Annotated in this window: 41 protein-coding genes and 1 pseudogene; 25 read left to right on the top strand and 17 right to left on the bottom strand. The window is 49.7% G+C overall.

All coding sequences use genetic code 11. The annotated features are described in order from the left end of the window. Positions 1-1,024: energy-coupling factor ABC transporter ATP-binding protein (locus PGL02S_RS26780; protein WP_164762896.1), on the bottom strand; the 1,024-nt coding region annotated here is incomplete at its 3' end. Continuing rightward, positions 1,017-1,907, bottom strand: a complete 891-nt coding sequence (locus PGL02S_RS26775) for a hypothetical protein (protein WP_036636440.1) — start codon at positions 1,905-1,907, stop codon at positions 1,017-1,019. The genes PGL02S_RS26775 and PGL02S_RS26780, both read right to left, overlap by 8 nt. A 199-nt stretch (positions 1,908-2,106) precedes the next feature. Between PGL02S_RS26775 and PGL02S_RS26770 the strand changes: the two genes are divergently transcribed. From PGL02S_RS26770 to PGL02S_RS26755, 4 genes are all read left to right on the top strand, one after another. Continuing rightward, positions 2,107-2,949 carry a MurR/RpiR family transcriptional regulator gene (locus PGL02S_RS26770; protein ID WP_006207723.1) on the top strand — a complete coding sequence of 281 codons (843 nt, stop codon included), beginning with the start codon at positions 2,107-2,109 and terminating at the stop codon, positions 2,947-2,949. A gap of 464 nt (positions 2,950-3,413) precedes the next feature. Beyond that, the gene (locus tag PGL02S_RS26765) at positions 3,414-4,157 is read left to right on the top strand and encodes a hypothetical protein (protein WP_036636443.1); all 744 of its coding nucleotides are present in this window, start codon (positions 3,414-3,416) and stop codon (positions 4,155-4,157) included. Positions 4,158-4,172: 15 nt separating this feature from the next. Then, the gene (locus PGL02S_RS26760; RefSeq protein ID WP_036636446.1) at positions 4,173-5,861 is read left to right on the top strand and encodes a vWA domain-containing protein; all 1,689 of its coding nucleotides are present in this window, start codon (positions 4,173-4,175) and stop codon (positions 5,859-5,861) included. 141 nt (positions 5,862-6,002) lie between these two features. Next, on the top strand, positions 6,003-7,142 hold the full coding sequence (locus tag PGL02S_RS26755) for a toxic anion resistance protein (protein WP_036636448.1): 1,140 nt from the start codon (positions 6,003-6,005) through the stop codon (positions 7,140-7,142). A 69-nt stretch (positions 7,143-7,211) separates the two neighbouring features. On the opposite strand, the gene PGL02S_RS26750 is transcribed toward PGL02S_RS26755, so the two are convergent. Further along, the gene (locus PGL02S_RS26750; RefSeq protein ID WP_006207727.1) at positions 7,212-7,835 is read right to left on the bottom strand and encodes a TetR/AcrR family transcriptional regulator; all 624 of its coding nucleotides are present in this window, start codon (positions 7,833-7,835) and stop codon (positions 7,212-7,214) included. Positions 7,836-8,058: 223 nt separating this feature from the next. Between PGL02S_RS26750 and PGL02S_RS26745 the strand changes: the two genes are divergently transcribed. After that, complete coding sequence (locus PGL02S_RS26745) at positions 8,059-8,997, top strand: phosphotransferase enzyme family protein (RefSeq protein ID WP_164481447.1); 939 nt, start codon at positions 8,059-8,061, stop codon at positions 8,995-8,997. A 238-nt stretch (positions 8,998-9,235) separates the two neighbouring features. Here the strand turns inward: PGL02S_RS26745 and PGL02S_RS26740 are convergent, their stop codons facing one another. Next, complete coding sequence (locus PGL02S_RS26740; RefSeq protein WP_036636450.1) at positions 9,236-9,649, bottom strand: DUF2500 domain-containing protein; 414 nt, start codon at positions 9,647-9,649, stop codon at positions 9,236-9,238. A gap of 196 nt (positions 9,650-9,845) precedes the next feature. Between PGL02S_RS26740 and PGL02S_RS26735 the strand changes: the two genes are divergently transcribed. Continuing rightward, positions 9,846-12,893 carry an FG-GAP-like repeat-containing protein gene (locus PGL02S_RS26735; protein ID WP_051449076.1) on the top strand — a complete coding sequence of 1,016 codons (3,048 nt, stop codon included), beginning with the start codon at positions 9,846-9,848 and terminating at the stop codon, positions 12,891-12,893. A 138-nt stretch (positions 12,894-13,031) separates the two neighbouring features. On the opposite strand, the gene PGL02S_RS26730 is transcribed toward PGL02S_RS26735, so the two are convergent. Further along, complete coding sequence (locus tag PGL02S_RS26730) at positions 13,032-13,616, bottom strand: NAD(P)H oxidoreductase (RefSeq protein WP_036636453.1); 585 nt, start codon at positions 13,614-13,616, stop codon at positions 13,032-13,034. A 433-nt stretch (positions 13,617-14,049) separates the two neighbouring features. Between PGL02S_RS26730 and PGL02S_RS26725 the strand changes: the two genes are divergently transcribed. After that, positions 14,050-14,358, top strand: coding sequence for a winged helix-turn-helix transcriptional regulator (locus PGL02S_RS26725; RefSeq protein WP_051449079.1), 309 nt, complete (start codon positions 14,050-14,052; stop codon positions 14,356-14,358). A 373-nt stretch (positions 14,359-14,731) separates the two neighbouring features. Beyond that, complete coding sequence (locus PGL02S_RS26720) at positions 14,732-16,753, top strand: bifunctional diguanylate cyclase/phosphodiesterase (RefSeq protein WP_036636454.1); 2,022 nt, start codon at positions 14,732-14,734, stop codon at positions 16,751-16,753. 126 nt (positions 16,754-16,879) lie between these two features. Here the strand turns inward: PGL02S_RS26720 and splB are convergent, their stop codons facing one another. After that, positions 16,880-17,905 carry a spore photoproduct lyase gene (gene splB, locus PGL02S_RS26715; protein ID WP_006207735.1) on the bottom strand — a complete coding sequence of 342 codons (1,026 nt, stop codon included), beginning with the start codon at positions 17,903-17,905 and terminating at the stop codon, positions 16,880-16,882. Between the two features lie 215 nt (positions 17,906-18,120). Here splB and PGL02S_RS26710 point away from each other — a divergent pair, with 215 nt between their 5' ends. The 8 genes from PGL02S_RS26710 (at position 18,121) to PGL02S_RS26675 (ending at position 29,548) form a co-directional block, all read left to right on the top strand. Then, complete coding sequence (locus PGL02S_RS26710; RefSeq protein WP_006207736.1) at positions 18,121-19,131, top strand: LacI family DNA-binding transcriptional regulator; 1,011 nt, start codon at positions 18,121-18,123, stop codon at positions 19,129-19,131. Between the two features lie 146 nt (positions 19,132-19,277). Beyond that, on the top strand, positions 19,278-21,608 hold the full coding sequence (locus tag PGL02S_RS26705) for a glycoside hydrolase family 65 protein (RefSeq protein WP_036636458.1): 2,331 nt from the start codon (positions 19,278-19,280) through the stop codon (positions 21,606-21,608). A 20-nt stretch (positions 21,609-21,628) separates the two neighbouring features. Next, positions 21,629-22,924, top strand: coding sequence for an ABC transporter substrate-binding protein (locus PGL02S_RS26700; protein WP_036636461.1), 1,296 nt, complete (start codon positions 21,629-21,631; stop codon positions 22,922-22,924). A gap of 57 nt (positions 22,925-22,981) precedes the next feature. Next, positions 22,982-23,878, top strand: a complete 897-nt coding sequence (locus tag PGL02S_RS26695; protein ID WP_228029896.1) for a carbohydrate ABC transporter permease — start codon at positions 22,982-22,984, stop codon at positions 23,876-23,878. A 14-nt stretch (positions 23,879-23,892) separates the two neighbouring features. Beyond that, a complete protein-coding gene (locus PGL02S_RS26690) occupies positions 23,893-24,732 on the top strand; it encodes a carbohydrate ABC transporter permease (protein ID WP_006207740.1) in 840 nt (279 codons plus the stop codon). 26 nt (positions 24,733-24,758) lie between these two features. Continuing rightward, positions 24,759-26,990 (top strand): alpha-L-rhamnosidase-related protein, encoded by a 2,232-nt coding sequence (locus PGL02S_RS26685; RefSeq protein ID WP_036636467.1) that lies wholly within the window; start codon positions 24,759-24,761, stop codon positions 26,988-26,990. A 1,071-nt stretch (positions 26,991-28,061) separates the two neighbouring features. Next, positions 28,062-28,916 (top strand): sensor histidine kinase, encoded by an 855-nt coding sequence (locus PGL02S_RS26680; RefSeq protein WP_006207743.1) that lies wholly within the window; start codon positions 28,062-28,064, stop codon positions 28,914-28,916. Further along, positions 28,895-29,548, top strand: a complete 654-nt coding sequence (locus PGL02S_RS26675) for a response regulator (protein WP_036636469.1) — start codon at positions 28,895-28,897, stop codon at positions 29,546-29,548. Before PGL02S_RS26680 ends, PGL02S_RS26675 begins: the two co-directional genes overlap by 22 nt. Positions 29,549-29,925: 377 nt before the next feature. Here PGL02S_RS26675 and PGL02S_RS26670 read toward each other — a convergent pair whose 3' ends face one another. Together PGL02S_RS26670 and PGL02S_RS26665 are read right to left on the bottom strand one after the other, a co-directional pair. After that, positions 29,926-31,173 carry a glycosyltransferase family 2 protein gene (locus tag PGL02S_RS26670; RefSeq protein ID WP_036636471.1) on the bottom strand — a complete coding sequence of 416 codons (1,248 nt, stop codon included), beginning with the start codon at positions 31,171-31,173 and terminating at the stop codon, positions 29,926-29,928. A gap of 162 nt (positions 31,174-31,335) precedes the next feature. After that, the gene (locus tag PGL02S_RS26665; RefSeq protein WP_036636474.1) at positions 31,336-32,688 is read right to left on the bottom strand and encodes a sodium-dependent transporter; all 1,353 of its coding nucleotides are present in this window, start codon (positions 32,686-32,688) and stop codon (positions 31,336-31,338) included. 325 nt (positions 32,689-33,013) lie between these two features. Between PGL02S_RS26665 and PGL02S_RS26660 the strand changes: the two genes are divergently transcribed. The 4 genes from PGL02S_RS26660 (at position 33,014) to PGL02S_RS26650 (ending at position 35,120) form a co-directional block, all read left to right on the top strand. Next, entirely contained in the window at positions 33,014-33,241 is a 228-nt protein-coding gene (locus PGL02S_RS26660; RefSeq protein WP_006207747.1) for a DUF896 domain-containing protein, read from the top strand. A gap of 267 nt (positions 33,242-33,508) precedes the next feature. Continuing rightward, the gene (locus PGL02S_RS29065) at positions 33,509-33,670 is read left to right on the top strand and encodes a hypothetical protein (RefSeq protein ID WP_306766006.1); all 162 of its coding nucleotides are present in this window, start codon (positions 33,509-33,511) and stop codon (positions 33,668-33,670) included. Further along, positions 33,652-34,041: a sigma-70 family RNA polymerase sigma factor gene (locus PGL02S_RS26655; protein ID WP_306766007.1), complete on the top strand. Its 390-nt coding sequence runs from the start codon at positions 33,652-33,654 to the stop codon at positions 34,039-34,041. Before PGL02S_RS29065 ends, PGL02S_RS26655 begins: the two co-directional genes overlap by 19 nt. After that, the gene (locus PGL02S_RS26650) at positions 34,038-35,120 is read left to right on the top strand and encodes a DUF4179 domain-containing protein (protein ID WP_036636479.1); all 1,083 of its coding nucleotides are present in this window, start codon (positions 34,038-34,040) and stop codon (positions 35,118-35,120) included. The genes PGL02S_RS26655 and PGL02S_RS26650 overlap by 4 nt, the downstream gene beginning before the upstream one ends. 100 nt (positions 35,121-35,220) lie before the next feature. Here the strand turns inward: PGL02S_RS26650 and PGL02S_RS26645 are convergent, their stop codons facing one another. Then, positions 35,221-36,516, bottom strand: a complete 1,296-nt coding sequence (locus PGL02S_RS26645; RefSeq protein ID WP_036636481.1) for a glycosyltransferase family 2 protein — start codon at positions 36,514-36,516, stop codon at positions 35,221-35,223. A 174-nt stretch (positions 36,517-36,690) separates the two neighbouring features. Further along, the gene (locus tag PGL02S_RS26640) at positions 36,691-37,566 is read right to left on the bottom strand and encodes a GGDEF domain-containing protein (RefSeq protein ID WP_006207752.1); all 876 of its coding nucleotides are present in this window, start codon (positions 37,564-37,566) and stop codon (positions 36,691-36,693) included. Positions 37,567-38,018: 452 nt separating this feature from the next. Between PGL02S_RS26640 and PGL02S_RS26635 the strand changes: the two genes are divergently transcribed. Further along, complete coding sequence (locus PGL02S_RS26635; RefSeq protein WP_036636483.1) at positions 38,019-38,918, top strand: sigma-70 family RNA polymerase sigma factor; 900 nt, start codon at positions 38,019-38,021, stop codon at positions 38,916-38,918. Here PGL02S_RS26635 and PGL02S_RS26630 read toward each other — a convergent pair. The 4 genes from PGL02S_RS26630 to PGL02S_RS26615 form a co-directional block, all read right to left on the bottom strand. Continuing rightward, positions 38,887-39,333, bottom strand: a complete 447-nt coding sequence (locus tag PGL02S_RS26630; RefSeq protein WP_006207754.1) for a carboxymuconolactone decarboxylase family protein — start codon at positions 39,331-39,333, stop codon at positions 38,887-38,889. The genes PGL02S_RS26635 and PGL02S_RS26630 overlap by 32 nt on opposite strands. A 235-nt stretch (positions 39,334-39,568) precedes the next feature. Then, positions 39,569-41,218, bottom strand: a complete 1,650-nt coding sequence (locus PGL02S_RS26625) for a DUF4179 domain-containing protein (RefSeq protein WP_036636485.1) — start codon at positions 41,216-41,218, stop codon at positions 39,569-39,571. Then, positions 41,205-41,738 (bottom strand): RNA polymerase sigma factor, encoded by a 534-nt coding sequence (locus PGL02S_RS26620; RefSeq protein WP_036636487.1) that lies wholly within the window; start codon positions 41,736-41,738, stop codon positions 41,205-41,207. Before PGL02S_RS26620 ends, PGL02S_RS26625 begins: the two co-directional genes overlap by 14 nt. Before the next feature lie 266 nt (positions 41,739-42,004). After that, positions 42,005-42,334 (bottom strand): winged helix-turn-helix transcriptional regulator, encoded by a 330-nt coding sequence (locus PGL02S_RS26615; RefSeq protein ID WP_036636490.1) that lies wholly within the window; start codon positions 42,332-42,334, stop codon positions 42,005-42,007. A 291-nt stretch (positions 42,335-42,625) separates the two neighbouring features. Between PGL02S_RS26615 and zwf the strand changes: the two genes are divergently transcribed. The 4 genes from zwf to PGL02S_RS26595 all read left to right on the top strand — a co-directional run bounded on the left by zwf (position 42,626) and on the right by PGL02S_RS26595 (position 47,265). After that, positions 42,626-44,161 carry a glucose-6-phosphate dehydrogenase gene (zwf, locus tag PGL02S_RS26610; RefSeq protein WP_051449077.1) on the top strand — a complete coding sequence of 512 codons (1,536 nt, stop codon included), beginning with the start codon at positions 42,626-42,628 and terminating at the stop codon, positions 44,159-44,161. Positions 44,162-44,209: 48 nt separating this feature from the next. Continuing rightward, entirely contained in the window at positions 44,210-45,103 is an 894-nt protein-coding gene (gene gnd, locus PGL02S_RS26605) for a phosphogluconate dehydrogenase (NAD(+)-dependent, decarboxylating) (RefSeq protein WP_036636495.1), read from the top strand. Between the two features lie 106 nt (positions 45,104-45,209). Then, the gene (fsa, locus tag PGL02S_RS26600) at positions 45,210-45,860 is read left to right on the top strand and encodes a fructose-6-phosphate aldolase (RefSeq protein WP_036636496.1); all 651 of its coding nucleotides are present in this window, start codon (positions 45,210-45,212) and stop codon (positions 45,858-45,860) included. Between the two features lie 58 nt (positions 45,861-45,918). Then, on the top strand, positions 45,919-47,265 hold the full coding sequence (locus PGL02S_RS26595) for a glucose-6-phosphate isomerase (protein WP_036636503.1): 1,347 nt from the start codon (positions 45,919-45,921) through the stop codon (positions 47,263-47,265). Positions 47,266-47,411: 146 nt separating this feature from the next. Here the strand turns inward: PGL02S_RS26595 and PGL02S_RS28985 are convergent, their stop codons facing one another. The 3 genes and pseudogenes from PGL02S_RS28985 to PGL02S_RS28500 form a co-directional block, all read right to left on the bottom strand. Further along, entirely contained in the window at positions 47,412-48,083 is a 672-nt protein-coding gene (locus PGL02S_RS28985) for a fibronectin type III-like domain-contianing protein (RefSeq protein WP_255308671.1), read from the bottom strand. Between the two features lie 47 nt (positions 48,084-48,130). Beyond that, positions 48,131-48,703 (bottom strand): glycoside hydrolase family 3 protein, encoded by a 573-nt coding sequence (locus tag PGL02S_RS28980; RefSeq protein ID WP_228029895.1) that lies wholly within the window; start codon positions 48,701-48,703, stop codon positions 48,131-48,133. Positions 48,704-48,739: 36 nt separating this feature from the next. Beyond that, positions 48,740-49,445, bottom strand: a pseudogene (locus PGL02S_RS28500) (collagen-like protein); the annotation flags it as partial.

The raw sequence follows: 49,445 nt of genomic DNA, 5'->3' as shown, positions 1-49,445 counted from the left end.
GGGCATCATCATTCGCTCCCGGAGCGGGTGGTTTGCGATTCATCTGTGAATGGCCATCCTGCCGAGTTAGAAGATCGCGGAAGTAGATCTCGGCGGCTTCCGCGGTAATCGGATAAGGCTGCTTGATCGGAGATTCAGCGAATCCGGCAGCGCGGGATCCGGATTCGGAGCCGGTCGGCATCGGCTGTGCTCCAAGCGGACGGTCTGCAGCCATGTCGCTACGATTCAGCATGACCGCCAGCTGGACGGCCGCCTTGGTAACCTCTGGGGGCTGGATACCCAGCCGCTCCAGGTCCTCAAGGCTGTTCAGCGCCTCTGCTACGGGCCGCTGCCATCTTACGGTTCCCTGCTCCATCAGGCAGACTTCCTCGCAGTAGTCGGCAATAAACTCTGTATGATGTTCAATTACAATGATGGTCTTCCCGTGTACGCGGTTCAGCTGGCGCAGCACATCATATACTTGCCTGGCATGCTGGGGGTCGAGCTGGGATACCGGCTCATCAACGACAAGAATATCCGGCTCCAGCGAGAGCGCTCCCGCCAAGGCGAGCAGATGCTTCTGACCGCCGCTCAGCTCCCATATGTAGCGGTCTTTCAGATGTGTCAGTCCGCACAGCTCAAGGGCGCGGGAACCCATCTCCTGATATTCGGCCAGACCATAATTCAGCGGAGCGAATACCGCTTCATCCAGCACGGTCGGTCGGACCAGCTGGTTATCAAAATCCTGATATACATAACCCACCATACGGGACAGCTCCGAGACGGTATGCTTCTCGGCGGATAGCCCGCATATTTCAACGGTTCCCGTGAAATCCCCTGAATAATAATGGGGGATCAGGCCGTTGAACAGCTTGCATAGCGTTGATTTGCCGCAGCCATTCCCGCCGATGATCGCCGTGAAGCTGCCCCGGCCAATCGTAAGGGAAGCTCCATTCAGCACCGGCTGCTCGGAGCCGGGATAGACAAACGTTACATCGGTTATGTTTACAGCCGGGACATTAGGATGGGGAACTTGTTTAGACATAAGGCAGTTTCTCCGCTGCATGTTCTTCTTTCATACTGCGGTTTCTGCGGACCCGCATGAACACCAGCACGGCCAAGGCGATAATCGCAGCTGCTGCGATACTGATCCAGATGGCGCCGACACCGAACCGATCTGCAAAGCCGCTGTCCCATTCCCCGAAGTTCCAGTCCGTCTCGGAGAGGGATTCGGCTCCGAAGGCAACGAGCGCAAGCACGATCCCGAGGATAACCAGTTTCGGCGAGATGATGCCGGCCGCTTCATACTGGGTCAGCTTCTGCCGGGGCTTGATGCCAAGCAGCGGCTCGATTTTTCCATACAATCGGGGAACCAGATATAATGTAGGCAGCAGGGCAAACAGAATGCCGGAGAACAGCACATCATTCAGGAAGCCGACGCCTTCAACCAGAACCACGCTCTGCGCAAGGCCGGGAACGGCTTCAAATTCTTCGACGCCGATCCATACCTTGCCGATATCCACCAATGAGCTGCACAACTGATGGATGATAACGCCGGTCATGGCAGCAACGCCTACTTGCGTCCGGTTAAGAGGATCCTTCACCATGCGTCCGGCAACGTACATGGCGAAGGAGAAGGTAAGGAATTTCTCCAGCTCGCCCAATCCACCGAATTGACCCAGCATCAGTTCACCGAAGATGACCTCGCCAAGCGCCGCTCCTACAGCTGCATAAAAAGGATGGAACAGCATGCAAAGGGTGAGGGGGATAAAAGCGAAATACTCAACGGAAAGCTCGACAGGACCTAATCGGAATGACGGGATGAGCTCCGTGAACATGTTGGATAGTCCGTACAGGGACATGGACAGAACAAAGATCATCATTTTCTGAGAAGATGTGAGGGTGTACACCCGTGAATTGCTTGCCATTAAGAAAAGCCTCCTTGGAAATGGGATTTGCTATTAGTATAGGAGGCGATTATTAAAATGAACGGAGTAGTATGTCAACGCAGTGTAATATTTTTTACATAAATATAATAATGAAATAAAACTTACATAATAATCACGGCGTATGATGGACTGGTAAGAAGACGCCCAAGATTCCCACTGTAGAAGGAGTGCAGCGCAATTGAAGAACCTATTTTCCGATAAATCCGGATTCTCGCCGAGTCAGCTCAAAATCGCCGATTTCATCGAACGCTATCCCGAGGAGATGCTGTTCATGACGGAGCAGGAAATCGCGGACCGGCTGGGTACCAGCATTGCAACCGTATCCCGGTTCTGGCGTGCTGTCGGGTACGAGAATGCCAAGGCGTTTAAGCTGAAGCTTCGGGAGACCTCGGACAAGACACCGGCTGTAAAGCTGGAAAAAACGATATCCGAGATGGATGCATCCAGCTTGCCGGTAAAGATGCTGGAGCAGGCCGTGCACCATCTTCAAGAGACATCGAAGAAGACGGATCCGGATGATCTGGAGCAGGCGGCCAGGCTGATGGCTTCGGCCAGACGTGTGTATGTGTATGCGCCGGGACCGTCCTTATCGCTCGGGGAGCTGTTATCGTATCGCCTGTCCCGGTTCGGCATGTCCATTCGGCTTATGGCCGGAAGCGGCCATGAGCTGCTGGAATCGCTCGCGCATTTGGAACAGGACGATGTCGTGCTCATCTTCAGCTTCACCCGAATGCTGCCGGAAACGGAGGTCATCCTGGACTGTGTGAGTCGTGTTCGAAATGCAGCCATCATGATCACCGACCGGGAGGATTTCCGGTATGGAACACCGGCTCAGCTCTCGTTTTTTGTCAGTCGGGGGGATATGGGAGAATTTCATTCCATGGTGACGCCGCTGCTGCTCGTGGAGCAGCTGATCTTGAGCATTGGCATGCTGAACAAGGAGCAGGTGCTCAAGAAGCTGGATGATTTGGGGAAGCTGCGGACAAGGTATGCGGATAAACTCCCGCGTGGGAAGGCATAAGGCTGCTGCCCGCTGATCGGAGCTTAAGCTATTTATAAGAAACAAAAGTCTTTCAGGGATGGGATGGCCTGGAAGACTTTTTTTGTGTCTTTTGACGCAGAACCATTGGATTATTTATGTAATTTTGATATAGTTACGCTACCTCTATGATCTGACTTACCTCATCTTTGAATCCCCTGTTAGTACGGCAGTTTCTTTTAGGATCACTCACGAATTTCCAGGCAAGGACGATAATAAGGGTATCATCAGGGTCAGGCGCAAATCCGATAAGTATGCCATGAATCATGAATTGTAAATCGCCAGGCCCATCGCGTGAGGAAAATGCATCTAACTTCGAATGAAGACGTAGTATGTGTTATATCCTTCAGTTGTCTATGGATTTATGGATGTTTGAGAGGCTGTTATAGGGAAGAACCAGGAAAAACCAGTTATCGCTCTTTAGGAGTAGGGGAGGTGTTAATTTCTTGAATGGCTCGAAACCTGTGAAGCTGCTCCTGCTTATGGCGGTTATCGCCATGGTGAATGTTGTGCTTGTTTCGCCCGGCTTGCTGGGATTCCACATCGGCGGCGACAGCGCCTTCGAGACGGCATCGGTTGTTACGGTATGGGTTGTCAGCGCTCTTCTATTGTTCTATGGCAGTTATGCCTTGTTATTCAAGTCTCCGGCTGTGAAGCCGATCAAAACGATTCAAACCCGCGAGGATTACATAAACTCCCTTCACCATTACCGCCATGTGAAAGTGCTGAAGAACGACATTGACCTTGCCCTGGACCAATTGGAACGAATCGAGAAAAAGAGAAGCGCGCTGCTAAGCGTTCTGGGTGAACGCTTTGAACCGACGGAGCTCAGTTACAAGAAATTCATGGCGGTCATTGACGAGGTGGAGAAACTCTTCTATCTCAATATCAGAGGGATTCTTAACAAGCTTGGTGCCTTCACCGCTTCCGATTTCACGAATATGTCCAATCCGCAGAAATCAGCCCGGCTATCCAGCAAGGTCGCACAGAAGAAAACGGAACTGTACCAGGAGTACCTGGCATACGTTGCCGGTTATCTGGATGCCAACGAGGAAATTATGCTGAAGCTGGATAAGCTGCTGCTGGAAATCTCATTACTGGGCAGTTCCGATTACCGGGATGTTGAAGATATGCCGTGCATGAAGGAAATCGATGCGTTGATCAAGCAAACCAAATTATACAAGCAATAAGAGAGGGAGATGAGTATGCGAAGCAAAGGGAGTGCCTTTGTTGTCCTAGTGGCCATTGCGGTCGTTGTGTTTGTTCTGGTGTATGCGGGGATTACGTTAACCTCCAATCTGGGAAAAAGCCAAGCTGAGGTTAACTCGGAAGATGCAGCTAAGAAAATAAACAAAATCTACAAGGACATTGTGGTCACGGCGGCGGACCCGATCAAAGGTCAGGTTGACCTGGATCCGGTTGCCGTAGCGGATTCTTTGCCCGACATATCCAAATTCCCGATCTCGGTTGAGAATACAACGGAGCTCTTCGTCGAAATCTTCTCATCTCCGGAGAAGGCAGGACCGGGCATTGACGGATGGTTGAATGAAGTAGCAACGGAGTTCAACCTGTCGAAGCCGGTGGTGAATGGAAAGCCGGTATCTGTGAAGATCCGCAACATCGCTTCAGGAACCGCAACCGATTACATAACATCAGGCAAGTACGTACCGGATGCGTTTACGCCCTCGAATGAGCTGTGGGGGGAAATGGTTAAGGAATATGGCGTCAAGGCGGAGCTTGTATCCAAGCGTCTGACCGGAAATGTGACCGGTGTTGTGACCAGAAAGGCCAAATACGATGAGCTGGTGGAGAAGTACGGCTCCTTGAACGTCAAGACGCTGACGGATGCGATATCCAATAATGAGCTGGCGATGGGTTACACGGATCCTTTTGCCAGCTCCACGGGTCTTAACTTCCTGATTACGGCACTTGAAACGTTTGACAGTTCAGACCTGCTCAGCGAAAAAGCAGTGCAGGGCTTCGAGAAATTCCAGGCGAACGTCCCTTTCACGGCCTCAACCACGATCCAGATGCGTGATGCGGCGAAGTCGGGCATGCTGGACGCTTTTGTTCTGGAGTACCAGACTTATGTCAATGCGGCGGATATGAAGAGCGGTTACGTGTTTACTCCGTTTGGCGTAAGGCACGACAGTCCCTTGTATGCACTGGGGAACTTGCCGAAGGAGAAGTTAGAAATCATTAAGAAATTTGCAGCGTTTGTGGAACAGGATCCATATCAGCAGTTAGCCGATAAAAAAGGGTTCAATGGCCTTAACGATTACCAATCCGAGCTGGATGTCGTGGACAGCAGTCTGCTGCCGTCCGCACAGAAGCTGTGGAAGGAGAAGAAGGATGGCAACAAGCCGGTTGCGGCCGTATTTGTAGCGGACGTATCAGGCAGCATGGACGGCGAGCCTCTGCACCGTCTTAAGGAATCCTTGCTGACCGGGCAGAAATATTTGGGTAGAGACAACAGCATCGGCTTCGTATCGTATTCCACGGATGTCGCGATCAATCTTCCGATCGGCAAATACGACCTGAACCAGCAGTCGATGTTTGTTGGAGCGATTAACAGCCTTGAGGCCAGCGGGAATACCGCAACATTTGACGGCATTGTGGTGGCGATGAAGATGCTTCATGACGAGATGGCGGTGAATCCGGACGTGAAGCCTTTGATTTTTGTGCTGAGTGACGGGGAGACCAACGTAGGGCATTCCCTTGATGATATCCGGGAGCTCATTAAAGCCTTCAAAATCCCGGTATACACAATTGGATATAACGCCAACATCCAGGCGCTTCAAAGCATCTCCAGCATTAACGAAGCGGCCAGCATCAATGCCGATACGGATGATGTCGTGTATAAAATCGGTCAGCTGCTGAACGTGCAGATGTAGTTTCATCCCAAGTGATACTCGCTCATTTTAAGAGATAAGCAAGCATAAACTCTAGAGGCATACCCCTTATCTCGGAAGGAAAGGGCATCTTATATTATTCTGATATCGAAGTTTTTACAGAAACTTGTAGGAGGGGTTATATTGTCATTTACGATGGAAGTCATTCGTCCCGAAGAGATTAAGCATGCGATTGAAGAGCAGATGAAGCCCGAGCCAGAGGAAGTCACGCAGCTCAAGGAGCTGGCAGCGAGCAACGTGCAGGCCATCATGGAGCTGGATATCGAATCACTCGAGAAGAGAAGACAGGTACTGCAATCCATTGACACCTTCGGTATGGGCACGATGAGATCCTCTTCGGAGAAGAATGGACTGCTGCAAGTATCGGTAGGAAGATTATCCAAAACCGGGGACGAAGGCGGCCAGGTTGCCAGAGGGCTCACGGAGCTGCAGCTGCAGCTGAAGGATCTGGACCCGAGCGTCATCGATTTTGCGAAGAGCGGGATTCTGGGCATGGTGTTTAACCCGCTCCGGCGATATTTTGCCAAGTTTCAAAAAGCGGATGCCGTGATTTCGGATATCATCATTTCCCTGGATAAAGGAAAGACGGTATTAAAGAACGACAATACCACGCTCGAGATCGAGCAGCAGGCCCTCCGCGAGCTCACCAAAAGGCTGCAAAAGGAAATTCAGCTGGGTATGCTGATGGACACCGAAATCGAATCCCAGATTGAGGCGGCCAAAATACGCCAGGAGTCGGAGGACAAAATCCGGTTCATTACCGAGGAGGTACTGTTCCCGCTGCGCCAGCGGGTGATGGACCTGCAGCAGATGCTGGTCGTGAACCAGCAGGGGATCATGGCTATTGAAGTCGTCATCCGGAACAACAAGGAGTTGATCCGCGGCGTGGATCGGGCAAGGAACGTAACGGTATCGGCGCTCAAAATCTCGGTGACGGTAGCCAGCGCCCTCTATAATCAGAAGATTGTCCTGAAGAAAATCGAGCTGTTGAACGAAACCACGAATAACCTGATCAGCGCAACCTCCAAAATGCTGAAGGATCAGGGTGCTGCCATTCACAAGCAATCGCTCGAAACGAGTATTTCCGTGGATACGTTGAAGCAAGCGTTCACGGATGTGCTGTCGGCTCTGGATTCCATCAGCACCTACAAGCAGGAGGCTCTTCCGCGGATGCGGGAGACGATCCAGCAGTTCAGCGAACTGGCCGTAACGGGCGAAGAGCAGATTCAGCGCTTGGAGCGGGGACATAAGCTGGGTTTGTAGATGTGGACATAACGAAATAAGAGTGAGCAGATAGGGTGCTGCGCACTCTTTTTTATGGGGACTTCATCCTTATGTTCTCAAATAATTGAGCAGGATGTGCTTAAGAATAGCCAGCTGTTTCTCGGGCGCGAGGTCAGGCTCGACCACCAGAATGTTCTTCTGGAGGGACAGCTTTCTGGCAAAAATACCAAACGTATTGATGATGGTAGAGAGCGTCTCGGAGATCGGAAGGTCGGCTTGAATCGACCCGTCCTGGATGCCTTGCTCGACAATGGTCGAGAATACCTTGGAGATGTTCCGGTAGACGGCGTTAAACAGCTCGATATCTTCGAGAGGCTCCGTGAATTGAGCGGCATAACTCTCGAAATTCTCGAGCAGCTTGACGTTGGAACTGGCTTTTTGCTCCAGCAGGGAAATGAAGTTGTCGAAGAACAGCTCCAGCTTCTCGATGCAGGAAATCGGCAGGTCAGCGATGGAGTGAAAGGTCTCAAGGACGGCCTCCAGCTTCTTCGTCGCAACCGCAACAACAAGCTTCTCTTTGCGGGGAAAAAAGCGAAAAACGGTCGCTACGCCTATTTTGGCCTCGGTGGCCACATCCTGCATGGTGGCTTTTTCAATGCCTTTATGTGCAAACACATGCTCGGCTGCTTCTATGATGAGTTGGGTTCGGGTATGGCGAGTTTCAGGATTCATAATAGGGGTCCTCTTTCATGCATGACGATTTTATCTATCTCCCGTATTATATCCCTCCAACATTTTGACCACAACAATTGGAATTGAAAAAGGGATTGGGAGGGTTACCCTTGGAGCAGAGGAGGAGTGTGATCCGTAGATCTGACAGGGTCGCTTTTTGGTTAGGCTGATGGAATGGAATGTTCTTTAGTTTGTTAGGGGGTGCTGTGGATTGGAACACCGGATGAAGTGGAGCATAGAAGCTGCAGACAAATTCGGACTGCTGGAAAAGAATCTGGAGCAAACGCATGACTCCGAGCATAGCTTGATTTCCTCCTATCGGCATGGAGAGCGCAAGGTTTTCCTGCGTATAACCGATGAGTCCCACAAGCCGTATGCGAAGATTGCAGGCGAAGTACAGTGGGTCGAGTTTCTGGCAAGCAAGGGTGTCTGTGTTTCGAGACCGCTGTACTCGGTAGATGGGAAGTTGGCGGAGCGCATCCCGGCGGAAGGCCGTGAATATACGGCCGTATGTTACGAGGAGGCCAAGGGGCGTCCGGTGGGAGAGAATGATGCCAATGAGCATCTATACAGGGGAATGGGCCAATTCATGGGCCATATGCACCGCATCACCCAAGCGTACGTTCACCAGGATCCTGTCACGAAACGGCCGGACTGGTCATTTGAAGCCCAAAAGGTGTTGCATATCGATTTACCACCATCCGAACAGGAGATCATCTCTCGGTACCAGGCATTGTTTCATTATATATCAGCCCTTCCGGTGTCAGCGGAGACTTATGGATTGATTCATGCTGATTTTCATTACGGTAATTTTTTTGTTCATGGGAATTCGCTGTGTTTGATTGATTTTGATGCGAGTCGGTATTCATGGTTTATTGATGATATTGCGGTGGCTGCTTTTTTCTCAAGTTTAACCGAAGGGGCCGACCCGGACCCGGGCAAATTCCTTATGCCGTTCCTGGATGGATATCGTAGAGAGCATCAGCTGGAGGAGAAGTGGCTTCGGGAAATCCCATACTTCATGAAGCTCCGGGAAATGGGCCGTTATATCAAACTGTTCCAAGCCTGCGGGGGAAAGTTCGACAACCTCCATCCGTGGGGGCAGTGGTACATGAAGGGGCGTAAGGAAACCATTCTGCGAAGTTTCCCAACATTTGAATAAGCATTGGCTTTGGTTTGAAGGGCGGCGTGTCCCGGAGAGAGCTGCTGGCAGCGTCATTAGTGCTGTCCGTGTCCATATCAATCCCAAAATAATGGCTTACGACGGCACTGCCTTTCTTGCGATGTTATGAACAACAGCCTTAGTCCCGAGATGATCACGGAGCTAAGGCTGTCGTTCTGTGGCGATATTTTAAGTAGGAGCACGGTTGCAATTTAGAATGGTATGATCTTCATATCCATTAGGATTGCGGCTGCAGATTCCGCTCAAACGCAACGATCCAATCGCCCTGGATGGAAGCATAGCCGGTATCTCCCTCCACAACAAGACCGTATAGATTTTTGACGTCGAGGTACTCTCTCCGTTCTCCATTATCAAATTCGAGGGTGATGTAATAATACGTGCGGGACGAGTGGTTCGCGTGCATCATTCCGTTGTCGTCGTTGTGGTGATTGGTATGATGGCGGACGTCCATCCGTTTGGAGACCACCCGGGCAAATTCGGAAGTGCGTGGCGATTTGGCATTCTTGACATAGCGGGCGCCATTGGAGATGAAGCCGACAATCACAATAACAAACACAATCCCGATCAGAATGGGAACCAGTGTAAACATAAAATCAAACCCTCCGCCAAAAGACATTCCTTGGGGCATCATCGACGGTACCTCCTTCTGTCCGTAATTTTCATTGTTTATATGTACGGTACCCATGGTTGAAATGTTTCAAATTTTGAAATATGTCTGCCGACGATCCTACTGAAGCAATAAGTAATGGCCCCACATCCCCCTGCAGGGGGATTTTTCGTTGGAAAGGTTGAGATATAATAGATTTGCTTAAAAGGGGGAATGAGAGTTGAAGCTGGAGAAAAGTGTAGTCAGAGCCCGCAGATTGCTACCGATCCTTCTGGGTCTGTCTCTGTTGGCTGCACCCTTACAGGGGCATGCCGCGGACAAACCGCTAGTTCAGGATGGCGTGTTATACCACGCGGGAACAAATCCTTACGACGCTGTGGCAGATGACGTCAATGGGGACGGAAGAGCGGATGTCATTGTTTTCGATTTGGTGGAAAATAAAATATCTGTTCTCCTGGGTAACGGGGATGGAACCTTCCAGATGAAGCAGGATACTTCTGTCGGGAGGTCTCCTCGCGCGGTCACTGTTGCCGACTTTAATGGCGATGGGCATGCAGATGTGGCAGTGTCGAATGCCGTGGATAATACGGTAGGCATTCTGATAGGACGCGGGGATGGGACATTCGAACAACAAGTGGCGTACCCGACAGGCAATTGGCCAGTGGGATTGGCAGCTAAGGATTTTAACGGGGATGGGATCTTGGATCTCGCCGTAACGAACAACAGCTCCAACACCGTATCCATCTTGCGGGGCATGGGTGATGGAACATTTAGGACAGCGATCACAGTACCTGTAGGGATGTCACCTCGCAGTGTAGCCTCTGAGGATTTGAATAGCGACGGGATTGTGGATTTAGCTGTTGCTAATGTAGGATCGAATAACGTAAACATATTGCTTGGTGACGGCCAGGGCGGGTTTACTTCCGTATTGGCCATCAGTTCGGGAAGATCGCCTATTGGTCTTCAAGCAGCCGATTTGAATTCAGACGGGTACATGGACCTGGCGTTAGCCGCCAATGGAGATCACACGGCGAACGTGTTTCTTGGTAACGGGGACGGAACGTTCAGGCCTGTTATTACACTTCCATTGGGGCATTCTCCTCTAGATCTTGAGGTTGCTGATTTTGATGGGGATGGTAATCTGGATCTCCTCGGAGGAGTCCAGGATTCATCCAATCCGATACTGCTGGGCAACGGGGATGGCACCTTTCAATCTGCCCGGACATATTTCGACCGGCCGTCATCTGCGGTGGCTTCGGGGGATTTTAACGGGGACGGCAAAGCGGATATAATCGATATCAGTTATGGCTATATTAAAATCTTCAACAGTGCTGCTGAGGGTGTTGTGTCCCTGGCGCAGGATCGATACGAGGCTGCCGAGAATTCGGCAAGCGTGACGGTTTCGGTCTACCGGGCAGCAGGCAGCTACGGTCAAACCAAGGTTTCGCTTCGCACAATAGAAGGAACAGCAATTGCCGGTACGGATTATAACTCCGTTGATGAGCTGCTTGTGTTTAATGAAGGAGAGACAACCAAGTCTTATCCCATTTCGATTATAGGCAGGAATGGGGATCAGGGGGATCGGACATTTTTTGTTGAACTGGGTAATCCGACGAACGGTGCTGTTCTTGGAGCATCTGCGAGAGCCGAAGTGACGATTCGTGAACCGGTAGCTGTTCCGGATACAACGCCCCCTGTCCTTGATGTCTCCAAGTTTCGTATCATCGATCAGTATCAGGGAATGCCGGATCAATTGTACGGTGAGGCAGGTGCGGTCAGCGAAGCTGGAGCGATGGTGAAGGCGTACCCTTGGGTAGATGCCGATGCGGACGGCACGGTAAATGCAGGAGAATGGGGAGCACCGATTGGGCTGGGCCTCAGTGCAGCCGACGGCTCAATACTGCCTGCTGATATCGGTGACCTCAGTCCGGGTACCTACGCATTCGTTGTGACCGCAACGGATGCCGCTGGTAATGAATCCGCTCAGGAGGCGTCAGCCGTTGTCACGATGACACTCGTTAAGGATGTGCCGCCGGATTCTCCGGACACGTCCCCGCCTTCATGGCAAACCGGCGCGGAGCTGATATTCTCCCGTGTTACGTCAAGTGCCGTTACCCTGGAGTGGCCAGCAGCAAGTGACGACAGGGGAATTGCTGCTTATGAAATATATCAAGGCGGTACGATGGTACAATCTGTTCCTGCAACAACTAGAAATTATACAATAAACGGCTTGGCCGCGAATACGACCTATAATTTTGCGATTAAAGCAGTGGATGCGGCCCGAAATGCCAGCCCAGGGCTTGAAGGGACCATTCAGTCTGCATCAGCTCCGGGTTCCGGCTCGGGGTCAGGGTCAGGATCAGGATCATCGTCCTCGGGCTCCGTTCCATCGGTACTATCTTCGGAATCCAGGCTGCAGCAGCTGAGCCTTACGGCAGGGGACCAACCAATCACATTGACTCCACCATTCCAGGCAGGGGTTTACGATTATACGGTAACCACCAAGGAAGCTCAAGTTGTAGTGAGCCCTCGTATCATGCATTCTGCTGCAAAAGTCGAGATCAACGGTGAGCGGGTAACCTCCGGTTACACGGTTCCTCTAAAGGACGGGGATAATGTCTTGACGATTCGTGTTCAGGCTGAGGATGGATCGGCGACAACCTATCGCCTTACCTTGAAGCGGGAGCCATTGGAGGAGACAGGGGAACAGCCGAATCAAGAGATTCAGAACTCTTTTATTGACATACAGGGGCATTGGGCCGAGCCCGACATTCAGAAGGCTTTAACGCTCGGGATTGTTAAGGGAGACGTATCCGGTACTTTCCGTCCCCATGCTTCTGTCAGCCGCGCCGAATGGGCGGTTATGATGGGAAGATTGCTGAAAGCCGATCTAACCGGCTCTTCCATAAGCTTTACCGATGGCAATTCGATACCTGCCTGGGCTCATGATGGGGTTCATATGGCGGTTACGGAAGGAGTTATGATCGGTTATGCCGACGGCACCTTCCGGCCTGGCCAGCCGATTACGCGCGCCGAGATCGCCGCGGTGCTGGGCCGTGTGATGAATGAGTCCAGTGAAATGGACGGGAATACCTCCTATGCTGATGACAGCGGGATTCCAGTCTGGGCTAAGCCGTACGTACAAGCGGCTGCAGATTATGGACTGCTCCAAGGAAGAGGTGCTAACCGTTTTGCTCCGAACGAGCCGATGACGCGGTCGGAAGCAGCCGTTCTGCTCGTTAGACTGTCCCGTGTGTTGGGACCATGATTGCATGTTGATCCATAGAAACTCCAGAGTTCTACGGATAGCTGTTATGGGTTTTATCAATCAGAAAGCGGCCTCCGAGGGAGGTCGCTTTTTTTGTCGTACGAACGTTTGACCCTATTTTATGAAGCAGTAATTTCTTTATCCCTTGAGATCCGCATAATGCAGTCCCAACTGATAAGCGCGCTCCAGCAAGCCCTCCATGTGCTCCGGTATAGCTTCCAGGGTGTCGTAGAAGAACTCTACTCGGGAATTCTCAATTCCGGAGTAATTGGAGATCCCGACATTGAGGGAATGGGAGAGCATTTGATCGTAGCTGCGCTTGGCAAAATGGTCTTCTGAAGCGCCTGCCAAGGCCAGCCATAACACCTGTTTATGGTGAAGCTTCGAGCCGCCGCCGTAAGCAAAGCCTTGATTCCAGACACGGTCGATATACCCCTTCAGCATCGCGGGGACCCCATACCACCACACCGGGAAGATGTAAGCCAGTGCATCGTGCTCCTTCATTCGTGATATTTCGGCCTCAACCTCGGGAGAATAAACCTTCTTAGGATCAGACCAATCGGGTTCGTCGGCCTCCCATAGGACCGGATTGAAACCTATGCGATGAAGGTCCAGTACTTCCGCTTCATGCCCGGCATCCCGAAGCCCCTGCACAAATCTCGCGGTAACTGCAAACGTAAAGGAATTTTCCCGTGGGTGTGTGACAACCGTTAGTACTTTCATGATAATTCACCTTCTCTTTCTTCTCTGAAAATTTGTATGCCAAATTGTTCAATACGCGACATCGCGGCATCTGCATGCACTAATGTTTCGGACAGGTAAAAGCCTCCCGGGGCAGGCGGTGAGCCGTCCCAGCCCAGAATGCGCTCAATGGAGAGCAGAATGCTAAGCGCACTGCCGATTACACCATAACCACCGGCATGTAAATAAGTGTCATCGCGATTCCACCTCCAATAATTTGCTGCAGCACTGGCTTAAGGAGATTATGTATCATATAATGACAGGAAGGAAGTACGCACTTAATAGTTCTATAGGTACCCAAAAGTATCATTAATACCTGGAAGTGCCTGTAGGAAGTCGATATAACTCTACGCTTGAGGGGAGGGGGATACGGGTGAACGGGGAGCGGAAATACAATATTCCGTCTGAAGCGACGATGGATGTGATCGGTGGCAAATGGAAGGTCATTGTGCTGTGCCACTTAAGTTATGGTCCCAAGCGAACGAGCGAAATTAAAAAGCAGATGCCGGACATTACGCAGAAGATGTTGACCCAGACTCTTCGGGAGCTGGAGGAAGATGGGATCATTACTCGAACGGTCTTTAATCAAGTGCCGCCGAAGGTAGTATACGAGCTGAGTGAATTAGGAGACTCGCTGCAGCCGATCCTGGATCAAATCTGCGACTGGGGCGAGAAGTATTTGAATGAAAAAACGAAGGTAAGCACCCTTGAGGGCAATATATAAGAGCAAGCTGCGGACCGAACTATGGCGTTCCGCAGTTTTTTTTATTTTTTAGCTGTAACCACTTTATTTTCCATTATTTCTAAAGTAATAGAGGGAATACCCAGAGATTTGTTGAATAACTAGTTCTTTAGACTCAATTCATATTTTGCTGCTTTTGAACGATACCGAGCTTGTCGAGAAATTGAATAGTTCACTTGGTTATCATGGAATAGGATGCGGGGGCAGGGAGGCTGTAATAAATAATCAGAGTTTGGCGTTTTCCCGGTACGAACAGGTTTGAGATACGGAATGAAACAGGAACGTTGTCCGACAGGAAACGTATGATCATCATAGGACTTAAGAATTAGTTGAAAAAGGAGTGTGCACAGCTCAGATGGACGGCAGCTATAATTTTTATATTGTTGGGCTTTCAATCGTGATTGCTATACTTGCTTCATATTCCGCTTTAAATATTACGTCCAAGATTTCAGATGCGAACGGCAAATCCAGGTTCTTTTGGCTTTTTGGCGGCGCAATGGTGATGGGGAGCGGAATTTGGTCGATGCATTTTGTTGGCATGCTGGCCCTGCATATGAATATGAACGTGAAGTATGATGTTGTTCTGACGATCATGTCAATGCTGGCGAGTGTGGTCTCCTCCTTCATCGCTTTTTACATTACCATGCCCAGAGACATCAACTGGTTCAAAATCGCCATCGGTGGTTTGATTATGGGCAGCGGAATCGTGACCATGCATTACATGGGGATGGAAGCCATGATTATGCACGCGGAAATAAGCTATGACCCGGGCATTTGGGTATTGTCTGCCATCATTGCACTGGCTGCATCTTATGCAGCGTTAATATTGTTTCTCCGCTTTCGCAATCATTCCAAGTCCAGCTTCCTGAAGTGGGGCTCCGCGGTCATTATGGGATTTGCCGTATGCGGGATGCACTATACAGGAATGATGGCTGCGCGGTTCGAGCCTCATTCCGGCATGATCACTCAGCATGAGCCGCAGTCTGTGGATCTCTTTCTGTTGTACTGTGTGACGATTACGATTTTTGCGATTCTGTTGATTTCGTGGGGGGCCATGTTCTTTGACCGGCATGTGCTGGAAAAGCTGGCCTATCAGGATACGATTACGGGTTTGCCTAACCGCAATGAAATGAACCGCTTCTTCGAAAGTAATTCCGAAACGGAGAAGATCAGTGTTTTATTTCTGGATCTGGATCAATTTAAAGCCATCAACGATACACTCGGTCATCATGTTGGGGATATGCTCGTTCAGGAGGTGGGGAATCGACTGCGTCAATTCATTCAAGGCTACCAGCAGGTATTCCGAATCGGCGGAGACGAATTTCTCATCATTTTGAAGCAAAGCGATCCGATGTATGCCCAGCGGCTGGCTGAAGATATTCTGCAAAAAATTAAAAACGTATACTTTATCGATGGCAATGAATTGTACGTTACGGGAAGCATCGGAATCAGCATCGGCTCTGTCCATAGCTCGGACAGGTCCACGCTGCTGAAGAATGCGGATACGGCGATGTATAAGGCGAAGGGACTCGGCAAGAATCAGCAATGCCTCTACACCGAGGAGATGGGCGTTCAAGAGGTCCGCAAAATGGAATTGGAGAAGGATTTGCAGAGAGCGCTTGAGCTTAAGGAATTTTTCATCGTCTATCAGCCGAAATGGAATGTGAAAAGCAACCGGTTGGTCGGGTTTGAAGCGTTGATTCGCTGGAATCATCCCCGCTTGGGTGTAATATCGCCGCTTGAATTTATTCCGATTGCCGAAGAGACGGGGCTCATTATACCGATGACCCGATGGACGCTTGAGGAGGCTTGCAAGCAGTGCAGGGCATGGAAGGATAGAGGAATCGTTCAGCCCGTCTCGGTGAACTTGTCCATTCGGCTGTTTCACGGCGATAATCTGCTGGAGCTTGTTCGGAATGTGCTGGACAAGGCGGAGCTGGACCCGCATCTGTTAGAGCTTGAGATTACAGAGTCCATGGTGCTGCACGATGTGAACGACATTATTCGACAGCTTGAGAACATCAGAGCTTTAGGGGTTAAAGTGTCCATGGATGATTTCGGAACCGGTTATTCCTCGATCGGGCTGCTCGATCGGATTCCGATCGATGCACTGAAGCTGGACCGCCTCTTCACCAACGATTTAGATACGCCCAGCAAACGGGCGATTATCAACGCCATCGTTCTCATGGCAGAGAATTTGAATCTGGATGTGATTGCCGAGGGTGTGGAAAATAAAGAGCATATCGACTTTCTGACCGGACTCGGCTGTCATGTCATGCAGGGGTATTATTACGGCAAACCGATGGATATTGATGAGATTGATGTCTGGATGTACGAGCAAGATCACAAGGCCGAAACAATCGAGGTTATGGGATAGAGGAAGGTCTTAGATTAACGAAAGATGAATAGAAACATATCGGAAAATAACGGGCACCGTGAGGTGTCCGTTATCATGTTGAGCGGAGAATAAAGTTTCGGATCAGGGCTGGGTGCGTGTACCCGATTACACGAAATACGCAATTTCCGCTTTTGGAAAATATTCCTTGATTCCCTTTTCGAACAGCTGCTGGAATTCTTCAACGGTCTCTGCTTTATAGACATATTTAAATTTTCCGTATCTTCCCCATTTAAGCTGCCGGTCTTCTTCTTCCATGTCCAGCTTGGTTTTCGGATAACGCTTCAAAATGGTGTTTTTGGCTGTTTTGGTAAACCGATGTTGAATGAGTTCAAATGTTAGATCCTTTACCTCTACGTGGCTTAACCGCTCGTGAAGCTTCTCTAGCAGATGCCAATAGCCCTCTTGCCATCCGTCATACTTGACAATCGGAGCGATGATGAAACCCAGCGGATATCCGGCTTCCGCAATTTTGCCCGCTGCTTCGATCCGTTCTTCAAAGGAAGAGGTTCCGGGCTCGAAATACCGAATGACATAATCGGAATTGATGGAGAATCGGACCCGGGTATGTCCGCCGTGCTCGACGTTCAGCAAGGAATCAATGTTGGCGAATTTGGTCACGAATCGGAGCCGTCCATGTTCTTGCTTAGCCATGAATTCAATGTAATATGCCAGTGCTCCGGTCAGATGCTCCAGGGAGACGGGATCGCCGGTACAAGCCGCCTCGAACCGGGTAATTTCCGGTGAACGTTCTGTGATATACTGCTTCGCCCGATCCAGAATTTCATCCAGATTGACGTAAATCCGAACATAAGGCTTCGAGCTCATAGTAGTTTGGAGGTAGCAGTAATGACAATGTCCTGCACATCCCGTGGTAAGCGGGATGGCATACTCTGCAGATGGCTTGGACGTATCAAATTCCAGAGTTTTTCGAATCCCGACAACGAGGGTGCGCTTAGCGTTGCGGTATTTTTCAGTTTCGGTCTCCCCCGGAATGCCGGTTACCCGATTATGGGAAGTGGTCATTTTGATGGGAGTGCCTAACTCTTCAAACCATGCATGAAGCTTTTTGCCAAGCGGATACTCCAAAGCGGCCGGCTCGAAAAAGACCAGTTCCGGGTCAAAACGCTCCAATTGAATTCCTCCCATACTAGTAATAAATCCAGGTATAGGATTTGCAATGGAAGATGCGATCATGCATCCACAGAGCCCCGATAAGGCTGAAATCATTTACACTTTTTGTATGATATTGAACCGTTTTTTCCTTCCTAATTTATCCGTTTTGTTGCTATTTTACTGGTAACGGATACAATAGTATGTGAATCTAACGAATGGTAGTGGTGATATAAATGGTGTCAATCAAAGATGTGGCCAAGCTGGCGAATGTATCGATTTCAGCCGTTTCCAAGACTCTGAACGGCTATTCCGATGTAAGCGAAACCACCAAAGAAAAGGTTATGAAGGCTGCGCAGGAGCTGAACTATTTCCCGAATCGCCTTGCCAAAAACCTTAAGCACAAGGTCACCAAGACCATTGCGCTGATCATATCGAACTTTGAACAGGCAAACGGCAAGGATGGCGTTATGTTCCAAATCATGACCGGCGTCTATGCGGCAGCACAGCATTATCAATATGAAGTGGTGATCTATACGCGTAGTTTGTCTGAACAGCAGGATAAATCGTACTGGCAGTTCTGTAAGGAAAACAAAATTGCCGGCGTTGTGATTTCCGGACTACGTACAACGGATCCATATTTTGACGAGCTGGTGAACAGTGAGTTTCCATGCATGGTAGTGGATGCAGACATTGTCGGTCCCCATACCGGATCGGTCATTACGGACAACGTAGGCGCCGCCAGAAAAGCCGTGGAGTATCTAATTGATAAAGGGCACCGTGAGATCGGTATGATCAATGGGCACAATTTTGCAGCGGTTAGCGTGCAGCGTCTTCAGGGATACCGGGAAGCACTTGAAGAGGCGGGACTCGTATATGATCCGAAGCGGGTAATCGAAGCGGATTTCAGTGAACAAGTAGCGTATGAGGCTACCGAGCCGTACTTGGAGAGGCATCCGAATCTGACCGCAGTTTTTATATCCAGTGATCTGATGGCCATCGGATTTATGACGCGCTGCCGCGAGCTGAACATTAGAATTCCGGAGGATATCTCCATCATGGGCTTTGACGATATCGTACTCTCCAGTTATACGACTCCCAGATTGTCAACGGTCAGGCAGGACTTCACAAGAATCGGCTATTCGGCATTTGAGGAAGTCATCAAGATGCTGGAAAATCAAACGCCAGGATATCACAAAATTCTTTCTTTCGAAATTGTTGACAGAGAGACAATAATGGTGCAATAATGTTATCGAAAACGTTTTCGTGTGAAGAAAGCTTTTATTTTAGGCTCATTTCGAAATCGTTTTCGGTATTTTTTTAGCAGTATCGAAAACGATTTAGGTATCGCTTACAGAAAATAGAGAAAAAACAGTTGGAGAGGATGACAACCATGCTGAGTTACAACGAGGTACAGTCTGAAGATTTGAAGAAATGGTCATTTGCCGAGGTGCAATTCAATCCGCTGGCTTTAGGCAAGTGTGAAGCGATTATGTCGCTTGGGAATGGATATATGGGTCTCCGATCAGCTGCGGAAGAGTCGTATATCGGGGAGAAGAGAAACCTGTTCGTTAACGGCACATTTAATAAATTCGATGAATTCGAGGTGACGGAGCTTCCGAATACGGCGGATATTACGCGACTTGACATCCGGATAGACGGTACAAGGTTCTCGCTGGAGCTGGGAACGGTGACCGAGTATGAGCGAATGCTGAACATTCGCGATGCAGAGCTCGTGCGAAGTTTTATCTGGGAATACGAGGGCAAGAAAATCCGATTTGAGTTCAGGCGCTTTGTCTCATTAGCCAAGCTGCACCAGATCGGTTTGAAGGTTAGCATAACTCCTCTGAACGAGGGCATAACACTGGTAATTAACTCCGGTATCGACGGGCAGGTCAGCAACAGCGGCAGTCAGCATTTCCACGAGGGTGAGAAGCGGATTTACGATAAAACCTTCCTTGAGCTGATTCAGACGACAACCGAGTCCAAGGTGGATTTCGTCCATGGTGCGGCGCATCGACTCCGGTTAAATCAACAAGAGATTGATACAGCCCCCAAGATGGATATCGATCGTCGTAAAGTGGCCGTATCCTATGCATTTGATGTAGCGGCGGGCGATTGTCTCGAATTCGAGAAGATGGCAACCGTATTCACAAGCCGTGACCGTGAATTTGCTGAAGGAACCAGCCTTGACGATATTCGGCAGCATGCACTGGCTGAATTGAAAGCGTTCCATTCTGCTGGTTACGATCCGCTTTTTGCAGAACATCAATTAGCCTGGAGCAAGGTTTGGGAGCAATACAACGTATCCATTCAATCTTCGAACTCCTTCGATCAGCTGGCTGTCCGGTTTGCCATATATCATCTGGTGATCATGACACCGGCACATGACCGGCGAATGGGCATCGGCGCCAAGGGGCTCAGCGGAGAGGGATACAAGGGTCATTCCTTCTGGGATACGGAAATTTTCATCCTGCCATTCTACATCTATACCCATCCCGAGGTCGCCCGCTCTTTGCTGGAGTATCGCTATCTCGGTCTGGAAGGCGCCAGAGCAAAAGCGGTTGAGAACGGCTTCACAGGGGCGATGTATCCTTGGGAGGCCGCTTGGCCAAGCGATGGCGAAGTCACGCCGGAGTGGGGACAGGTGGATATCGTAACCGGCAAGCAGATTAAGATTTGGTCCGGTTTCATAGAACAGCATATTACATCCGACATTGCTTATGCGGTATGGCACTATTACAAAGCGACAGGCGATCAGGACTTTATGGACCGATACGGCTACGAGATGATATTTGATACCGCTAAATTCTGGGCCAGCCGTCTGGAGTGGAACGAAGCCAAGGGTGTATATGAAATCAATGAGGTAGTGGGCCCGGATGAGTACAAGGAGCATGTGGACAATAACGCATTCACGAATTATATGGCTTCCTTTAATATTCGACTGGCTATGGAATACTATCACAGTCTCCAAGATTCGAATGCTGACTTGTTCCAATCGCTGAACGGGAAGCTGGAACTGGAGGAAGCTATGAATGAGTGGCAGAGCAAGATTGAGCAAATCTATTTGCCACAGCCAAACCAGGACGGGATTATCCCGCAGGATGACACGTACTTACAGAAGAAACTCATCGATTTAACACCATATAAGTTGCAGAGCAAGGTAGGCAGCATCTTCGACGACTATAACCTGGATCAGGTTGGGGAAATGCAGGTATCCAAGCAGGCTGATATTATGATGCTGTTCTTTCTGCTGGAGGATCAATTCACGCCAGAAGTGAAGCGAGCGAATTATGACTACTATGAGCCGAAAACGCTTCATGATTCCTCCCTCTCCATGTCAACGCACAGCATTCTGGCGAATGACTTTGGTGATCGGGATCTGGCCTATCAGCTGTTTGAACGGGCTTCGCAAATCGATCTGGGGCCGTACATGTATTCTTCTGATGCCGGTATTCACTCCGCTTCACTTGGCGGCATATGGGAATGCGTCGTGCTGGGGTTCGCAGGGGTCCGCATGCTTGGCGGAGAGCTGCATATGAATCCGAATCTGCCCAAGGCATGGGATGAGCTTTCCTTCCCGCTGTACTGGCAGGGGCAGCGTTTGGAGGTCCATATCAACCGGGAGACCTTGACGCTGACCGCAAATTCGGATCAGGAAGTGCAGCTGGTCATTCACGGCAACCCTATCAAGTTCTCAACAGAGCTTCAAATCCAATATTGAACATTCAGGAGGGTCATTCAATGAAAAAGAATTGGAAATGGTCAACAATGCTTAGTATGGTCATCATCGCGGCTTTGGCATTATCCGCTTGCGGCGGTAAGAGCGGGGATTCTGGCAACGAGGCTGCAGGCGAGAAGGTCAACCTGACTTTTACCGTATGGGGGGATGTGAACGCCAGCGCGAATGAGCAGAAGCTTGCTGATGAATTCAATAAAGCTCACCCGGATATTCAGGTGAAATTCGAGCCGATTCCAAGTGAAGGCTATGGCACGAAATTGACAACTTCACTTGCAGCCGGACAAGCACCCGACGTGTTCCTGATCGGCGAAGGCGATTACTTCAAATATGTTGAAAAAGGTGTTGTGGAACCGCTCGATGACTACTTGAGCAAGGATAGTGATTTCAGTCTGGATATATTCCAGAAGGATCTGATCGACAATATGAACATCAACGGCAAGCAGTACTATCTGCCGAAGGATTTCAATCCGCTGGCGCTCTGGTACAACAAACGCATGTTTGATGAAGCTGGCCTGGAATACCCGTCCAATGACTGGACATGGGACCAATTGATCGAAACTTCCAAGAAACTGACCAAGAAGGAAGGCAATAAATATACCGAATTCGGCTTCAATGCCGGCAAGTGGGAATATCCGATTTACACGTACCTCTGGGATCATGGAACAGATATAGCGAATGAAGATGGAACGCAAGCCGAAGGGTTCATGAACGGTGAGAAGACGGTAGCCGCTATTGAAAAATATGTGGCGCTGTCGCAAGGCGAAGACCGCGTATCGCCTACGCCTCAGGATGCCGAGACGCTTGGCGGTGACTCCTCTATGTTCATGACGGATAAATTAGCCATGATGGTAACAGGCCGCTGGGTGAAGACGGACCTGGACAAATCGGACGTGGAATACGGCTCAGCCCTGATTCCGACCGGCGAGGACGGAACACGCACCAGCATTATCGCTAGTGCAGGTTGGGCGATCAATGCGAACGGCAAACACAAACAGGAAGCTTATGAGCTGTTGAAATGGTTGTCTGGTACCGAAGCCCAGAAGCTTCGCTCCGAGAACGGCAAGGTTCTTCCAGCAACCGTAACGGAACTGGAAGAAGTGAAAGCTAACGAAGTTGCGGACAAGCCGGTTATTGAAATGATGGATTATGCGAAGAAGCCAGTCACCTTGCGTTCTACCCATGGCCCGATTTTTGTTGAGGAATTCACCAAAGCCATGGAGAAGATTTTGCTGAAGCAGCAGGATGTGAAAGGCGCTTTGGATGAAGCCGCGAAAAACGTGGATAGCAAAATCAAGTAAAAATGACAGGTGAAGCGCATAATCATGCGCTTCACCTGCTTCATCAAGGAGGCTGTTATGCGAAAGTCAAAATCGGATTGGGCCGGCTACTTGTACATCATGCCATGGCTTCTGGGACTTCTGCTGTTTACGATTGGCCCGATGCTGTTCTCACTGCTGCTAGCCTTTAGCAAGTGGGACATCATCACGGGCGTGCAATCGATCGAGTGGGTTGGGCTGGACAACTTCAAGGCGATTTTCCATGACGAATTGTTCTATCAATCGCTCAAGGTAACCTTTATATTTGCACTGATATCGGTGCCGCTCTACCAAATCGTGTCCTTGTTGATAGCGGTGCTGCTCAATATGCGCAGCCGCGGCATGAACGTATTCCGCTTGATTTATTTCATGCCGTCCGTCATTCCAGCCGTTGCCGTATCGATGATGTGGGTGATGATCTTCAATCCCGAATACGGGATATTGAACAAAGCGCTTGGATGGTTCGGCATCCAGGGCCCGGCTTGGCTCCAAGACCCGTCCTATGCGCTCGGAGCACTCATTGTAATGGGAATCTGGGGTGTCGGCAATACCATCATTATTTATCTGTCCGGCTTGCAAAGCGTACCGGAGGATATGCATGAAGCAGCCGAACTGGACGGTGCCGGACGTATCCGGAGGTTCTTCAGCATCACGCTGCCGATGATATCGCCAACGGTATTCTTCAACCTGATCATGGGGATTATCGGCGGGTTCCAATACTTCACCCAAGCTTTTGTCATGACCAACGGAGGTCCGCTCAATTCTACATTGTTCTATAACCTGTATCTTTATAACAAGGCGTTTCAGGATTATGAGATGGGTTATGCCTCGGCATTATCCTGGATCTTGTTTGTCATCATTCTTGTATTTACTCTGATTGTCATTCGAAGCTCGTCCATGTGGGTGTATTACCAGGGCGACGATGATAAGGATTAAAGGAGGCGTCATTCATGAATCAATCTGCCAAGCGTATCAGCCTGCCGCATATCCTGTCCATGCTGGCGCTCATTACCGGGGCTCTTATCGTCATTGTGCCGTTACTGTGGACCTTCTTCACCTCACTGAAATCACCGGCCGAGGTGTTCAAAGATAACTTCTTCCCGACCGTGTGGCATTGGACCAACTACCGGGATGCCGTGCAGGCCGTACCATTCTTCAAGTTCCTGGGCAACACCGTCATGATTCTGATTCCGGTCTTAATCGGAACCGTATTATCTTCGGCCATCTGTGCTTACGGATTCGCAAGATTTAACTTCAAAGGCAAACGAACGCTGTTCCTGGTGCTGCTGGCAACGATGATGCTGCCTTCCCAGGTTACGATGATTCCGATGTTCATTATGTTTAAGGAGATCGGTTGGGTGGATACCTTCCTGCCGCTGATCATTCCTGCGTTTTTTGGTGGCGGAGCCTTTAATATATTTCTGATCCGCCAGTTCATGCGCGGCATTCCCCGGGACCTGGACGAGTCCGCCTTTGTGGATGGAGCCAACCGGTTCCAGATCTTTACCCGGATTGTTCTGCCGCTGTCGGTGGCACCGCTGATTGCTGTATCGATCTTTACCTTCATGGGCGTCTGGAATGATTTTCAGGGACCGCTCATCTATCTGAACTCCAGTGATAAATATACGCTGGCACTGGGTCTTTCCATGTTTAAGGGATTGTATAACGTCGAATGGAACATGCTGATGGCGGCTACGATTCTGATTATGCTGCCGGCATTAATCGTATTTTTCCTGGCACAAAAATATTTCATCGAAGGCATATCCATCTCCTCAGCGATTAAAGGTTGATCGGATGGATGCCATAGGAGGCTGACATGCAGGGTACATCAGGATTAAATAGCAGACACCCCTTCAATCTATACTATAACGCCGGTGAGTATATGAAAATCTGCGGAACCCAGGATGGCTATTTCCCGGATTTCGGACACCATGTCGCTAACGAGATGGGCGGTGTATGGCTTCACCCGATCAAGCTGCTGGATGGCTTCTGGCTGAGAATCACGGACATCGACCGCAACATTTCGGTTTGGTCCCGCTCGGACAGCTTCACGAGTGAGCCTTGGGGCAGCCGGTTCCAATACGATCATGGCCTTGGCCATATTCCGGTCCGGCTGGAGCGTGTTCAGTTCGCCCCTGAGCTGGAAAAAGGAATGGTGGCCGATTACCAGCTGCTGTCCTATGGAAAAGGAACCACGCGGCTGAAGCTGGAGCTGCTGGCTCGTACCGATCTTCGTCCCGTTTGGTTCTCCGATGAAATCGGCATTATAGACGGCGAACAGGATGAAGTCATCCTGTCTTCCGAACGAACCGTTGCGGTGAAGGACAGCGCCCATGACTGGTATGTCCAGATCGGTACGGATTTACCGGGGACCGAGGTAGAGACGGGAGCCTCCGTGTACGGGCCGGAGTTTACGGCCGGAAACGGGACGGGTGTCGTCTTCCGGAGCGGAGTGATCGAGCTTCAGGAGAAGGAGACACTGCAATTCCGTTTGTTTGTTGCCGGTTCCTACGAATCTCAGGAGGAGAGTGCAGCGGTATATAACAAGCTTGTCTCTTCGCATGAGGAGCTTCTTCAGAAGAAGAAGGCACTGTATGAAGTAGTGGAGAACCGCGCGAAGCTGGAAATCGCCGGTGAGGATCTGCTGAATGAAGCCTTTAAATGGGCCAAGTGGAACAATCAGTGGCTGGTGCAGAAGGTGGATGGAATTGGACGCGGCTTAACTGCCGGGGGACCTACCTATCCGTGGTGGTTTGGATGCGACAATACGTACTCCCTTCAAGGCGTGCTTGCTATCGGGGATGCACAGCTGGCGAATGATACGCTGAATCTTCTGCTGCAAAAATCGGAGGAAGCCAACGGCAACGGCAGAATCGTGCATGAGATCACGACCATGGGCGCCGTATCGAACCCGGGGAATACCCAGGAGACGGCTCATTATATCGCTTTTGTATGGGAGCTGTTCCGCTGGACGGGAGATGAAGAGCTGCTGCAGCGCCATTACCGCTATTGCGTGAAGGGTATCGATTGGCTTCTGCAAGAAATGGATCCGGACGGGGACCTGTTCCCTTCGGGTTATGGCATCATTGAGATTGCAGGCCTTAACATGGAACTGATCGACAGTGCGGTGTATACCGCGCAGGCTCTGCAGGCCATGGTGGACATGAGCAGGTATCTGGGCGAGGAAGAGAACGCGAAGAAGTATAATGAGCTTGCAGACCGGGCAGTACGCGCCATTAACGAAGTGTACTGGTGCGAGTCGGAAGGTTTGTACGCAGATGCGGTTGCTTCGAGAAGCGATATAGAACCGAAGGTCGATTATATGGTTTCCCTGGCGGAGAAGGAAGGGATTCAGGGATATCGCGAGTACCTGGAGAAGATGTTAACGGAAGCCAAAGATGCGAAGGCTGACCGTGGATGGCTGCTTAACAAGAACTGGGTCATCGTGACGCCGATGGAGACCCGAATCGCCGATCCGGAGAAGGCCGAGCGGGCGCTTGAAACTATGCGTTCCGACATCTTCATTGGAGAGTACGGCACCTATCTTGCAGGGATCTATAAGCAAGGCACCATGACGATCTCGACGGGTGTTCATGCGGTAGCGGAAGCGGCCAACGGCCATCCGGACGAGGCGCTGGCACTGCTGCGCAGAATGCTGGGGTCCTTCTCGAAAGTGCTCCCGGGCTCTTTTTCCGAGATGTCCCCGGATTACGGCTGCGTGGTACAGGCATGGACGCTGTATGCCCTCACGGTTCCGGTTATCCGCCACTTCTTCGGCGTGACGCCAAGTGCGCATGCGAAGACGGTCCATATCAAGCCTCAGCTTCCAACCTCGTGGTCGGATCGTGAGTGCAGCTTGAGCAATCTCAAGATAGGTGAAGCCGAGCTGGATATCTCTATTGCACCGCAGCAAGCGGGAGCTGGACGGATCGTGACCGTTCGCAATCCTCAGGGCTGGAACATTGTCGTTGAGCTGGACGGTCAACGCCTTGAGAGCACAGAAACATTTATCAACTGGGCAGTGGAAGCAGCAGAGGTTCAGGCGTAAGTGACCATAGAATGTCCGTCCATGGGCGGTTTTGCCCGGATGGATGCAGATACACATTATAGAAGGGATCCCTTATACCGTGTAAAACGGATGAGGGATCTTTTTCGTTCCCCTCAAATGGAAAGTCCTCTCCGAAATCTGTGATAAACTCGTTATTTCCAACTACAGAACTTATAGAGGCGATTCAAAGACTAACAGACATGGTTCGGGACAACACTCAGATTCGGGGTTTGTGTGGGACGGGATGAACCGGCTGGGTGAGGGAGGGATTGACTAGGAACTGGAATTCACTCATTGCTGGCAACGAGCGGCATGATGCTGACTAAAGCGGGTGCCGTATTGAAAATATGGCGTGGAAAATAAATAAAAGAGCAATATAATCAGTGTTCTTTTATTGCATTTATTCCCTTATTAACCAAATCGAGGTGGATGTCATATGACAATATTGATGACAACGCACACTATTGGTGTCACCGGATCTTGCATTATATTTAGGAGACATAAGGCGCCTAGCTTTGGATACGAAACATGATTTCAATCGATGGATAACAAGTAAGGTCATAGCGAGTACATTGGGGTGATGTATGACTATTAATCTGAAAATAGAAGACGTTTGTATTCAGCTAGGAATTGACATCCATAAATTCAAACTGGAAGAAGCTCCTCAAGAGAAGAAGAAACCCGAAAGCACTTCCCCTGACCCTGAGTAATCTGCACGATGCGGCACGAATACTTGGTAAACACCTTACATCACGCCAACAACGGATCAATGTCACATGACAATTTGATGACAGCACTCACTATTTGTCGAACGACCCTTCCATTATATTAAATGATATGTGTTCGGTACAACGATGAAAAACATCATTAATACATAGAAAGAGGTGTTTGTTTCGGAAGATGGGGGAACTAATGGAAGGTATGCTTGGCAGTAATATGCAAGGCCATGAAAACAGACCTTCTGACAGGAGGTCTGTTTTCACCATTCGTTTTGTCCATTACGGGATGAATCTTTTGATTTCATAGTGCAGGGAAGTGCTGCATCTGATATAGAGCAGCAAGTCGATCAGCGTGCTCTACTTGGAGAGCAAGCTGTCACGAAGCGTATTTACACCACAGCGGCTGGATGTACTGAAGCTGCTGGGCTCGCAATGCGCCATCTCGATTGCTAATGCTAAGTTATATACCGGAATCCAATATTTGAAGGAGAATCTGGAGCAGCAAGTGGAGGAGAGAACGCGAAGCCTGGAGCGCTCGATGCGGGAAACATCCGCTGCATTGGCAGAGGCCTCTGTCTATGAGGAGCGGAATCGCATTGCTCAAGAAATTCATGATATTGTTGGGCACACGCTTACGTCGACGATTCTGCAGATTGAAGCCGGAAAGAGGCTGCTCTATAAGGACATGCAGGGCGGTGTTCAGCGGCTGAATGAGGCACAGGATCTGGTTCGGCACAGCCTGAATGAAATACGGGGCTCCGTGCACATGTTGAAGGAGGACAAGTATGCAGACCTTGCCAACATGCTCCACGAGCTGATCCGGGACACGGAGCGAAATACGGGCGTCATCATTCATGCGGCTATCCACGATCTGCCCGAGTGGCTATCCACGGCTTACAAGAAGACGATCTATCATGCGCTGCAGGAGGGCTTGACTAACGGAATCCGTCATGGGGGAAGCAAGGAATTTCATTTTAGCCTGATGCCTGTGGGAGATAGGCTGGAGTTCAGGCTTCAGGATTATGGCATTGGAGCTCGCATGATTGTGATGGGTTTTGGACTGAAAGCGATGAGAGAACGTGTTGAACAACTGGGAGGCAGCTTGTCGGTCGATTCCAGACCTGGACAGGGTTGTATGCTGTGGATTGATTTGCCTTACCAAATGCAATGGATTGGGGAAAAGGAATGGAAAAAATCACGATTGTAGTTGCTGATGACCAGCTGTTAACACGGGAAGGCCTTCGGACGATTCTGGATCTGGAAGATGACATGGAGGTGGTCGGTGCAGCCAAGAACGGAGAAGAAGCTTGCGAAATGGTGGAGACACTCCGTCCCAGGCTCGTGCTGCTCGATATTCAAATGCCCGTCATGGACGGCATTCAAGCCCTGAAGCACATTAAGCAGAGCCATCCGGATATTTATATTCTCATTCTGACTACGTTTATTGAGACGGATTACATTGTAGAAGGAATGGCGCATGGAGCGAACGGTTATATGTTGAAGGATATGGATGCAGATAAAATGATTGCCTCGATCCGTGATACGGTCGCGGGCCAATTTATCCTTCCTGCTCCGGTTGCAGCCAAATTGGCGGCAAGGATGAGCAAAATGACGGAGGGCCATCCTGTGATGCGGAGAAACCGGCTGGATCGAATCCGATTGACCGATAGGGAAGAGGGATTGGCAAGACTGATGGTCCAGGGGCTGAACAACCGGGAAATCGCAGATATGCTGCACATCGCCGAAGGTACTGCCCGTAATTATATTAGTAATCTCTACAGCAAATTGGAAGTGGTGGATCGGGCACAGGCGATCGTCCGGCTGCAAGCGATGCTGTAATAATCGAGTGGTGATGAATAATGGTAAATGGTAGCCCGATGGACTTTCAATTTGAGAGTGTGTCGGGTTTTTTTGGCGATAGTTTCTTTACTTCATCCTGGAAATGTTAGTAAGTTATCATTCAATATGAAAATTAATTTTATAATAAATTTAGATTGGTCTGAGCGCTTGTCATTATTTCTCGGGAAATAGCGATTGCTGGCGGAATGTCCGAAATATATAGTAGTTTCAGCAGCTTAAAAAGGAGAAACACACGCTTAGCGTATTGGAGCTAAAAGCCTGGTTTGCTAGTCTTTGTCATGGGTCTGATGAAATGCAAGCCGCAGGGAGCCTAGGCTCCCTGCGGCTTTGGTGATATTCATCCACTATGTACATTGCTATTGATCCACTTCAATCTCGCTCAACTGAAGGGCTCTTGTATGCTTTGTTGGATTCCAGTTGACGTTCTTCATGGTGATGAGTGACCAAAGAAATAGCGGTACGTAAGTCAGATTGAAGAAGTACAGGTACACATAGCTTCGGAAAATGCTGACTTTATTCTTCGAATCGAGGAACTGAGCGTATCCTACGTAAATGAATTGGAACAACAAGCATATCACCCATACTTGCCAAGGAATCAAATGATGAGCATCTAATAAGTCGGTAGCCATAGATATGAACACAAGCAGACTTGTGGTTGCACTTAATACAATTTTTCCAGGATTAATCAGGTACATCAAACCATCAAAGGCTTTAAAGTCCAGTCTGGTGACGAATCGCCACATTAATCTGTGAGCGTATTTGAAACAGACATCCCAGTGCCCTCTTGCCCAACGGAGACGTTGAATGCAGGAGGATCTGAAACTCTCCGGCTTCTCATCGTACACGCGTGCAAAATGACACCACCTAGCGGGTACGCCTTCAAGCAAGCACTGCATCGTAAACTCAAGATCCTCCGTTAAGGAACGAGCAGTCCAGCCGATCGTTTGGAATAGGGTCGTATCTACGCAGAACCCCGTTCCGCCGATGGCATTTCCTAAGCCTAACCGGGACTTGGCAAGCTGCCAGGAGCGGTTCATGAAAATGTAGCTTACGGAGTAGCCTATGGTCACCCAGTTGTCATTCGGATTCTTGGAATCCAGGTAACATTGTATTAATTTATCCCCGTTCAATAAGTGGTTATTCATTTCCCTTAAATAGTTTAACGAAACGAGGTTGTCAGCATCAAAGAAAGCGATACCGTCAAACTCATGGATTAACCGATCTCCATACTGCTCAATCGCATATTTGATTCCATATGGTTTTCCCTTTCGCTCTCCTGGCAGGTATGTATGTTCAATAACGGTTGCACCGAGTTTTCTAGCGATTTCACTTGTTCTATCCTTGCATCCATCAGCAATAACACACACTTCATAGAGATCCCTCGGGTAATCCATGTTGTGAAGATTCTCTACCAGGTGTCCAATTACCGCTTCTTCGTTGTGCGCTGGAACCATAAGAAGGAATCGTTTCTCAGGCTCATGTTCTTTCAGTCTCTTCGGTTTGCCAAAGCCAAAGAGACTGATAAGCATCCAATAGGCCCAGAAGAACAGCAGGAGGTACTGAATTAAGGTTAATCCAACACCAAATATATACTCAAAATTCATGACTTGCTCCACCTTTTTTTTACTGGAATTTTCTGATCCCCATCAAGTTGATATCGATAATGTCGTTTTCAGAACACTCTCAATTTGTAAACCTGGGGCAAGGGAATAAAAAAGGCAACCTCGTTCGCCCGCAAGAGGCTAAGAGATTGCCTTGTGGCCAACCTATTCAAACTTGATAAGACCCGTTGTATGGAGCAGCACCAGAAGTACAAGCACTGGCGCAATATAACGGAGCATGAACAGCCATACCCGGAACCAGCCAGCCTTCAGACCAGCGGCATCGGCAGCCCTCTTCCAGAAATAACCCGCGAAGATCGTCGTAATTAATCCCCCGACAGGAAGCAGGATATTAGCTGTGATGAAATCCAGCCAATCAAAGAAGCTTTTGCCGCCTATATTGGTTAGTCCTGGTAAGATGCCGAATGATAGCGCGGAGGGAAGACCAACCAGCATAACCAACGCACCGATGATCATGACGGATTTGGTCCGTCCCCAACCCCAGCGGTCCATGACGTAAGAGGTAGGCACCTCCAGCAGGGATACAGAGGAGGTCAGTGCGGCAATAGCTAGAAGGACAAAGAATAACCCTCCGAAAAAAGCACCCAATGGCATGGCCGAGAAGGCAGCCGGCAGTGCAATAAAGACAAGCGAAGGTCCGGAATCCGGCTCGATACCGAAGGAAGCGGTAGTCGGGAAAATAATGAGACCCGCAATAAACGCATAGATCAGGTCACCTGCACCGATGGCAAGGGTTGCCGGACCTAGCGATTGCCGCTTATCCACGTAAGCTCCATACGTCAGCAGAATCCCCATACCCAGCGATAGCGAGAAGAAGGCATGTCCTAACGCGACCAGTGCCGCTTCCGGACTCAGCTTCGAGAAGTCAGGATTCAGGAAGAAGGACACGCCTTCCCCGGCTCCCGGCAAGGTCACCGCCCGAATCATCAACACAACCAGCAGAATGATCAGGCCAGGGATCAGCACCTTGTTGAATTTCTCAATGCCTCCGGAGATGCCTTTTGCCACGACCCATGCTGTGATTGCAATAGCAACCACCTGCCATACAATCGGCATGTAGCCCTCCGTAAATGTGCTGAACTGACCACCGAAGTCCGTATTGCTGTACAGGCTGCCGCTAAAGGACATCACTGCGTAATGAAGCGTCCAGCCAGCCACGATAACGTAGAAAGTCAGAATGAGAAACGGAGCAATAACCTGGAGCAGTCCCAGACGCCCGAAAGCTTTGGGACCGCCGGCTTTCACGAAGGAAGTGGCTGCACTTCCCCGTCCGGCTCGTCCGATGGCGAGCTCTGCCAGCAGAACAGGCAAACCAACGACGATGAGACAGATGATGAAGAGCAGGAAGAAAGCTGCCCCGCCATTTTCGCCCGTAATATAAGGGAACTTCCACATGTTACCGAGACCGACAGAGCTCCCGATCGCGGCCAGAATAAAACCAGCTGAAGAAAAACGGTCGTTTTTCCCCGTTGCCGGGATGTTTTGCGTAGACTTCATAGACGGTCCCCCAGTAGTTTAGAGTTAAGTTCTTCTATTATATTGCAAGTTCATCAGAAAGGAATAAGTAATTTTTCCTAAGGGATAAAGGACCTGTTTGTTAGTATGCTGTGAAAACCAAGTTTTCACTACTAACATTAACCACGAATGGCAAATGAATAAACCCGAAATATAAAGTTTGAGCCAGGACAGCGCTGTCGATCAAGGAATTGGGCGACTATGAGGTGGAAGTGGGAAAGGGGAGTATTGACAAATGTCTTGAAATATTATATCTTTATATTAAGATAAAATACGAAATGAATTCAACGGAAAAGAGGCGATATTCATGATTCAAAGCTTAACCCGGATTAATCAATTGGCCCAAAAACAGCGGGAGGGCACACTCACGTCAGCGGAAAAAGACGAGCAACAGGTCCTGCGCCAAGAATATTTGCTTGAAATTCGCGGACAAGTACTCAGCACCTTCTCGGGATTAAGCATCGTGGATCCCGCCGGAAACGATGTAACGCCCGAGAAGCTTCGTGATAAGCAGAAGCAGTTAAAAGATAATTGAACTGCGGCAGCTGGTTTTTTGAAAGAAGGACTACTGGCTGTGAGTTATCAATCCGAAGTGTTATTGCGTACTTTTAGCCCCTTAAAGACTTTTATATCCTAAGATAACAGCTCCCGCAGGTTCACTGAACTTGCGGGAGCTTTTGGTGTGGCTCCGATATAATACATACAGTATGGGTGTAACCTTTTGAAAGCCCCGGACATCTAATCATTGAAATCATCCAACATAAATCTGGTTAACGAAGATGCTCTGAAGGGAGGTTATGCTTTGGAATTGGAGCAAGATTCAGAGATTAAACTCGCCAAGAATGGAAATCATGAGGCATTTATTAATCTGATTAAACCGTTAGAATTGCAAATGTACAGCATAGCGAAGGCCATTCTCCGCACGATGAGGATTGTGCAGATGCCATGCAGGAAGCCATATTGAAAGCTTATAAATCGCTCCCGAGTTTAAGGCAACCGTCCTTCTTCAAAACATGGCTGTTTCGCATCCTGATCAATGAATGCAACACTATCATCCGAAGAAGAAGCAGCATGATTCCCTTGTTAAACCTGGATGAAGCCCAATATGATACACCGAACCCGGAGGTTAGGATCGATCTGCGCGAAGCCGTGTACAGACTGGAGGAGGTGTCTCGCACCATCATTATCCTGCATTATTTTCGGGATTTACCTTTACGACAGATTGCGGAAATGCTCGATTTGAACGAAGGTGCTGTTAAGACGCGTCTTCACCGGGCTCGGGTTACATTATCAGAATGGCTTACCAATCATAAAGAAGGGGAGGTTAACGTATGAACCATGACCTTAATCACGAACTTGAACAGGCGAAGGATGAAGCAGGGGAAGTTCAGCAGTTACCGGATACGATCCGTATGCGTTTAGACCATACTTATCGGATTATAGAGAATAGTCCTCCTGTTCGAAAAAAGCGATATTGGACTGGTTTGTTGGTGGCTGTGGCGGCGTCGGGGTTACTGATTATCGGATCGGGTTTCATCTCCCCGGTCATGGCCGAAGCTCTAAAAAACATACCGGTTTTAGGTAGCATTTTTCTGAATGACGGGGATGAAGGGTTAAAAACAGCTAGCCGACAGGGCATGATAACGGAAGTTCAACAGAGTGTTGCCCATGATGGGATTACGATAAGCATATCAGAATTGATGTATGACGGAAGTCGTATTTCAATGGTATTGACCCGGCAGACCATCGATGGCAAGAATGAATCGTTTGGTCAATTAGGAAGTAAGGCCAGTCAGCGAGGGGACGTGAATGGGGTCCAATTTTACGTGGATGGGGAGGAACTGGGGAATTACGGTTACAGCATTACAGGAGTAGGGGATGGCGCGCCGAATTCGGATATCGTGACCTTGTCGCCAGAGGGACTGCCCGACGAGTTCACATTAGAGGTCGTTATTCGAGACATCAGCGTATCGGAGCCGTTTAGATTCAGCATTCCGGTCAAAAATAGCGCTGCGGATCGTGCGGTCCTTAAATCGGAGGAGCCTAAAATACATGACAATATCCATATGGAGATCAGCAGCTTTAAAATTACCCCTGCCACAATGCAAATGATAGTTAGCATCACGGGTAAGCCAGGCCAGGATCTTAAGGAGTTCATTGAATCTGTTCCTGATCAATATAAAGTGGAAGATTTCATAAATATTGATTATGAGGTGATGAACGAGAAGGGGGAAATAGCCAAATCCCTTGGTGCCATGGGCAGCGGCTCCGGCAGCCATCTTACATTCACGTTCATGTACGAACCGTTCCCAACCAAACCGAAATCCATCACGGTCAGACCTTATGTGTATAGTTCAGAGCATAAAAAAACATATATACCTGAACTGGAATTCCACCTGCCTGTTGAAGAATAAACATGTCTAATACGGAGTTAAAATGCACGAAAAAAAAGAGCGAGTCAGGAGGGGAATGCCCCACTAACTCGCTCTTTCTTCATGATCAGCATACGCCTAATCATCCAAACCGCTCGGTTTTATACCATTTGGACTCTCTGCCCTTGATCTTGTCCCTCATCATGGAGACAAAGGCTTTGATGGATATAACCAGAAACAGCTGGGCGTAGGTGAAATACGATACGCAGGATAGAATGAAGTTGCGTGTGTTGCTCTGACCAATGTCCGTGGCGAGCGCCAGGTTGATCTGGAGGACGTAGATATAATACATTAACGCCCATGCAATGATCAGGTACATGTACACGTCCCCCTCAAACCGGAAGGGAGAGACCACAGCCGGATTAAACAGCGCGATGATCTGGTACACGATGTTTGCGACGAAGATGATATCCGAGATGATGATGGCAATCATGAACCAGAAGTAGCTGGCCGCGTAATACAGCACGTGCAGCTTGATCCGCCAGCTTGTCCGGTCAAACAGGTGATGAATATTATCGGTAACCACGCTGTAGTTTCCTTTGGCCCAGCGTTCGCGCTGCTTCATGTAGACCTTCAGATCCTCGGGCTCCTGCTGATAAGCCTCAGCTTGCGGAGCCAGCGCAATCAGCTGTCCTCGTGTCAGAATCTCGAACGATATAGCGGTATCCTCTGTAATCGCATGTTCGTCCCATCCGCCGATTTCCCGGATCAGCCCAGTCTTCACGATAAAGTTCGTGCCCGGAATGGTACCCAGCTTAAAAAGCTGCCATAGACCGGTATGGTGCACGCGCTGAATGGTAACCAGCTCCAGATTGATGCAGCGGGACAGAAAATTCTGTCCGCGATTTCGGGCTTTGTTGCGTCCGAAGACCGCACCATAGCGTTCAGGCTCCTCCATCGCCTTCTGCGTCAGGAACAGCAGCGCATTCTTCTCAGGCGCGGCATCCGCATCATAGACACAGATCCATTCGCCTGTGGCCTGCTTGAGCGCATCGTTCAAGGCCCCCGACTTGCCGCCGGTTCCGGTTCTCTCCAAGATGATAAAGTTGCGGTCCGGGTAGCGCTCATTGGCTTTTAATGCGCGTAAGCGCTCGGCCGTATGATCTTTGCAATTGTCGGCAATGACAATCAGCTGCATTTTGTGATGAGGGTAATTCATCTGCAGAATGTGCTCGACCGTTGCTTGGATGACCAGCTCCTCGTTATGCGCGGGCACCATAACCGTTACGGTTGGGAAATCCTCCAGATTGCTGGGGTTGACCAGCTTCTGACGGCTTTGTTTATGAATGAACAGAATCGCGCCGGCCATAATAATGATGGATTCCAGAACGGCAACCCATATACTGATGATCGAGATGACCAGCAAAAAGTCAGTCACTGAACCTCCCCCGATCGTACTTTCGTTTGATTTTTGACCGGAAGCTTAAGGTCGCCACCGTAAGAAGAAGGATGGAAATGAAGAAAACGATACTGACCCCGATGCATAGAGGGATAAACCAGCTGGTGTACGCCATCGGATCGTAGGCCTCCTTATAATCATGTTGTAAACGGGTTAAATATACTCCCCGATCAAGTCGGTTTCCGTATTTCGTTCTAATGCGGAGATAATGTCATCGATGTTTTCGTACCTGCTGAATTGTTCCTTCTGGAATACGAGGCCACCGGCGCGAACCACCAGCTTGAGCGACATTCCTTTTTTATCGCGGAAGGGCACGTTCATCATGGCGATTTTGATGCGTTCCATCAAGCTTTTGAGGTACTCTGGCTTGGTGAGGGGGCACAGGATGATAAAACGCCCTTCACCAATGGAGAATTTATAGTCCTCGTAGCGAATCTGCTTCTGAATGGTGCGGGATAACTCCATAATCAGTTTGGCAAAGCGGTGTGAGCCGACGGATTCCCTGGTTAAGGGGAGAAAATCGAGTTTGAACATCACGATGCAAAATCCGTATTGATCCGAATACCGATTGGCCAAATTGGCTTGTTTCATTAGTGTGTCCTCGAATGCATCTTTACTTCCCAGGGAAGTGTCAATATCGATATCCGGGTTGGTTTTTCTTAATTGCTCCAGACGTTTAATAAACCTCCGGCTTCGGACAAGGGCCAGCTTGATGAGAATCGCAACAGCGGTATTGGCGGGCAGGAGCAGAATCCAGGACAGCGTGAGTGCATTGACGGGAGCCAAGGTGGATAGCCATACAAAATAAGTGACAAGAAACACAAAGACCGTAACCGTCGAAACCCCTACCGGAAGAAAAAAACCGATCAACAGGGCGGCAAGGGTGCCAATGCTGAACATGAATTCCGTGAAAGTAAACGTTTGGTTTACGTAAATGTTCCAGTAAATCATCAGTTGCTGGACCATGGCAAGAGCAATCAGCAGGAAATATCCGAGTTCAACGCGGCGTAAGGGAGTGGAGTTTTTCATATCTAACCTACTTTCTAAGCTCATAAACCTGTACGCTGTGATGAGTCATCACATATGTTATTTAAAAATTACCCAAATGTCGATAGATTTATCGATGGTTGTCACAATTTACATATTGGATAATGGTCTCTCGCCTCCACTGACCTTAAAATTCTCTGACAAAATGGCCCCTTTCATGGATCAGGGAATACGCATAGAGTAGGGTTTAAGTTTTCGTATACTATATAGAAAAGGTGACGCTATATGCAAAAAGAGGGGACTGACTGCGATATTATCCGAAGATCATCTCGTGTTCACTCGATCGCGGCGGATTATTACAGATAAGGTTTGCATCCACATGTGAGCCAAACTACTCCGATGAAGAACGTCAAGATGTCACAGATCGCGGCGTTCATCTGTCATGTTGGTATTGGTGTTCATGCCATAATATACAGAGTGAGAAGGTGTGCCTTATGTTATTGGATCAGATCTATGCGCAGTACAAGCCGATGATGTTTGGCCTTGCTTACCGGATGCTGGGAAATGCAGCGGATGCGGAGGACATCGTGCAGGATGTTTTTTCACATTTTATGGGGCTGGACCGGGGAGACATTGTGAACGAGAAGGCCTATTTGGCTAAAATGACAACCAACCGCTGTATCAATCTGCTGAAATCCTCCAGACGGCAGCGCGAAACGTATACAGGTCCCTGGCTGCCGGAGCCGATGCCTGACTATGATATGCTGACACGCGCCGATCCTGCGGAACGCCGCGAGAATATTGGGTATGCGTACCTTGTGCTGCTTCAGCGATTAACGCCGCTGGAGCGAGCCATTTATATCGCCAAGGAAACGTTGGGCCTCGAATATGAGGTCATAGCGGAAATGCTGGGAAAGACGGAGGTAAGCTGCCGCAAGACCTTCAGCCGGGCGCGGCAGAAGATGGGGCCTGCCCGCGAGGATCCAGCCGGCGCTGGACCCCGGACAGAAATGCAGGAACGCTTCGTTGAAGCGTTCCTGCGAGCGTCCGATATGGGCCAATTTAAGCCGCTGCTTTCATTGCTGAAAGAAGAGGTTACCCTGCTCTCGGATGGAGGCGGCAAGACTCGGGCAGCCCTCAATCCGATATTGGGTGTGAAACGGGTATGTGCTTTTTTCGAAGGATTGTACGCCAAGGGCTCATTCCGGGAGGGGTTTGAACCCGTTTCCGTCAACGGAGAGCCCGGTTTGCTGCTGAGACGGAATGGCAGGGTTTCCATGGTGCTTACAGTCGATTGGGAGCCCGACCTATCCCGGATCCGCCAGATTTTTCTGGTGGTCAATCCCGACAAATTGCGGCTTTTTAATCAAAACAGCCCGGGAACAGGCCCGTAGCAACGCCGATCCGGTTCCAGGCATTAATCGTTGTGATCGCCATAATTAAATCGACGTATTGCTTCTCGTCAAAATGCTTCCGCACACGTTCGTACACCTCGGCGGGAACCCCTGCCTCAGACAGCTTGGTCACATATTCCGTCAATTCGATGACCGCACGCTCCGCTTCGGAGTAAATCGGAACCTCTCGCCACATCGGCAGCAGAAGCAGCCGATCCACGCTCTCACCCATGGCCAGCAGATCCTTGGAATGCATATCTGCACAGAAGGAGCAGCCGTTGATCTGGGATGCGCGGAGTTTAATGATCTCGTACAGTTTGTGATCCAGCCCGTTCTTTTGCACGGCTTGTTCAAGGGCTAGCAGCGTCTTGAAGGCATCGGGATTGGCCGTTCGGTAATTCATTCGCAGTTCCATGTTCAGTTCCCCTTTACGGTATAAATTTGATGTTCAACCATATGACAGTTCACCGGGCAGGATTGTGACGTGGATTATAAGAAAAAAAAAGAAACCCCTTTGGAGTCGAGAACGAGCCCCCGTGGGTAAAGCACTTCTTCACAGAAGCGCCTTCCGTTGCGGGGCACGGCTCAAGTCCATCTAAGCGGGTTTCTTTGTCTTGTTATTTTCTCATCGATAACGTGTGCTATATAGGTTATTGCCCAGCCTTAAGTGGAACGCGCAGCGCGTCGTTTCGATTGTGGGTTGTGTAGTTCGAAATGTAAATATCGAGCTCAGTCTGATCGAAATTCTCATACACGTCCATATGTTTATTGTTCTCATTGCCAAGCATACCGATCATGGCCGGCATCCCATAGCTCCGGTCTTTACCATCCAAATAATAGGTTTGATTGATACCGCCAAACGCCGGATCGGAGCTCAAGGATTCCACATAGAGATGATTCTCCTTCATGTAGTAGGTCCATGTGATCGGATACCCCGCGATAGTGGTGGTCAAGCTTTGATGTTCCGCTGAGATGCCGGTCAGTTTGATCGGATTCTTGTCGCCGGCAAATTCGTCGACACGGTGCTTGGCGATCAAGGACACAGGTTGTTTAGTAAGAGAGGCTGCATCCAGTCCGGTCATTTCAAACCGCAGCTCCGTTTGGTTGGATGAACCGGACTTATACCATATACCTCCGTTGAGCAGTGTCCCGCCAACATCCAGCTGATAATCCATATAAGGAACGCGGGTGTACTTCTCTTTGTGGGTCAGGATCAATCGCACTTGCGTTGGCGTGACAATCATTTCATGAATCTTCGTTCCGCCAGGCACCTGATCCAGCGGGATATTCAGAGTCTCCTTAAATGATCCGTTTTCTAATTGTTTTTTGGACAGGGCCAAATTCAAGCTCCATGTGCCTTCAGCGGTTCCTAGCGTGCGGTCGTAAGCCAGCTGGAACTGGACACCCTGAGCACGTATGGAGTTCGACTTGAATATTTGTTGACTCAAGTATTCTCCAGAAGCACCAGGTGTCCCGAAGACAGGGGTCTCGGCTTCCTTAATAGGCTCGTTCTTGTCATTAAGGGCTTGAATCCGCACCCAGCTTCGGTGCCTCATCTCAGGATCCGTGAACGTAATGGCTGATTTCAGGAGCATATTTCCACCGGATTGATCGAAAGACTGCAGGGTCATACTGCCAATACCGTCCTTCTGAACCTGGAACTCCTGCGTATTGGGGTTGTTCGGGTCGAAGCTGATGGAATGCATCCCGTCACCCGTAAAGCGGATATTATCCAGTGAAAATTCAACGTCAGCCGTCTTCCCATCCGCAACCCAATCGGTCTCAAAATAACCCTGGAATACACCAAGCTCCTCATTCCACTGGTGGGAATAATTACCTTCAATGGGGTTGCCCATGTGATCCTTCATCCCGATATGATCAAACCCTGCTTGCACTCCCATCCGTGATGATCCGGGGTCCAGACTGTAGAGCAGGAAAGTCCGGTTGTCATCGATAAACGCCGTGTGCACGGTTAAGGTTACGCCATCCTTCGTAACGGATTGCTCAATCGTCTGACCAAGGCCCTGCTCCAGGGCGTTTGTGATACCTGCTCGATAGGAGAGCAGGCTGGACCAATCGTAGGACAGGGCTGCATATACCGGCGTAGCCATCAATGCAACGGATATCCCTGCCACGATGGCGATTTGCTTTCGCTTTCGAGGGCGAAGTGCAGCCGTATCACGGGCTGCGACCCGCAGCTCATCCTGTTGAATACTGCTCCACATCCGGTCAAAATCCGGGTAGGGCGTGGTCTTCTCTGCCTTCATTTGTTCTTTCAGATTGTTCTCAATGCGTTCCATATTGTTTCTCTCCCTTCAACCAAATGCTGTGATTTTGTTCGAGTTTTTTACGCATGATTTTCAGTGCTTTGTGAAGCCTTGATTTAACTGTTCCTACAGGAATCTTCAGGGTTTCGGCGATTTCCGTCATCGACAGCTCGCCGATGTAGCGGAGCGTAATGACGGCCATCAGCTTGTCCGGAAGTTGATTCAGCAGTTTCTCCCATTCGGCTGTTGCCGCTTTTTCCAATACGATGGTGTCTACGGATTTAACCGATGCGGTGGTCTGCTCGTGAAGCCATTGAACCTGGCTTTGTTTTTCCCGCTGTGTCTGATTCCTTCTAAGTAAATTCAGGCAGTGGTTCATCGTGATACGCATGATCCAGGCACGTGTATGCTCAACGTTTCTCCATTCCTGACGAAATACGGTGACAAACACGTCGTGGCAGAGATCTTCCGCATCCTGTGCGTTCCGCAGCATGTAGTAGCAGGTGCGGTACACGTCCTTGTTATAAGCATCGAATAACTCGCGTTCCGTCAATCCAAGGCACTCCTTTCTTCGCGTTATGTTATATAAACAAATGACCGTCCGAAATGGTTCATTTCATATGATCAGGAACGATTCGCGAATAATTAAGCCAATCATAAGGTCACTTGTCCGGATGGTGACAGCAATCAATCAACTGTCCACGTTCCTCCATCCAAATAAGGCGCTCCATTCTGCTCCCTGCAGATGGAACGCCTTTGACGTACGGTTGGAGGATGCGAATGGAGAGGAGGGGGTTGCCATTACGGCGGCAGATTCACTTATAGCCATTTTTCGGCCCATGCTTCGACCGTGGCAAGTGCCTCCCCTAATTCGGTCCCTTTTACAGTCAACGAGTACTCTGTACGGATGGGCCTGGTCGGTATGACATTGCGATGAATGATGCCGTAGTCTTCAAGTTCTTTGATGCGTTCATTCAGCACCCGCTTGCTTAAGTCGGGAATACAGGCATGGATTTCGCTGAATCTCTTCGGTTTGTCCAGCAAAGCGTGAATAATGAGTGCGATCCACTTTTTCCCGATCAGGTGATAGCAATTCCCAACCTTTTCGCATAATCGGAACGAATCCCGTTCTAGATGTTGTTCACTCATAAAAGACAGCCTCCTGTAATTGATGATGAGTTTACGATAAGTAATCAGGTTACCCGTTATTTCAAGTTGCAAATTCAGGATACATTATCATATAAAGCGTAAACAAGATAGTGAAAGTTCGAACGTTCACAATTTAGACAAAAAGAGGTTGACGTGTGGAATACGGAAGAGTAATATGAGCTGTATAAAAATTATTAAGTTATAAAAAGTAATTAGGTTATTAATAGTAACCTTAACTATTTATGTGAACTAATTATAGCTCTATCGTTCATATATCAAGGAGGACCTCTGATGGAAGCAGCAACTTTTGTCTTGTTCGGGGCTACGGGTGATCTTGCTAAACGCAAAATCTTCCCGGCTCTGTATAACCTCTATATCGATGGGAAGATGCCGTCCGCATTCTCCATTATCGGTATGGGGAGAAAGCCGACTGAGGATACCCAGTTCCAGCAAGCCGTAAGGCAGTCGCTGGATTCATTCTCTCGTCGAAATGGTCCATCTCAGCATATCGATCGTTTTTTGGAGTCGATCCGTTATCACGCGTTAGACGTGACCCGGCCTGAGGACTTTAAGCGATTGCTTGAACTGGTGACGAAGAGAGAGCAGGAGCTGGATATTCCTCAGAACCGTATGTTCTATCTGTCGGTAGCACCTGAATATTTTGAGATGATCGCTCAGAATATCCAGCAGAGCGGCTTAGGCGATACGGAGGGCTGGAAGCGGCTGATTATCGAGAAGCCTTTTGGTCATGATCTTGCCTCGGCCCGTGAATTGAATGAACAGCTAAGCAAGTCGTTTGCTGAGGATGAGATCTACCGCATTGATCATTACCTTGGCAAATCGATGGTTCAGAACCTCGAAGTGCTGGAAATGAAAAACCCTGTGCTGCATGCTCTTTGGAGCAACCGCTACATCAACAGCGTGCAGATTACCGCGAGTGAGATTGTGGGCCTGGAAGGACGGGCAGGCTATTACGATCAAGCCGGAGCCATCCGCGACATGTTCCAGAACCATATGCTCCAGCTGCTGATGATGGTGGCCATGCATCTGCCTGAGGGAAGCACGGCGGAAGACATTCGGTACCGGAAGAAGAAAGTACTCCAGGCACTTCGTCCGCTTCGGACAGATGAGGTTGTTTCCTCCGTTGTCCGCGGTCAGTATGAGACCGGTACGATTAACGGCCGGAATGTCGTGAGTTATACCGAGGAGCCAGGCATCGCGGTATCTTCTAGGAATGATACCTTCATTGCAGCCCGCTTATGGATTGACGACACCTTGTGGAATGAGGTCCCGTTCTATATACGGACAGGGAAGCGGATGAAAGAGAAATCAACAAGAATCGTTATCGAGTTCAAGGATCCGATGGGCCAGCATGACAATTCCGGCCCTTCCGCATCAGAGCGCCCGAATCTGCTTGTGATCGAGATCAGTCCGAATGAGCGGATTACCTTCCAGCTCAATAGCAAGGATGTGGCGAAGGGCGGAGGGATCGAGCCGATTCATGTTGATTACACCGCGACCCAAGAGATACCTGAGGCTTATGAGAATTTGATTCATGATGCCTTCCGCGGAGATGCTTCCTTCTTCGCTCATTGGGATGAGGTGGAACTGGCATGGCAATGGGTGCAGCCTGTTCTTGAAGCATTTGCGGAGAATCAAGTTCCATTGCATCCATATACCGCCGGATCTTACGGTCCTTCCGCTTCGGATGAGCTGGTAAGACAGGACGGGAATACGTGGTGGCTGGATAAGGAAGCAGCGTTGCTGGCAGCAGCTCAGGATGAGCCGGCCGGAGAGGCAGAAGAGCCTGAAGTGAGTGTCGTTTAATAAAATATCATCATCAGTAGAAAAATATAATGAGTGGAGAGAAACCGCATGAAAGTAGGATTAGTTGGATTAGGCAAAATGGGTTTGAATCTCGGGCAGAACCTGCTCGACCATCAACATGATGTCGTTGCATTCGATCTGAATAAGCAAGCAGTAGAAGAGATGTCATCTTATGGCGCCAAGGGCGTTCATACCCTTGAACAGATGGTACAAGCCATGGAGACGCCAAGAGTGATGTGGATCATGGTCCCGCATGCCGTTGTTGATTCGGTCATTGATCAATTGAAGCCGTTGTTGTCCGCCGGAGATATTGTCATTGAGGCGGGTAACTCTCATTACAAGGAGTCCCTTCGCCGATACGAACAACTCAGAGGGGCAGGCATTCACTTCATGGATGTCGGCACGTCCGGCGGCATGGAAGGCGCCCGGAACGGCGCCAGCTACATGATTGGCGGTGACAAGGAAGCCTGGCAGCACGTAGAGCCGATCTTCCGAGATACTGCTGTTGAGAACGGCTATTTATACGGGGGAGAAGCAGGCAGCGGCCACTTCCTGAAGATGGTGCACAATGGCATCGAGTACGGGATGATGGCCGCGATCGGGGAAGGCTTTGAGGTGTTGGAGAAAAGTGACTTCGACTTTGACTACGAACAGGTAGCCCGTGTGTGGAACCATGGGTCTGTCATTCGTTCGTGGCTGATGGAGCTTACGGAACGCGCCTTCTCCAAGGACGCGAAGCTGGATGAAATCAAGGGCGTGATGCACTCATCAGGCGAAGGCAAATGGACCGTCGAGACAGCACTTGATCTTCAAGCGTCAACGCCTGTCATTGCCATGTCGCTCCTGATGCGATACCGTTCGCTGGATCAGGATACGTTCAACGGCAAAGTTGTGGCAGCACTGCGCAATGAATTCGGCGGTCATGCGGTTGAGAAGCAATAATCCGGTTGGCCTGAGTTGACTCTAGCCTGAAGCAATCGAATCGTGCGCAGGCAGCGCTATTTTGACGAATACGCTTTTATACCATATAAACAGGGAGGCATTTATCATGAAATTTTTCTTGGACACAGGTAACATGGAAGAAATTACTCGTATCAGTCGTCTTGGTCTTGTGGACGGAGTCACAACGAATCCATCCATTATCGCGAAGGAAGGTCGTCCGTTCAAGGATATCATTCAGGATATTACCCGCCTCGTTCCCGGTCCGGTCAGTGCGGAAGTGATTGGCATGACAACGGAAGAGATGCTACAGGAGGGACGCGAAATCGCTACCTGGGCATCGAATATCGTCGTAAAGCTGCCGCTCACCGAGAGTGGTTTGGAAGCGACATACCAGCTTGCGAAGGAAGGGATCAAGACGAATGTAACGTTGGTTTTCTCTGCTGCCCAAGGTTTGATGGCTGCTAAAGCAGGCGCAACCTACATTAGTCCGTTCGTTGGCCGTTTGGATGATATCGGAGTAGACGGTATGAAGCTGGTACGTGATCTGAAGGCCATAATGAAGCAGTATCATTTTACAACAGAGATTATAACAGCCAGTGTGCGCAGTATTGATCATGTCGAGCAGGCTGCTCTTGCAGGCGCCGATATTGCAACGATTCCCGGCTCACTCTTGCCATCGTTGTGGAAACACCCGTTAACCGATATCGGACTGGAGCGTTTCCTGAAAGACTGGGCATCCGTTCCGGCTAATAAGTAAGCAAGGGATCTGTGCGTCTATTGATCCATCATATTCTGGGATAGGGAGTGGATTTACGGTGAGTATAACCTTTGATTATACACAAGCGCTGCCTTTTATGGAGGCTAGCGAAGTGGATTATATGAGTGAGTTCGTGCGCACAGCGCATGAAATGCTCCATCAGCAGAAGAGCCCTGGATCTGATTACCTCGGCTGGATGGACCTGCCACATCAATATGATCGAGAGGAGTTCGCACGCATTAAACAAGCGGCTGCATCGATTCGCGAGCAATCGGACGCCCTTGTTGTTATTGGTATCGGCGGTTCTTACCTGGGGGCGCGTGCAGCGATCGATTCGTTATCGCACTCGTTCCATAATGAGATGGCGGGTAATACCCGTATCTATTATGTAGGGCACCACCTGAGCTCTGATTATGTTTCGGATCTGCTGGATCTGCTGGAAGGCAAGGATATATCGGTTAATGTGATCTCGAAGTCAGGAACGACGACAGAGCCTGCGGTTGCCTTCCGTCTGTTCCGTGACTATATGGAGCGCAAGTACGGCAAGGATGGCGCTCGCAAGCGCATCTTCGCCACGACGGACAAAGCGCAGGGGGCTTTGCGTACATTGGCTGACGAAGAAGGGTATGAAACGTTTGTTATTCCGGACGACGTGGGCGGGAGATTCTCCGTATTGACTGCGGTAGGACTGTTACCGATTGCGGTATCCGGTATCGATATTGACCAGATGATGGCGGGAGCAGCGGCAGCGGCCGAGCGTTTCAGCAGCCCGGAGCTTGCCGACAATCCAAGCTATCAGTATGCGGCTGTACGTAATGCCTTGTATCGTAAGGGCAAATCGATTGAGCTGCTCGTGAATTATGAGCCGAATCTGCATACCGTGTCAGAATGGTGGAAGCAGCTCTTCGGCGAGAGTGAGGGCAAACATCAGAAGGGGCTGTTCCCGGCGTCTGTAGACTTCACAACGGATTTGCATTCGATGGGGCAATATGTACAGGAAGGTCGGCGCGATCTGATCGAAACTGTACTGCAGGTGAAGAAACCCCGCCGTGAGATCACGGTGGAGTCGGATGCCAACAACCTCGATGGTCTGAATTTCCTGTCGGGGATGACGATGAATGAAGTAAACCGCCGTGCCTTCCAGGGCACGCTTCTGGCTCACGTTGATGGGGGTGTTCCGAATCTGGTGGTCACGCTGGACGAGCTTAGTCCCTATACGTATGGCGAGATGGTGTATTTCTTCGAGAAGGCAGTGGCAATTAGCGGGCTTTTGCTCGGAGTGAATCCATTCGATCAGCCTGGCGTAGAGGCGTATAAGAAGAACATGTTCGCTCTGCTTGGGAAGCCGGGGTATGAGGAAGAACAGAAAGCACTTCTGAAGCGTCTGGAAGGCACGAACGTTTAAGATAGGTGTCATTGATTATAGATGTTTAAAAAAGCACCCCATCATATGAACATGAAGGTAACCCTGACGGGTCCAATGTTCGAATGAAGGGGTGCACTTTGTTTACAGGGAGACGAGGAACACGGTCATAGACTGCACCATTAGCACTATGTTATACGGAACCAACTGATCTGTACTTCGCCGGTGAAGGCAAGAAATACGTTGTGCCTTCCCGCTAATCCTGTCAGAGGAGCCTTGACGGTTGTCCAGGCTTGGCGTCCTCCGGTAGGAGGGACCTTGCAGCTTCCGGCCTCGGGACCGTCGGGGCTGCCTGTTCTTACGATGACTTCGCCGCCCTTGATGTGTCCGCTCACCCTGGCCTCAAATGCGGTGAAGGCTTCATCGAAGCTCACGTCATGGAAAGCGATCCATCCCGAATCACCAGCCATACGTATGCTTTCCCCGCCTTCACGGCATTCGTCTATGAAGACATCTTGATAGTCATCATAATTCACGGCTCGAACGGGCTCCAGCAGGGAACGTGGTGGAATGGTTTCACCTGCGATTTGAAGAACGGCCGTCTCAGCCACTTGACCGGAGGACGGTCCGACCATGAGGGTGTAGCTGCCGCTCTCCACACAGTAGCGATCACGGGTGACATCCCAGAAGGCCAGGTCCCCCGCTTTAAGCTCAAAGCTTACCGTTTCCGAAGCGTTTGGCTGGAGGTGAATGCGGCGGAAGCCTTTCAGGGTTTTGAGAGGTCGGATGACACGAGAGGAATCAGCCTTTACGTACAGCTGAACGACCTCATCGCCGGGCAGATGACCTTCATTCTTCACAACCAGCGTGACGGTCACTTGGCCATCGGCTCGGATGTTCGATTGGCTTAACGCAGGCCGCTATAGCTGAAGTGGGAGTAGCTGAGACCATGACCGAACGGGTACAACACATCCCCCTCGAAATATTGATAGGTCCGTTTTCCTTTGATGATGTCGTAATCCATTATATCCGGAAGCTGCTTGCTGGATTGGTACCACGTCATATTCAAGCGTCCACCCGGATTGTAATCCCCGTACAGCACGTCGGCGACCGCATGCCCCAGCTCCTGACCGGCATGGGACGTAAAGACGATGGACGGCACATGCTCCTGCTCCCAGTTCACGGCAAACGGGTACCCGCCGACGATGACGACTACCGTATTCGGATTGGCTGCATGCACCGCCCGAATTAAAGCTTGCTGATTTACTTCCCAGGACTTCATGATGGCAGTACCGCCAGGCTGAGTTTCGAAGCGGAATGCTTCTGTCAGACGACCTTCTTGAACGATAAAACGATTAAACTCAAAATGGTTAACATCTGTCTTTGCATCTATATTTGCATTCATCTCTTGCAGAGCTGTTGCCACTGCTGCTGTTACCGCTGAAGCGTAAGCTGTTTCACACGCAATTTTATAAACCATCACTCAATGCCCAAAACAATCTCCTTGTTCACTTTGTTAAGGATTGATTAAAGAGCCTGTAAAAGTTATTCCGCCTACTGCCGTACCGGTTCCCACTAACATTACAGCAATTAATGAATACGTGACACTTCCAGTCCCTGGTGTTGTATCTACGTGGTTAACGTTTGTTGTTGCAAACGCACTATTGGCTGCAGCATGGGCATTCGTACTGAAGATAACAGTTGCTCCACGAAGAATCTGTAACTGAATAGAAGAGGTTCCTGCAGTCGCCTCCCAACCAACTATTCCTGTTAACCATACCCTGCTCCCTGCAGGAATGGACGTAACGGTAATTGTTTTAAGCGTTGTCGGTGCTGCAGTTAGCAAAATTGCAGAGCTCCCAGAGGTGTTAGGAGTATTCACGGATACTTGAAATTGCTGGAATACTCCTGTAGCTCCCGTTGCACCTGTGGCTCCAGTTACGCCTGTGGCGCCGGTTGCGCCTGTCGCTCCAGTTACACCCGTGACTCCAGTTGCACCAGTGGGCCCGGTTACGCCCGTAGCTCCAGTTACGCCCATGGCTCCCGTTGCACCAGTGGCGCCAGTAACGCCAGTCGCTCCGGTTACGCCAGTAGCGCCGGTTGTGCCCGTAGCTCCCGTTACGCCCGTGGCTCCGGTTACGCCAGTAGCCCCGGTAACGCCCGTGGCGCCGGTTGTGCCCGTAGCTCCAGTTGCACCAGTGGCCCCGATTGTGCCCGTAGCT

The sequence above is a fragment of the Paenibacillus glucanolyticus NBRC 15330 genome, assembly GCF_004000885.1.
Taxonomy (GTDB): Bacteria; Bacillota; Bacilli; order Paenibacillales; family Paenibacillaceae; genus Paenibacillus_AQ; species Paenibacillus_AQ glucanolyticus.
The sequence above is the reverse complement of the archived record's forward strand: the minus strand, read 5'-3'. Positions and strand labels throughout refer to the sequence as shown.

What these genes read in the sequence shown, in the direction of transcription:
- PGL02S_RS26775 (WP_036636440.1), bottom strand. Translation starts at nt 1,907, where the DNA reads ATGGCAAGCAATTCACGGGTGTACACCCTCACATCTTCTCAGAAAATG.
- PGL02S_RS26760 (WP_036636446.1), top strand. Translation starts at nt 4,173, where the DNA reads ATGCGAAGCAAAGGGAGTGCCTTTGTTGTCCTAGTGGCCATTGCGGTC.
- PGL02S_RS26750 (WP_006207727.1), bottom strand. Translation starts at nt 7,835, where the DNA reads ATGAATCCTGAAACTCGCCATACCCGAACCCAACTCATCATAGAAGCA.
- PGL02S_RS26745 (WP_164481447.1), top strand. Translation starts at nt 8,059, where the DNA reads ATGAAGTGGAGCATAGAAGCTGCAGACAAATTCGGACTGCTGGAAAAG.
- PGL02S_RS26740 (WP_036636450.1), bottom strand. Translation starts at nt 9,649, where the DNA reads ATGATGCCCCAAGGAATGTCTTTTGGCGGAGGGTTTGATTTTATGTTT.
- PGL02S_RS26730 (WP_036636453.1), bottom strand. Translation starts at nt 13,616, where the DNA reads ATGAAAGTACTAACGGTTGTCACACACCCACGGGAAAATTCCTTTACG.
- PGL02S_RS26725 (WP_051449079.1), top strand. Translation starts at nt 14,050, where the DNA reads ATGGATGTGATCGGTGGCAAATGGAAGGTCATTGTGCTGTGCCACTTA.
- PGL02S_RS26720 (WP_036636454.1), top strand. Translation starts at nt 14,732, where the DNA reads ATGGACGGCAGCTATAATTTTTATATTGTTGGGCTTTCAATCGTGATT.
- PGL02S_RS26710 (WP_006207736.1), top strand. Translation starts at nt 18,121, where the DNA reads ATGGTGTCAATCAAAGATGTGGCCAAGCTGGCGAATGTATCGATTTCA.
- PGL02S_RS26705 (WP_036636458.1), top strand. Translation starts at nt 19,278, where the DNA reads ATGCTGAGTTACAACGAGGTACAGTCTGAAGATTTGAAGAAATGGTCA.
- PGL02S_RS26700 (WP_036636461.1), top strand. Translation starts at nt 21,629, where the DNA reads ATGAAAAAGAATTGGAAATGGTCAACAATGCTTAGTATGGTCATCATC.
- PGL02S_RS26695 (WP_228029896.1), top strand. Translation starts at nt 22,982, where the DNA reads ATGCGAAAGTCAAAATCGGATTGGGCCGGCTACTTGTACATCATGCCA.
- PGL02S_RS26690 (WP_006207740.1), top strand. Translation starts at nt 23,893, where the DNA reads ATGAATCAATCTGCCAAGCGTATCAGCCTGCCGCATATCCTGTCCATG.
- PGL02S_RS26685 (WP_036636467.1), top strand. Translation starts at nt 24,759, where the DNA reads ATGCAGGGTACATCAGGATTAAATAGCAGACACCCCTTCAATCTATAC.
- PGL02S_RS26675 (WP_036636469.1), top strand. Translation starts at nt 28,895, where the DNA reads ATGGAAAAAATCACGATTGTAGTTGCTGATGACCAGCTGTTAACACGG.
- PGL02S_RS26670 (WP_036636471.1), bottom strand. Translation starts at nt 31,173, where the DNA reads ATGAATTTTGAGTATATATTTGGTGTTGGATTAACCTTAATTCAGTAC.
- PGL02S_RS26665 (WP_036636474.1), bottom strand. Translation starts at nt 32,688, where the DNA reads ATGAAGTCTACGCAAAACATCCCGGCAACGGGGAAAAACGACCGTTTT.
- PGL02S_RS26660 (WP_006207747.1), top strand. Translation starts at nt 33,014, where the DNA reads ATGATTCAAAGCTTAACCCGGATTAATCAATTGGCCCAAAAACAGCGG.
- PGL02S_RS26655 (WP_306766007.1), top strand. Translation starts at nt 33,652, where the DNA reads ATGCAGGAAGCCATATTGAAAGCTTATAAATCGCTCCCGAGTTTAAGG.
- PGL02S_RS26650 (WP_036636479.1), top strand. Translation starts at nt 34,038, where the DNA reads ATGAACCATGACCTTAATCACGAACTTGAACAGGCGAAGGATGAAGCA.
- PGL02S_RS26640 (WP_006207752.1), bottom strand. Translation starts at nt 37,566, where the DNA reads ATGAAAAACTCCACTCCCTTACGCCGCGTTGAACTCGGATATTTCCTG.
- PGL02S_RS26635 (WP_036636483.1), top strand. Translation starts at nt 38,019, where the DNA reads ATGTTATTGGATCAGATCTATGCGCAGTACAAGCCGATGATGTTTGGC.
- PGL02S_RS26630 (WP_006207754.1), bottom strand. Translation starts at nt 39,333, where the DNA reads ATGGAACTGCGAATGAATTACCGAACGGCCAATCCCGATGCCTTCAAG.
- PGL02S_RS26625 (WP_036636485.1), bottom strand. Translation starts at nt 41,218, where the DNA reads ATGGAACGCATTGAGAACAATCTGAAAGAACAAATGAAGGCAGAGAAG.
- PGL02S_RS26615 (WP_036636490.1), bottom strand. Translation starts at nt 42,334, where the DNA reads ATGAGTGAACAACATCTAGAACGGGATTCGTTCCGATTATGCGAAAAG.
- zwf (WP_051449077.1), top strand. Translation starts at nt 42,626, where the DNA reads ATGGAAGCAGCAACTTTTGTCTTGTTCGGGGCTACGGGTGATCTTGCT.
- gnd (WP_036636495.1), top strand. Translation starts at nt 44,210, where the DNA reads ATGAAAGTAGGATTAGTTGGATTAGGCAAAATGGGTTTGAATCTCGGG.
- fsa (WP_036636496.1), top strand. Translation starts at nt 45,210, where the DNA reads ATGAAATTTTTCTTGGACACAGGTAACATGGAAGAAATTACTCGTATC.
- PGL02S_RS28980 (WP_228029895.1), bottom strand. Translation starts at nt 48,703, where the DNA reads ATGGTTTATAAAATTGCGTGTGAAACAGCTTACGCTTCAGCGGTAACA.